A 57,671-nucleotide genomic window follows, 5' to 3' on the forward strand; every position below is an offset into this window, starting at 1 on the left:
ATGCACACCGGTTCTCCGGCTGGATGGCCGAGCGCGATGCCGTGCTCCACCTGGGCACGACCGCCGATCAGGTGTTCGCCACCGGGATCGCGCTCCGGGACGAGCTTGCGGCGCATCCTCGCCAGGTCGTCCAGAATGGACACACGTACACCGTGGACGGGATCTGGGTGGCCAGCCAGCTGAGTACTACTTCGACGCGCTGGGGGTACGCCGCGTCGGCGCTCGCCGCCCTACGCGCGGGGAAGAACCCGCCCGCGGACCCGGGCGATTCGAACGCGGCCACCACGGGACTGAGCTGGGACGAGAAACGCCCGACCACGCTGAACGGGTTCGTGCAGCACGCGGTCAACTGCGCCGATGCCACCGGTACGCGTGATCTGGAAGAGATGTGGCGCGGCTTCACCAAGCTGCGGGCGCAGTACCCGGTGGCCACCACCGGCAGCGAGCCCGTCTACTCCGGCAGCTGCGTGAACTGGCCGTACGCCGGAAAAAACGTGGACTACCGGCGCGGCCACAGCCGGCTGCAGCTCATCGCGCACCGCTACGAGTCCGTGACGCCCTACCAAGGTGCGCTCGACATGCGGCAGCGCGTGGGTGGCTCGGTGCTGACCGTGGACGACGACGCACACGGATCGCTGATAAACCTTCCGTGCGCGAGCAAGGTGGTGCGGTTCTTCGAGACCGGGCAGCCCGCTGTCGGTAGCTGCGACGGCGCGCCGATCGCGGAGCCGCAACCGGTGTCGTGAAGCGTCCGCGACGTTGCGGCCGATGTCACCGCCGTAGTCGATCGTGCCGGTGACGCCCTCGATGTACTTGTTGGTCTGCCTGGTGTCCGGACGAAGGTGTGGATCGCGGTGTTCTCGCGCCATACCGCATCCGGCGTCATGCGGGATGGTCACAGCCGTCTCGCGCGCCGGGAGCGCGGTTCGTCATCTGCGCCGACAAGGGGGCGTTCCGTTATCGGCGGGAACGATCTCGCTCAGGTATACGAATGCCGTTATGCCACAAGGGTTAACGAAAGGGCCCGTCTCGCGTGAAGTGCGAGACGGGCCCTTCGGTGCGTCCTATCGGACTAACGGGCTATTCGTAGATCTCACCCTTGGCCGCTTTGTCCACAAGGGACTGTGGCGGGGTGAAGTGGTCGCCGTAGCGCTCGGCCAGCTCGCGGGCGCGGTCGACGAAGCCCTGCAGGCCACCGGAGTACTGGTTGATGTACTGGATGACACCACCGGTCCAGGCCGGGAACCCGATGCCGAAGATCGACCCGATGTTCGCGTCCGCGACCGAGGTCAGCACACCCTCGTCGAAGCACTTCACCGTTTCGAGCGCCTCGGCGAAGAGCATCCGCTCCTTGAGGTCCTCGAACGGGACGTCGGCGGAACCGGACTTGAACGCGTCCCGCAGCCCCGGCCACAGCCCGGTCCGCTTGCCCGCCTCGTCGTACTCGTAGAACCCGGCGCCGGTGGACCGGCCCTTGCGGTCGTAATCGTCGAGCATCTTGTCGATGACGGCCTCGGAGGCGTGCGCCGTCCAGGTGCCACCGGCCGCCTCGATGGCTTCGCGGGTCTCCTTGCGGATCTTGCGCGGCAGCGTCAGGGTCAGCTCGTCCATCAGCTGCAGCGGCGGCGCCGGGTAGCCGGCCTGCGAACCCGCCTGCTCGATCGACGCCGGCTCGACGCCCTCGCCCAGCGCGGCGACGGCCTCGTTGATGAAGGTGCCGATCACGCGCGAGGTGAAGAAGCCACGGCTGTCGTTGACGACGATCGGCGTCTTCTTGATCTGCAGGGTGTAGTCGAAGACCTTCGCCAGCGTGGCCGGGGAGGTCTTCTCGCCGCAGATGATCTCGACCAGCGGCATCTTGTCCACCGGCGAGAAGAAGTGGATGCCGATGAAGTCCTCGGTCCGCTGCACGCCCTCGGCGAGCGAGGTGATCGGCAGCGTCGAGGTGTTCGAGCCGAGCACGGCGTCCGGGTTGACGACGCTCTCGATCTCCTGGAACACCTTGTGCTTGAGCTCGACGCTCTCGAACACGGCCTCGATCACGAAGTCGACCCCGGCGAAGTCCTCCGCCTTGGCGGTCGGCGTGATCTTCGCCAGCAGCGCGTCCGACTTCTCCTGCGTGGTCTTGCCGCGGGAGAGTGCCTTCTCCTCCAGCTTGACCGCGTAGCCCTTGCCCTTTTCGGCGGCTTCCTGCGTGACGTCCTTGAGCACGACGTCGATCCCGGCCTTCGCCGAGACGTACGCGATCGCCGCGCCCATCATCCCGGCGCCGATGACACCGACCTTCTTGGCGGTGTACTTCTCGAAACCGTCCGGACGGGAGCCGCCGGAGTTGATGGTCTGCAGGTCGAAGAAGAACGCCTTCGTCATGTTCTTCGCGACCTGGCCGGTGGCGAGGCTGATGAAGTAGCGCGTCTCGACCAGCAGCGCGGTGTCGACGTCGACCGTCGCACCCTCGATGGCCGCGGAGAGGATCGCGCGCGGCGCGGGCATGTTCGCGCCCTTGATCTGCTTGCGCAGGTTCGCCGGGAACGCGGGCAGGTTCGCCGCGAAGCTCGGGTTCGACGGGCTGCCACCGGGGATCTTGTAGCCCTTGACGTCCCACGGCTGGACGCCGCCCTCGGGGTTGGCCTTGATCCACGCCTTCGCCGCGGGCACCAGTTCTTCAACGGTGCCAACGAGTTCGTGCACCAGACCGAGTTCGAGAGCCTTGGCGGGGCGGTGCCGCTGGCCCTGCAGCAGGACGTTCAGCAGCGCGCTCTGGATGCCGAGCAGGCGGACGGTGCGGACCACGCCACCGCCGCCGGGGAGCAGGCCGAGGGTGACCTCGGGGAGGCCGATCTGGCTGCCCTTGACGTCGGCCGCGATGCGATGGTGCGTCGCGAGCGCCAGCTCCAGACCGCCGCCGAGCGCGGCGCCGTTGATCGCGGCGACGACCGGCTTGCCGAGCTGCTCGAGCCGGCGCATCTGCCCCTTCATCAGGGAGCTGCTCTTGGTGATCTCGGCCGCGTGCTCCGGCTGCGCCTGGATCAGGTCCTTGAGGTCGCCACCGGCGAAGAAGGTCTTCTTCGCCGAGGTCAGCACGACACCGGTGATGGTGTCCTTTTCGGACTCCAGCCGGTCGACGACCACGCCGAGCGACTCGCGGAAGTCGGCGTTCATCGTGTTCGCGGACTGCTTGGGGTCGTCCAGGGTCAGCACGACGATGCCGTCGGCGTCCTGTTCCCAGCGGATGGTTTTCGCTTCAGCCATGTCTTGTCCTCAGATCCCTCAGACCCGCTCGATGATGGTCGCGACGCCCATGCCGCCGCCGATGCACAGCGTCACCAGCGCGCGGCGCGCCTGGCGGCGTTCCAGCTCGTCCACCACGGTGCCGACCAGCATCGCGCCGGTGGCGCCAAGCGGGTGGCCCATCGCGATCGCGCCGCCGTTGACGTTGACCTTCTCCTCCGGCAGGTTCAGGTCCTTGATCCACTTGAGCACGACGGAGGCGAAGGCCTCGTTGAGCTCCCACAGGTCGATGTCGTCCGGGGTCAGCCCGGCCTTGTCGAGGACCTTCTGGGTCGCCGGGGTCGGGCCGGTGAGCATGATCGTCGGCTCGGAGCCGATCGACGCGGTCGCCACGATGCGGGCGCGCGGGGTCAGGCCGAAGGTCTTGCCGACCTGCTCGTTGCCGACCAGCACGAGCGCGGCGCCGTCCACGATGCCCGAGGAGTTCCCGCCGGTGTGGACGTGGTTGATCTTCTCGACCTGGTGGTACTTCTGCAGCGCGACGGCGTCGAAGCCACCCAGCTCGCCGATGCCGGCGAAGGCGGGCTTGAGCTTGCCGAGGCCTTCGATGGTGGAGCCGGGGCGGCGGTGCTCGTCGTGGTCGAGCACAGTGACGCCGTTGATGTCCTTCACCGGTACGACGGACTTCGCGAAGTAACCGCCGGACCAGGCGGCCTCGGCCTTGTCCTGCGAGCGCACGGCCCAGGCGTCGACGTCCTCGCGGGAGAAGCCCTCGATCGTCGCGATCAGGTCGGCGCCGGTGCCCTGCGGGACGATGTAGTTGTCGTAGGCGGTGGCCGGGTCCATGAACAGCGCGCCGCCGTCCGAGCCCATCGGCACCCGCGACATCGACTCGACACCACCGGCGATGATCAGCTGGTCCCAGCCGGAGGCGACCTTCTGCGCGGCGGTGTTGGTGGCTTCCAGGCCGGAGGCGCAGAAGCGGTTGAGCTGCACGCCCGCGACGGTCTCGGGCAGGCCCGCGTTCAGCGCGGCGGTCCGGGCGATGACCGCGCCCTGCTCGCCCACCGGGGAGACGACGCCGAGCACGATGTCGTCGATCGCCGCCGGGTCGAGGTTCGGGTGGCGGACCTTCAGCTCGTTGATCAGGCCGACCACGAGGTCGACCGGCTTGGTGCCGTGCAGGGCACCACCCTTGTTCTTGCCGCGAGGCGTGCGAATCGCCTCGTAGATGTAGGCCTCGCTACTCACTGAACACTCCTCCGCGCAGGGCGTGGTTGGTACTTCGTTGTATCCGCACCTGGATCATACTGCCGGGTAGGTGCTAATGCCGATTAACATATGCCCGAGTAACCCCATGGTGTCAATGGGTTGTGTCCTACCCATGACGCGCTATCGTCGGTTCACCATGACGTCACCTTCACCCCGGCAGGCACGCGCCAGGAGGCCGCGCGACCGCAAGGCGCAGCTCGCCGCGGTCGCCGCGGAACTGTTCCGCGAGCGGGGGTTCCACGGCGTCGGGATCAACGACATCGCGGCCGCGGGCGGCGTCACCGGGCCCGCGCTCTACCGGCATTTCGCGGACAAACAGGCGATCCTCGCCTACGTCGTGCTGGCCGGGATCGACGACATGGAGGCTGCGACCGCCGAAGCGCTGTCCGACGCCGAATCGGCCGTCGACCAGCTCGAAGGCCTGCTCACCGTGCTGGCGACACAGGCGGTGGAGCGTCGGGAGATCGCCGCGCTGTGGCGCTGGGAAGGCCGTCACCTGCCCCGGGACGACCAGCGCGAGATCGGCAAGCGCTCCGGCGCGCTGCTCGCGGCGTGGAGCAAAACGCTGCTCCGGGTCCGCCCCGACCTGGCCGCGGAGGATGCCGAGCTGTTGTGCTGGGCGACGTTGTCGGTGTTCGGCAGCGTGTCGGTCCACCACACGACGGTCGCGAAGAAACGCTTCGCGCAACTGCTCGTCGAGCGGGCGCTCGCTGTGCTCAACACCACACTGCCCGCGGCGGGCGCGGCCCAGGAACCGCCACCGCTGGCCGTGCTCGGCACGCCTTCGAGACGCGAGCAACTGCTGTCGGAGGCGACCCGATTGTTTTCCGACCGCGGGTTCCGCGCGGTGAGCATGGAGGACATCGGCTCGGCCGCCGGGATCGCCGGGCCCAGCGTGTACCGGCACTTCCCGAGCAAGGGCGCGCTGCTCGTGGCGATCGGGCACCGCGCGGGCGACCGGCTCGCCGTCGCCGCCGAAGAGGCGTTACGCGCGGCCGACGAACGGGACGCGCTGCGCAGGCTCGCCGCGTCCTATGTGCACACCCTGCTGCACACTCCCGAACTGCATGTCGCGTTCTCGGCCGACCGGGCGAGCATCCCGGACCGCGACCGGGCCGGACTGCTCCGGGTACAACGGGACTACGTCGCGCGCTGGGTATCGCTGCTTTCGGCCGTGCGACCGGAGCTTCCCGCGCGGGAAGTGAAGATCACCGTGCACGCGGCGCTGACCATCGCGAACGACCTGACCAGGACCCGCCGCGTCGCGCACCGCCCGAACCTCGAAGCCGAACTGAGCGCACTCCTGCACGCCGTGCTGGGACTCAGCCGACCGAGCTGACCGGACCGGCCACATCGGACAGTGCCCGCTCGACGTGCGGCCATCCCGACGGGAAAACCTGACGCACGCGCCGCCTTTCGCGCATCCGATTTTCGTCCGTTACCTCTCGGTGAAAGTCGCCTCGGGAGGCCCGCGTCCGTGCGAACATGCGCCGTGCCCACGAGACGCCGACTGCATCTGGTGACCGAGGACGAGGAGCACCGGGTCTCCAGCCTGGAGCTGTTCTTCGACCTCGTGTTCGTCTACGCGATCACCCAGACGACACAGCTGATGGCCAATCACCTGAGCCTGCTCGGGATCGGCCAGGGCATGGCGATGCTCGCCGTGCTGTGGTGGTGCTGGTGCAGCTATGCCTGGCTGGGCACCACGATCCACGTCGACCACGGCATCGCCCGGCTCGCGATGTTCGCCGCGATGGCGGTGATGTTCCTCGTGTCGCTGACGATCCCCGAAGCGTTCACGGACCAGCCGGGCGGGCTGTACGCCCCGTTGTTGTTCGTCGTCTGCTATTTCGCCGTGCGGCTGCTCCAAGAAGTCGCCTACCTCGGGGCCGCACGGCACGACGCCGCGCTCCGCCGCGTCCTGCTGCGGATGCTCGCGGGCCTGCTGCCGAGCGTGGCGTTGCTGGCGTTCGCGGCGTTCCTGCACGGCCCGTGGCAACTCGGCGTCTGGGTCATCGCGCTCGCCGTCGACTACCTCAACGTCTACCTCGCCGGCCCGGCAGGCTGGCGGCTGAACTCCCCCGCGCATTTCGCGGAACGCTTCGGGCTCATCGTGATCATCGCGCTCGGGGAGTCCATTGTGGCCATCGGTATCGGGATCGGCGCACTGCCGATGTCGTGGCTCGTCGCCGGGGCAGCGATCTGCGGGCTCGCGCTCGCCGCGGGCATGTGGTGGACGTACTTCGACGTCGTGGCCTGGGTTTCCGAACGCCGGCTCACCCGTGCCACCGGCATCGAGCGCGCGAAACTCGCGACCGACTCGTACACGTTCCTGCACCTGCCGCTCATCGCCGGGATCGTGCTCGTCGCGCTCGGTCTCAAGAAGGCGTTCCTGTACCTCGCCGACACCGAGCACCACCACCCCGGTGAGGCGCTGCACGGCGTCCCGATCTGGGCGCTGACCGGCGGGCTGGCGCTTTACCTGTGCACGCTGAGCGCCCTGCGCAGGCGCAACCTCGGCCGGTGGAACGTGCAGCGCCTGGTGCTCGCCGCGGCGTTGCCCGCGGTGACCCCGCTGCTCGAACACGTCCCCGCGGCCGTGACGCTCGTGATCGCCACGGGAACCGTCCTCGGACTCATCGCCTTCGAGCGGCTCCGCTGGTCGGAGCGGCGTCGTCAGCTTCGGGCCGACTAGCCGTGACGTGCGGTCGCGGCGTCGGCGATCAGTTCGGCGAGCACGGCGGGCTGGGACAGGAAGGGCGAGTGGGAGGAATCGAGTTCCGTGACGACCGTCGGGGACGCCGACACGGCGTCGATCTCCTTGATGAAACGCTGTTGCAGCGTCGGCGCGATGGCGTAGTCCTGGGTACAGGTCACGTACGAGTGCGGGATGCTGCCGTAGCGCTCCGCCGTCACGGTCAGTTCCTCACGGGGGATTCCGGCCGGGCCGTCCGGAGTGAGCATGGAGATGGCGGCGTCCGCCGTGCGGTCGTCGACATCGCCGTAGAAGACCTCCTTGATCTGATCCCGCCGGTCCGGATCGTGGAAGTCGACGCGCGCGGCGCCGATCACCGCCGGATCGGCCACCAGCAGCGGAGACAACTTCTCACCGGCGGCTTCCGGACTGCCGAGGTACGACCACGCGGACATCCCGTTCACCGGCGCGAGCGCGGCCACGTAGACCAGCCCGCCCACGAGTTCGGGAGCGAGTTCCGCCAACGCGGTCGCGACCACGCCACCGGCGCTGTGCGCGACCACGAGACACGGCCGGCCCGCGCCGATCGCCCGGATCCGGTCGGCGAGGTCGGCCGCCGCTGAAGACGCGGTGACCGAAGCGACCGGGGACGGTTCGGTGGCGAACGCCTCCGCGTCGAACGGCCGCGCCCAGCGGGCGCGCGGTGCGGGGCCGCGCAGCCCGTGCCCTTCGAGGTCGACCGCGACCGACTGGATCCCGCGGGCGGCCAGCTGCTCGGCCACCGGGCTCCAGCACCAGCTGCCGTGCCAGAAACCGTGCACCAGTACGACAGGCAGGGAGTCGCTCATTCATTCCTCCGACGCAGGATGAAACCGCTTTCGGTCGCAAGTTATCGCCGGGAAGAACCGGTTCCGGGCAGCCAGGACAAACGGACAAGCGGGAGTGAACGTTTGGTCCCCCGGGTCCGCACCAGGTGAGCTTCCGGGTGAGTCCGGCCACCGAATCGAGGGGCACCGCTGGCATGAACCGCTCCGGACCGCTAACCTACTCACGAGTAGGTAGCGAGATGGAGGGGCCACCATGGCTGCGCCAAGGAAACGAGACGCGATGGGCTTCGGCCTGGCCGCGCTCACCCGGTTGGCCGGGAGCAAGGTCATCGACAAGGCCGGGCTGCGCAAGCCCGTCGAAAACCTCGTCACCGCGGGGACGAGGAACGGCTTCCGCGTCGCGGGCGCGGCCACCCGTTCGTTCCAGGCGGCGCAGCGGCTCGGCAAGCCCGCGCGGCTCGCGCCGATGTCCGACAAGGGCCTGTTCGACCTCACCCCGAGCGAGGATCAGCAGCTCATCGTCGAGACCGTCACCGAGTTCGCGGCCGAGCAGCTGCGCCCGGCCGCGGCGGACGCCGACGCGAAGCTCGCGGCGCCGGAGGGCCTGCTCAGCAGGGCCGCCGAGCTGGGCATCAGCCTCGTCGGGATCCCCGAGGAGCTGGGCGGCGTCGGCACCGAACGCTCGGTCGTCACCAACGCGCTCGTCGCGGAGGCGCTCGCGCACGGCGACCTCGGGCTCGCCGTCGCCGTCCTCGCGCCGTCGGCCGTGAGCACCGCGCTGGTCTCCTACGGCGACGAGCAGCAGCAGGCCGACTACGTGCCCGCGTTCGCCACCGAGCACGTCCCGGCGGCCGCGCTCGCGCTGCAGGAACGCGCCCCGCTGTTCGACCCGTTCAAGCCCGCCACCAAGGCCCGGCGCACGCCGAAGGGCTACCAGCTCGACGGCGTGAAGTCGCTGGTGCCGCGTGCCGCGCAGGCGGAGCTGTTCATCGTCTCCGCCGACCTCGAAGGCCGGGGACCGGCGCTATTCCTTGTGGAGTCGTCGAACTCCGGGGTCACGATCGAGGCCGAGCCCGCGATGGGCCTGCGCGGCGCCGCGACCGGGAAACTGCATCTGGAGAAGGCTTCGCTGCCCGCGGGCGCGCTGCTCGGCGGCGGCAAGCCCGAGACGTTCGCCGAGATCGTGCGGCTGTCGCGGCTCGGCTGGGCGGCGCTGGCGGCCGGGACCGCGAAGGCCGTCCTCGACTACGTCGTGCCCTACGTCAACGAGCGGACCGCGTTCGGCGAGCCGATCAGCCACCGCCAGGCCGTCGCGTTCTCCGTGGCGGACATCGCGATCGAGCTGGAAGGCCTGCGCCTGGTGACGCTGCGCGCGGCCGCGCGCGCCGAGCAGGGCAAGTCCTACGCCCGCGAGGTCGCGCTGGCCCGCAAGCTCGCGACGGACAAGGGCATGCAGATCGGCAACGCGGGCGTGCAGCTGCTCGGCGGGCACGGTTTCGTCAAGGAGCACCCGGTCGAGCGCTGGTACCGCGATCTGCGCGCCATCGGCGTGATGGAAGGCGCCGTTCTCCTCTAAGGCTTTCTCGGAAGGTAAGCACTCATGATCAACCTGGAAGTCCCCAAGAAGGCCGGCGCGCTGATCAACCAGGCGTACCAGGCCGCGTCGGAAGTGTTCCGGCCGATCTCGCGCAAGTACGACCGCGCCGAGCACACCTACCCTGCCGAACTCGACATGTTCGCCGCGCTGCTGGACGGGCTCAACTCCTCCGGCGAGGGCGGCGCGGGCGCGGCGGGTGTCCGCCGCGACGACAAGGACGGCGCGAAGAAGGGCAATCGCAACGGCGCCAACCTGAACGTCGTCCTCGGCACGATCGAGATGTGCTGGGGTGACGTCGGGCTGCTGCTGTCGATGCCGCGCCAGGGCCTCGGCAACGCGGCGATCGGCTCGGTCGCCACCGACGAACAACTCAAGCGCTTCAACGGTTTGTGGGCCGCGATGGCGATCACCGAGCCGGGCTGCGGCTCGGACTCGGCGGCCATCACCGCGACCGCGCGCCTCGATGGCGACGAGTACGTCCTCAACGGCGAGAAGATCTTCGTGACGTCCGGCCAGCGCGCCGACGCCGTCGTCGTGTGGGCGACACTGGACAAGTCGAAGGGCCGCGCGGCGATCAAGTCGTTCGTCGTGGAGAAGGGCACGCCCGGCTTCGAGGTCGTGCGGGTCGAGCACAAACTCGGCATCCGCGCCTCCGACACCGCGGTGCTCCGATTCGAGAACTGCCGTGTCCCCAAGGAAAACCTGCTCGGCACGCCGGAGATCGACACGGCGAAGGGCTTCGCCGGGGTCATGCAGACCTTCGACAACACCCGCCCGCTGGTGGCCGCGATGGCCATCGGCGTCGCGCGGGCGGCGCTGGAGGAGACCCGTCGCATCCTGACCGAAGCCGGGATCACCATCGACTACGACCGCCCCGCCAACACCCAGCACGCGGCCGCCGCGGCGTTCCTTCAGCTGGAAGCGGACTACGAATCGGCCTACCTGCTGACGCTGGAATCCGCGTGGATGGCCGACAACCGCCAGCCGAACTCGCTGCAGGCCTCGATGGCCAAGGCGAAGGCAGGCCGCTCGGTCGTCGACATCACGCTGAAGTGCGTCGAGCTGACCGGGGCGTACTCCGAGGAATCCCTGCTGGAGAAGTGGAGCCGGGACGCGAAGATCCTGGACATCTTCGAAGGCACGCAACAAATCCAGCAACTCATCGTCGCCCGCCGCGTCCTCGGCAAGACTTCCGCCGAGCTGAAATAGCCCACCCCGGGAGGGTCCACCCCGCCCGGCCGTACGTGTCCTCTGTGGACACGCGCGGCCGGGCGGTTTCGTGTTCTGGATCAGATTTTGTCCACGCCGCCTGACGCAGCTTTGGCGTCGATTTCGATACGAGGGCGGGGAAACACCGCGACCCGGACCCGGACGTCCCGCTCCGGTGAGTCGAGCACCTTTTTCAGCAGGGCCAGTGTCACCACGCCTGCCACCACGAGCATTGTCACGGCGACCAGAACTAGCCCGATTCCCCCTGAGGACAACGCAAGCACGGTATCCGCTCCTCGGCCGCCCGGGTGTCAGATGCTCCCCCTCGACGCGGCGGCCCTGCGTCCTCCCCCAGCGTACCGCCTCCGGGACGTTCCGTGAATGCCATCTGCCCTGCCTGGTGGGCAGGGCTGTGTCCCGAACGGCGCGTTCGCGACATGCGCAGGCACTGGGCAAGCACATCCAGCCGCCAACTACCCGGCCTTTGCGCACGCACGGACCCCGCAGGCTCGGGACCGCTCCCTGGGAATCCGGTTACCGTAGGCGTATGAGCGATAGCAGCCCGATGCCGGGGCAGCTCAAGATGGCCAGGAGTGTTCTGTACGTCCAGAGCGTCGTCAACGCGCTCTCCGTCGGCCTGATGGTGTGCACGATCGCGAGCAGGATCGGCCACGAGCAGCTTGTCCGGCCTGGCGCCTACTTCCTGATCGCGCTCAGCGTGCTGATCTCGGTGCTGCTGCTGGTATCCACGGTCCGGCTCGAGAGCCGCCCGCCGTGGCTGCGCTCCACCGTGATCCTCCTGGAAAGCGTCGTGGTCATCGCGCAGCTGGTCGTCGTGCTCATCGGCACCGTTCTCGCGGTCGCCGGGCTCATTCTCGCAGCGATCGTGCTCGTCGTGATGACCCGCAAGCAGGTGGCCATCTGGCTCGATCCCCCGGATGACGCGCCGGAGTGAGGCCGGAGGTTAACCCAAGACCTGGTCGTCGAGGAATTCGTCGATATAGCGCCAGGTGGTGTGTCGCGCCTTGCGGCCGGTGAGCACGCCGAGGTGGCCGCCGGGCGCGGTTTCGAAGCGCACGGACGGGGCGTTGTCCAGCAGGTCCACCAGCCGTTCGACGGCGGCGCGCGGGGCGATCGTGTCGTTCTGGCCCGCGATCACCAGCGTCGGCACCTTGACGCCGGCCAGCGCGATGATCCGCCCGCCCAGGTCCACCGAGCCCTCCGCGAGATCGTTCGCGCGGAAGAACCGGTGGTACAGCTGGCCGAACGTGCGCCCGGGGTAGGCGATCATGTTGTCCATGAAGTGATCGACGGCCTCGATCTGCGCGAGATAGTCGCGGTCGTCGAGATTTTTCAGGATGGCAAGGGGTTTCGTGATTTCCTTGTTGATCCCGGTCACGCGGAAGACCCGGCTGACGATGCTCGACGGCGCGCCGCCGAGCAGGCGGTAGAACGGGGTCAGCAGATGCCCGCCGGTGAGGTCGATCAGCGGCCGGAACGGCGCGATCAGGGGGATCGCGGTGAAATCGAAGGGCGCGGCGATCGTGGTGATCGATTCGACCGGCAGATCCGCCTGGTCGGCGGCGGTCAGCAGGGAGAAGATCCCGCCCAGGCACCAGGCGACCAGGTGCACGCCCTGCCCATCGGAATCCTCGCTGACCTTCCGGATCGCCCGTGGCAGCACGTCGTCGATCCAGTGCTCGACACCGAGACGGCGGTCGGAGAAGGCGACGTTTCCATAGTCCACGAGGTAGGCATTGCGGCCGCCGTCCACCATGTGCTCGGCCAGGCTGCAGCCGCGGCGCAGGTCGAAGCACAACGCCGGCGCGGCCAGCGGCGGCACGAGCAGGATCGGCGGGCCGGACTGCTTTTCGGCGCCGTGGGTGAGCCGGTACAGCGAGCGGTTGGGCCCCTGATCGATCAGCACCCGCGGCATCGGCCGGAGGTCGGCGACCCCACCGCGGGCCACTTTGCCCACGACATTCGACGCCGCGGCGGCGAGCCGTGCCGGTGGTGAAGCCATGTCCTTGCCTCCTGGGCCCGTGCGAACTTCCCGGCAATCTTGCCTCGCGGCGGCGGGCAACTCAACAGAGTCCATGGAAGCAAGCAGTCCAATTCGGACAGTGGTTAGGCCGTCCGAGCTAAGAATCCGCGCCCGGCGCGCTGTCCGCCGCCCGGCGTTCGTAGTCCGCGCGAGCCGCGGAATGGGCCGCTGAAGCCAAAACCCGGTCCGCACCGAGTGCCCGCGCGACCGACTCGCCCCACCGCCGCGGCAGCAGCCGCGTGATCCTGCCCATAGTTCCCAGGGATCGAGGCACGAACACGTCGAACCGGGGGAATCGCAGTGCGTCCACAATGGCGTGCGCCACATCCTCGGGCCGGACGGACTTGAAGAATTTCGCCTCGCCGAGCCCGCTCGCGAGTTCCGTCCGCACGATCCCCGGCATCACGCACGACACGAGCACCCCACTTCCGTGCAGTTCCAAATGAACGGCTTCGGACAATCCGACGACGGCGTGCTTCGTCGCGCAGTACGTCGCCGCCCCGGGGAACCCTGCCTTACCCGCCATCGAAGCGACGTTCACGATGTGCCCGGCCGCGCGCGGGCGCATCCGCCGGACCGCCTCGCGTGTGCCGTGGATGACCGCGTGCAGGTTGATCTCGAGCTGACGCCGGGTCGACGCGTCGTCCTCGTCCTCCAATGCGGACAGCGGCATGATGCCCGCGTTGTTGATCAGGACGTCGATCGGCCCGACGCGCCGCTCCACCTCGTCGAGGAACGCGGTGAACCCGGCGGTGTCGGTGACGTCGAGGCGCAGCGCCACGACATCACCGCCGAGTTCGGCCGCGGTCTTCTCGGCGCGGACGTCGTCGAGATCGCCGAGCACCACCCTGGCGCCGAGCCCGGCGGCCGCGGCGGCGGTCGCCGCCCCGATCCCCTGCGCGCCGCCGGTGACCACGACGACCTTCCCGGTAAGTGAACGCGGCTGCCTGGCCATGGCGGCTCCTCTTCGTCTGCCCTGACTCCAAGGTTGTTGACGTACTGCCAACTATGGTGCGCCCCCGCGCCCGTTCCCGCTACCCCACGCGCTGCTCGAACACCTGCCCGATCCAGCCGTCGACGTTGAACCGCACGGTCGCCTTGAAGCCCTGCCCCTCGTAGTACTCCTGCAACTGACCGTCACCGCCTGCCCAGCAGTCGACCCGGACGAGGTCGATGCCCCGGCGCTGCGCCTCGTCCAGCGCGTACTCGAGCAGCCTCGCGCCGACGCCGTGCCCGGTGAACCGCCGCGACGTGATCAGTAACCCGATGTAGATCTCCCGTTCCTCGGCCTTCGGCACGTGCACCGGGCATTCCTCGGTGACGATCAGCGCGCCCGCCGGCTCGCCGTTGATCTCCGCGATCCGCAGCCCCGGGTCGGCCGCCATCCCCCGCACGCGCTCGACCCGCTTCGGGATCGCCGACCACGGCTCGGTCCCCCACTGCCCAGAACTACCCCGCGTGACCAGCCAGGCGACAGCGTCGTCGAAGAAGCCCAGCAGCGTGTCCGCGTCCCCAGAATCACCCGAACGGATGACGATTTGCTCCATGCCTCTTGTTTTACATGACCGCGGAGATCTGTCGAGCGTCAACGAGCCTGACCAACGTCTATGCGGCTGCGGACACCTTGGCATCCTCACCCTCCGGCAGGCTCGGGATGGTTGGTGATGGCCCAAACAGGGCCATCACCAACCGGATCGGCCACCACCTCGCGGCACGTCCCGTGCGTCCACGGCAGTGGACGCACCTCCCCCTTGGTGACGTCACGCCCAGCTCTGGCCGATCGCCCCTGATTATGCGCAACCAGTCAGGTCACGAATATTGTCTACGCGGAGGCGTTACGGCCAGTCGACCGTCATCAGCGGTCCTCGATGACGTGATTTCCCCCGTAACCGCCGTTGCCATAGCACTCACCGTAGAAGCTCCAGGTGCCCCTGCCCATCCAATCGCCCACCTTCCGCGTGCCATTGTTGCAGAAGGTGATCGACCGTGATTGTCCGTCGAAAACTGTCACCGTGGAACTCCACTCATTGTCACTATCCCGATAGTCATTCTCCGCGTGGCTACCGTACGGGTGGGCCTGGGCGTCACCTTTCACTTGCGCGGCGAGCGGGACGACCTCCCGGTGAATCGGCGCGGCGGCGGAACTGGTGACTCCGGCGAGTACGAGCACTCCAGCCGCGATGGCGGGCACAGTGACCCGCAGCAGAGGCTTATACATCTTGCTCCTTTCAGGATTTGGGCATTGCGCCCAGGTTGGATGCGGTGCGCCGTGACTTCCGCCGGCTTGACGAGACCTCGGGCCGGCGTCCCTGGCGTCAGCCAGAATCAGCGACTCACCAATGGCCGGGAACGCGAGCGAGCCAGGCTCGTCCCTATCTCGCTCCCAGACCGACACCAGTTGTAGGGCAGAGGAGTTGTTTTCTGCAGGTAGACGGCCGCCAGACAAACATCGTGTGGACAACGGCGCGAACGTCGGCCGGTGCGAGTCGCGGCATCGACCCGCCTTGATGATGTCCCCGCGTACATGTGAGATGACTTTCCGTCACGTGAACAGTGGTGGCGGGCGGTGTCCTCCCGGGAAAACAGAACCCAGCGCCGCCACACCTGTGACGGTGCTCCCGGCCTCGATGCCGGCGACCCTCGACGCCGTTCCAGCCGTAGCCACGTACGCGCTCATCCGCACAGCTTTGTCTACATTGTGTTTGTCTGATGGCCGGGACCGGCAACAAACAATGTTTCTGCCCTATAACAGAACACGACATGCCACCGAACTACCGATGCCGACGCCGCTTGCCCGGCATCCATACACCGGCAGCCCATCGCGTGATTGTTTGGAGGTGAATGTGATGCAGCACTGGTACTGAGTCATCTCAATCTGCTGACACGGGGCTAGGAGGGCGCCGTTACGAACTGCTTCCTGGCGGCGCCCTCTCCCAACCCGAAGGTGAAGAAATGGCCGATATCCCACTGCACCCTGCGACAACGGCGAGCAATTGGTGGAATCCCTTTGACCCTGATTTTCTCGCCAGCCCTTACCACTACTACTCCCGGCTACGCGGCGAAGCGCCGCTGACCTGGCATGAAGCCCTGAATTCCTGGGTGGTCAGCAGCTTCGACCTCTGTGAGCGAGTGCTTCGCGACTGGGAAGTGTTCGCCGCGGACGACCGCAGGTCAGGCGGGAGCATCCCGGAGTCCACGATCACTGTCCAGCGCCTCGATCCCCCCGCCCATACACGCATCAGCAAGGTATTGGCAGGTGCCCTGCGCGCCCAGGACTTCGGCCGCATCGCGACGATTGTGCAGTCGGAGACACGGTCACGCTTGGTCGCGATGGCCGCGGATACGAGCGGCGACCTCGTCAGGGATCTGGCCATCCCCGTATCCACCGCTGCCATGGTGGCGCTGATGGGCATTCCGGCCGACCTGCTACCCCGGACATGGAGCCTGTCGGCTCGGATAGTGACCAGCATGAACGCAGGCTTGCGGCCGGAGACCCGAGAGCCTGGCCGGCGGGCTCGCGCCGAGTTGAGCCGGCTACTCGATTCCTGCCTGGACGCCAAGTGCGGCCACGGCGTACTCGGCGCGGTGGCGTCGGCCGGATGCCCCTCGTCGCTTCCCCGCGAGGTGCTGGTGAACTCCTTGCGGGTGGTCCTGCTGGCCGGCCTGAACACCGCGCAGCGCATGCTGGGGCTGGCCGCCCTCACCTTGCTCGGCGACGAGGGCGCGACCCGCCGGATCCGCTCCAGCACGCCATCGAACAAGGTGATTCACGAAATCGTCCGGTTCGACAACCCGTTTCAGGCGCAAAGCCGCCGGTGTGTGGCCAGTACCGTCATCGCCGGGGTGCGGCTGCGCCGGGGCGACACCGTCGTTGCCCTGCTCGGCGCGGCCAACCATGACCCCGCGAGATTCCCCTCGCCGGACGCCCTCGATTTCGACCGGCCCTTCCGCCCCAGCCTCGCCTTCGGTACCGGCACGCACGCCTGCATCGGCGCCGCGGTCGCGGGCACCATGCTCCGCGCGTTTCTGAACGCTGCCTGGCGAGACGGTGCGTACCTCCGCCGCGCGGGCGATCCGGTGTTCGACGCCAACCCGACGCTCCGCGGCCTTACCCGGTTTCCTGTCCAAGTGCGATAAAGAGGGGAAGAAACATTGTTCAGATTATCGACGAGACGCGTCGCAGGCTTGCTGCTGGCCGCCGTGCTGGCGGCCGGCGGCGCAACCTTGACCGCCGTGCCGGCGGCCTCGGCCGATTCCGCGGCCGACGTCTGCGCCGAGGCCGCGTTCAACGCGCCCAACACGGGCTTCAAGGACGACAAGGAGCATTTCGTCATCGCGGTCGCGGTCGGCATGGCGGAGTCACACTGCAACCCCACTGCCGAGCACCACAACGGAAGCGGGTCGACCGACTACGGGCTGTGGCAGATCAACGACCACTACCATCCCGAGTGGACGAAGCCGGAATGCCGATTCGACAAGACCTGCAACGCGCAGGCGGCCTGGGTCATTTCCAGCGGCGCCCAGAACTGGTGTCAGTGGAACACCTTCGACCCCTGCAAGAGCGCGCCTCAGAACCTCGGCACCTACCGGAACTTCCTCGCTGACGCGCAAGCGGCCGTCGACAAGTTCCTTCCGGGGCCACCGCGTACGAACAGCGCTCCGGCGGCGACATCTTCCGTGGAGTACAACGGCGAGCTCGCTCACTTCGAGCGCACCGCGGACGGCTCGCTGGGGCACTGGTTCTACCCCGACGAACACGGAGTCACCGGCTTCGACACCTGGGCCACCAATGGAGTCAAACTCGCCGGGAAGCCGACCGCGATCATCTACAGTGGTCAGATCACGGTATTCGCTCGCGGCACCGATGGCAGCCTCCTGCACTGGTTCTACCCGGACGAAAACCACGCCACCGGCTTCGATGTGTGGGGCGGCGGCTTGGCCGGAGATCCGACGGCGGTCGTTTACCACAACGAGCTGACCGTGTTCGCGCAGGGAACGGACGGCAGCCTGAAGCATTGGTTCTACCCCGACGGCAATGGCTCCACCGGTCAGGACACCTGGGCCTCGAATGGCGTCGCGGTAGCCGGACGCCCGACAGCCGTGGTGTACCACGACCAATTGACCGTTTTCGCGCACGGTGCCGACGGCAGCCTGCTGCACTGGTTCTATCCCGACGAACACGGAGTCGCCGGCTTCGACAGCTGGGGCGGCGGAATCGCAGGAGACCCGGAGGCGACCGTCTACCACGACGAGTTGACGGTATTCGCGCAAGGCTCGGACAACACCCTGCAGCATTTCTTCTACCCCGATAACGGGACGACAGGCCGTGACACCTGGACGACCACCGGGATCGGAATCACCGGCAAACCCGGGGTGACGATTTTCTCAGGACAGCTGACCGTATTCGCCCGGGGAACCGATGGCAGCCTCGCACATTGGTTCTACCCTGACGAACATGGAGTCACCGGCTTCGACAGCTGGGGCGGCGGAATCGCGGGAGACCCGGACACCGCACCGGTCTACACCAACCAGATCACCCTGTTCGCCAAGGGCGAGGACGGTAGTCTTCAGCACTTCTTCTACCCCGATACCAACGGAGTCACCGGCCGGGACGTGTGGGGCGGAGCAATCATCGGCTGAACCCGCCAGGCGGGCCCGGCGCTCCGGCTCGGGTGCCGGGTCCGTCTACTTCGCGCACGGCGGATGATAAGACAACCCCGGAAAATACTGATCCCATTCAGCAGTACTGATCGCGGGATGGGCGACCTCGCAGACTCGAGCGGCAACGCGGTCAACGTCGGTCTCCCACAGCCGGGCGCTGTGGTCGTCGCTGCCGGTTATCACGGTTCGCCCTGCTGGGTCGAACGCGACCGATTCCACCGGGCCGGTGTGCCCGGCGAGTGTTGCCAGCGCGGCCGGACGACGCACGTCGGTCACATCCCACAAGCGGGCGGTCTGGTCATCGCTGCCGCTGACCAGCGTATGCCCGTTCTGGTTGAACGCGACCGAGACGACGTGGTTGGTGTGGCCGACGAGCGTCGCCAGCGCGGCCGGATGACGCACGTCGGTCACATCCCACAGCCGGACGGTCTGGTCGAAGCTCCCGGTGGCCAGCGTGCCCCCGTCCGGACTGAACGCCACCGACCGCACGCTGTCGGCGTGCTCGGTCAGCTTCGCCAGGGCGGCCGGGTTCCTCGAATCGGTCACGTCCCACAGCCGCACCGAGTGATCGAAGCTGCCGGTCGCCACGGTACGTCCGTCCGGGCTGAACGCCACGCTGTAGACGGTGTTGTCGTGACCGATCAGCGTGGACAGCATGACGGGGACACCTGGGCCGGTCAGGTTCCACAACCGCACAGTGTGGTCGCGGCTTGCAGTGGCCAGTGTGCGGCCATCCGGGCTGAACGCCACAGCGACGACTTTGGCGGCGTGACCGGACAAGACCGCCCGCAGTACCGGTGCGTGCGGATTGCCGGCGTCCCACAGTCGCGCGAGGTTGTCGTCCCCTGCGGTGACCACCGCATTCCCGTCCCTGCTGAACGCCACGGCGTCGACCGGACTGGCGTGGCCGGTCAGCGTGGACAGGAGGACCGGGCGATAGGGATCGGTGACATCCCACAACCGCGCGGTGCCGTCGTCGCTGCCGGTGACAGCCAGATGTCCGTCCGGGCGAAACGCGACCGACCGAACGGTGTCGGTGTGTCCGGTGAGGGTCGGTCCGGGGATGTCCCACAGCAGCACGGTCCGGTCGTCGCCGGCGGTGGCCACCGTGCGGCCGTCCGGGCTGAACGCCACGGACTCCAGGTGATCGCTGTGGCCCGACAGCGCCGACAGCAGGCTCGGTGACCGTATGTTGCCGACGTCCCAAAGCCGGGCCGTATGGTCGAAGCTCGCAGTCGCCACGCTGCGTCCGTCCGCGCTGAACACCACGCAGTGCACAGCGTTGGTGTGCCCGGGAAGTGTCGCCAGCGCTACTGGTCTGTGTTTGTCGGTGACGTCGAACAGTCTGGCCGTCATGTCGTCGCCGGCGGTGGCGACCGTGTGGCCGTCCGGGCTGAAGGCCGCCGACCGGACGGTGTCCGTGTGGTCGGTGATGATCCCCAGCGGTACGGGCTCCCCTCGGTTCGCGATGTTCCACAGCCGGACGGTCCGATCGGCACTGGTGCTGGCCACCGTGGTCCCGTCCGGGCTGAAGGCCACGCTGTTTACGCCTTTGGCGTGCCCGGTGATCGTTGCGGCAGGGATCGGCTGGCGAGGATTGGCCAGATCCCATGCCCGGACCGTCCGGTCGGCACCGCCGCTGGCGAGTGTCTTCCCGTCTGGGCTGAACGCTACCGATTCCACTACGTCGGAGTGTCCGGTGAGGACGGACAGCCCACTGGGTGAGCGCGGGTTGCCGATATCCCAGATTCGGATCGTGTGGTCGGAACTGCCGGTGGCGACCATTCGCCGATCAGGACTGATGGCCACCGACCGGACGTGGTCGTTGTGTCCCACCAAAGGGGCCAGTACCGTTGGCCGGTGCGGGTCGGTGACGTCCCACAACCACGCCGTTCCGTCGTCACTCGCGCTGGCGACCATGTGGTTGTCCGAACTGAATGTCACCGCTTGAACCCGGTCGATGTGGCCGGTCAATCTGGTGGCATACGGTGTGGCGAAGGTGCTGAGCAAGCTGGTACGAGCCTGCGTGGTGGCCGTGAGCCGGGACGCGGCGACACTGAGTTGAGCGGCCAGCGCCGGGTTGGTCGCGCGCAAAGTGTTCGCTTCCAAGGCGACCTGCCCTGACAGAGCGATGTCGCGTTGCTGGATCGCGCCACGCTGCGCGTCGACGGCGATCACAGTAGCGGTGGCCGCGACCAGGAACAGCACCGTCACCAGCGCCAAAAGCTGCCGCAACCGGCGAGCCCGGCGACGGGATCCGGCTTTTTCGGCCTCCTCGGCGGCAAGACTGGCATCGAGGAACTCCCGCTCCCTGGCGGTAAGCGCCCCCGCGTTGCCAACGGCCCAATCCTGGACCAATGCCAACCGGGTACCGCGGTAGAGCGTATCGGTGTCGCGGTGCAGTCCCTCCCACATTTCGGTGGCGTCGGTCAGCTGGCGATGCAGCCGCAGTCCCGCGCGGTCCTCGGCCAGCCAGCTGTGCAGCCTTGGCCAGCAACGGATGAGGGCCTCGTGGCCGATCTCGACGGAGTCGGTGTCCAGGACGATCAGACGTGCCGCGGCCAGGCGGTCGAGCACCACACTGACGTCCGCATCGGCGGTGTCCAGCTCACTGCGGGTGATCCGGCGCTTCGTGTCTTCGGTGCCCTCGCCGAGCGCCGTCAACCGGAGAAAGATCTGCCGGGCCAGCTGTTGCTGATCGTCGTTGAGCGCTGTGTACAGCGACTCCGCGGTCTGCGCGAGTGCCCCGTCGATACCCCCGGCCTCGTGGAACCCCTCCAGTGTCAACGTGTTACCGCGCCGCCGTCGCCAGGTTTCCAGCATCGCGTGCGACAGCAACGGCAGTACTCCTGCCTCTCCGGCGGTCTGGGCCACCAGGGTGGCGACCAGGGACCCTTCGATCGAGCAACCGGCGCCCGCGGCCGGTTTCGTGATCGCCTGGCGCAGCTCCTCAGCGGTCATCGGCCCGACCGCCACGTGCGCGCTCTGGAGGGCATCGGCCAGCTCCGGATAGGCAGTGCAATGAGCGTAGAAGTCGGCTCTCACACCCAGCACGACGCGGCAGCCCAAGCCGTCGGCATCCTCGGAGGTAGCCGCCTGCAGCAGCGCCGTGATGAACTCGGCGCGCTCGCGTGGATCCCGGCAGAGCGTGAAAACCTCTTCGAACTGATCCACTACAAGCACGGTGTCGCGGCCCACCGCCGTGCCGGTTACCCGCGCGTACTCCCCCATCGGGTGCGGGCCTGGGGTGAACACGACCGCATCCGGAAGCCGAGGTACCAGCCCAGCTCGCAACAACGAAGACTTACCCACCCCCGACGCGCCGAACACGGCGAGGAAACTTAACTGCGATAATCTGTTCAGCAGCGCACTAACCAAGCTTTCACGGCCAAAGAACCGTGCGCTGTCCTCGGGCTGCAGTGCCGCCAAACCGACGTAAGGTGAACCGGCGTCGGCCGGCTCCACCGATGTGACCAGCTCGGCGGCGATGGCACGCCACCGCCGTTCCCACTCCCTCGGTTCCCCGCCGCAGGCCTGTACATAGGCCAGGGTCACCGCCAAGCTGGGCAGTCGGCGCCCGGCCGCTGCCGTGGCAAGGGTCGCGACCGAATAGTGCGCCCGCTTTGCGAGTTCCCGATAGGTCGGGCTGCCCGCCGACTCCCTCAGCCGGCGTAGATCAGCAGCCAGTTGCACCAGAGGTTCTTCCCCCGCGTCCAGCGGCTTTTCCTTGCGCGGCACCGCCCGCCCCCCTTCGACGTCGGCCGACATTGTCACCAATCGACCAATCGCCGCGCACGAGATTCAAGCAAGTCAACCCATTCGGACCAGCCAATTCATCCTTCATTAAAAGCGTGCATTTCTTACAGTTGGTCCAGCCGAACTGTGGGCGTCGGCCGAGCCGTTGCTCCCCGGAATTTCAGCCGCGTTCACCGGGGGTGGGGACGCGGCAACGCGCCCCCACCACGCGTTCGGGTTAATTGGGCGGGATGGGCACCAGTTCGTAGCCGACGCTCGACTGCGCCCCGTTCGGCGCGGTGACCGCGGCGAGGCCGACGATGTGCCCGGCGTCGTTGATGCCGGTGGCACCTGCCAGCCGCACGTTCGGGTGCGGCGCGATCAGCGTGTTGAGCTCGGTCGCGTGGCCGTTGCGGTAGAGGAAGCCGTTGCCGCTTCCCACGAGGTCGAGGGGCGGGATGACCCCGTCGTCGCCGACGATGTCACCGTGGTTGTTGATCGCGGTGGCGTGCGCGGCATTCTGGTTGGCGCCCGGCACGTTGAGGTCGACCGCCTTGCCCTTGCTGAACAACACCGCGTGGAACAGGTTGGGCAGGCTTCCGGGTGCGCTGGCCGCGCCCACCGCCTGACCGGCGTTGTTGACAGCCAGTGCCTCGGCGAAACCACCGCCGTTGAGCGTGCCGAGTGAGCTGATCTTCCCGTTGACCCATTCCGCGGCGGCCTTGCCGCCGTTGGCCCGCGCGGCGTCGCCGACGACCACTCCATTGCCGTTTACGGCGAGCGCCTCACCAGTCTTGCCACCGGGGAACAGGGGCAGGTTGGTCACCGTCGGACCCTGTTTGGACCACGGCGTGCCCGCGATACCGCCCTGCGTGCCCACGATCTGCTGCCTGTTGTTGACGCCGAGAGCCTCGGCCGTCCCGGCGGGATTCACGCCGAGATCGGTCCCGGTGGCGCCCGGACCCGGCCAGAGGACCGGCCGGGGCACCTCCGCCACGCCGCCGGGGAAGACCACGACCTTCCCGTACCGCCCGACCACCATGCCCTGGTCGTTGATGGACAGTGCCCTGGTTTCCTCGCGCAGGCTGGGGCCGGTGCCGGGCGCATTGAGGAAGAGTGGAGTCTTCGAACCCGCCTTGAGAATGAAACCTTTCTCCCGCCCTTGGGACGACGGGTCGGTACCGAGACCGATGATGTCGCCGTGCGCGTTGATCCCGCGATACTCCAGCGTGGTCGCGGAACCGAGCACGAGTCTGTACTGCGGCGCCGGGGCCGCCTCCGCACCGGGTGCGGACACACCCATCACCCCGGCCATCGCGCCCGCGGCCACCATGGCCGCCGGTAAGCGCTTGCGCATGAAACCCTCCTTTGCGTGACGCCAAAACGTCATCACGCAATACGGGCCGGGGTTACACGTCTAATTCCGTGGCCCCGCCCCCGTCGCGCATGATTGTGTTGCGGCATGCCCACGCTCACCGTCACCAACGGGGAAGTACCACTGCACGTCGTCGATCACGGCGGCACGGGTAGACCGATCGTGCTCCTGCACGGCGGTGACCGGTCCAGTGCGGACTGGACCGAGATCGCGGGGCGGCTGAGCGCGCTCGGGTACCGCCCCGTCGCACTCGACCTCCGCGGGCACGGCCGGACTCCCGCGGCGACCTGGTCCTGGGAGCTGGTGCTGTCCGACGTCGCCGCGGTGACCGACGCACTCCATCTCGTGCGGCCGGCCGTCGTCGGGCACTCGCTCGGCGGCATGATCGCCGCGCTCTGGGCGGCGGAACACCCCGGCTGCCCGCTCGCGGTCAACCTCGACGGGCACGGCAATCCCATTCACCCCAGTCAGTACGCGGGACTCGCCCCCGAACGGGCAGCCCAGGAGCACGCCGCGCTACGGGCCGAACTCGCGAGCATGAGTGCGGGGCTCGGCGACTATCTCATGACGGTCATACGCGCCTTCGAACGTCTCGACCGGTTCGCGGCCTACCGCCGCGCCGGTGGCCCGCTGGTGGTCACCCGGTCGGCCCGCTCGATGGCGGATCTGCTGCCGGAGGCGGTGCAGGACACCTGGCGCGCGCACGAACGATGGCTGGGCGAACAGCTCGCCGCGCTGGCGGCCGACGGCGCGATGGAACTCATCGCGACGCCGACCGGCCACGACGTCCATCTCGAAGATCCCGCGCTCGTGACGAGGATCGTCCACGAACGTCTCTGACCGCAGTACGTTAAGGCCATCTTACGGGCGTCTGACGCCCGTAAGATGGCCTTAACGGCATTTCAAGTGCGGGCTCAGACGACGCCGAGGTGGCGCGAGATCAGCATCTTCTGCACCTCGCTGGTGCCCTCGCCGACCTCGAGGATCTTGGCGTCGCGGTAGAAACGGCCCACCGGGAACTCGTTCATGAAGCCGTAGCCGCCGAAGATCTGCGTGGCGTCCCGCGAGTTGTCCATCGCCGCGTTCGACGCGACGAGCTTCGCGATCGACGCCTCCTTCTTGAACGGCTCGCCGCGCAGCATCTTCGACGCCGCCTGGTAGTAGGCCAGCCGGGCGGTGTGCGTACGGACCTCCATGTCGGCGATCTTGAACTGGATCGCCTGGTACTCCCCGATCCGCTTGCCGAAGGCGACGCGGTCCTTGACGTACTTGAGGCATTCGTCGACACAGCCCTGCGCCAGCCCGACACTCAGCGCGGCGATGGCGACCCGTCCTTCGTCCAAAATGGACAGGAACTGCGCGTATCCTCGGCCGCGGTCGCCCACCAGGTTGCCCGCAGGCACTCGGACGTCCGAAAAGGACAGCTCGTGGGTGTCGGAGCAGTTCCAGCCGACCTTCGAGTACTTGGGCGCGACCTCGAACCCCGGTGTGCCCGAAGGAACGATGATCGCGGAGATCTCCTTGCGCCCGTTCTCCATCACGTCGGTGACCGCGGTGACGGTGACCAGCTTCGTGATGTCGGTGCCGGAGTTGGTGATGAACGCCTTGCTGCCGTTGATGATCCACTCGTCGCCGTCGAGCTTGGCGCGCGTCCGGGTCGCCCCCGCGTCCGAGCCGCCGCCGGGTTCGGTCAGCCCGAAGCCGCCCAGCGCCTCACCCGCGCACAGCGAGGGCAGCCACTTCTCCTTCTGTTCCTGGCTGCCGAAGCGGTAGATCGGCATCGCACCCAGCGACACCCCGGCCTCCAGGGTGATCGCGACCGAGGAGTCCACACGCGCCAGCTCTTCCAGCGCGAGGCACAGCGCGAAGTAGTCGCCGCCCATCCCCCCGAACTCCTCGGGGAACGGGAGCCCGAACAAGCCCATTTCGCCCATCTTCGCGACGAGTTCGTACGGGAACTCCTCGCGCTCATACAGTTCGCCGATCACCGGAGCGACCTCGGCGTGCGCGAAGTCTTCGACGGTCTTGCGCAGCGACTCGTACTCTTCGTCAAGGCGGAAGTCGATCACGATTTCTCCTCGTGGGGTGACACGATGGCAAGGGTTTCGTCCAGCGCGACCTGTTGGCCGACGCGGACGGAAAGTTCGCTGACCACACCGTCGATCGGCGCGGTGACGGTGTGCTCCATCTTCATGGCCTCGACGACCAGCAGCGGTGTTCCGGCGCTGACGACGTCGCCCACCGCCACCTTGACGACCAGCACCGTGCCCGGCATCGGGCTGGCGACCGGTCCGGCACCGGCGGCCTCACCACGGGAAAGGAGCACGTTTTCCTGTTCCCCGAAGGCGAATCCGTGTCCGTCCCTGGCCAGCCAGACCGTCCTGTTCGGACCGCAGGCCTGCCGGTAGCGGTGGAAACCGCTGAGGTGCCGCACTTCCAGCACGTCGCCGTCCCGGCGGACGGAGACCCGCACCGGCTCGCCGTCCCCGACGGTGACCGTCGCGTCGGCGGGCGTGCCCACGACCTTCACCACGGCCTGTTCGGTACCGGCCTTGAGCCGGAAGGTCACCCCGCCCGAACCCCCGGCGCGCCAGCCGTTCGGCACGTCCCAGGGGTCCACAATGGATCCCGTCGGCTGCAGCTCCAGCAGCCGGTCCAGTGCCGCGGCGACGAAGAACTCCGCCGGCACCGCCGAAGAGACCAGAGTGGACAGACGGCGATCGACGAGTTCGGTGTCGAGTTTGCCTTCCCGCACATCGGGATCGGCCAGCAAACCGCGCAGGAACGCCACATTGGTGCCGACGCCGAGCAGCGCGGTGTCGGCGAGCGCGAGGTCGAGCCGGTGCAGCGCGGCCGCGCGGTCCGAGCCGTGGGCGATGACCTTGGCCAGCATCGGATCGTAGTTCGAGCCGATCACCGCACCTTCGGTCATCCACGAGTCGACACGCACTCCGTCACCCGAAGGTTCGTGCACGGCCAGCACAGTCCCACCGGTCGGGATGAAACCGCGCGCGGGATCCTCGGCGTAGACCCGGGCTTCCACGGCGTGCCCGGTGAGCCGGACGTCTTCCTGGGCAAGGGTGAGCGGCTCCCCCGCCGCGACGCGGACCTGCCATTCGACCAGGTCCAGCCCGGTGACCAGCTCGGTGACCGGGTGCTCGACCTGCAGGCGGGTGTTCATCTCCATGAAGAAGTATTCGCCGGGGTCGTGCGCGGACATGATGAACTCGACGGTCCCCGCGCCGACATAACCGACCGACCGCGCGGCTTCGACCGCGGACGCGCCCATCTTCGCGCGCGTCGCCTCGTCCAGCAGAGCCGAAGGCGCTTCCTCGATGATCTTCTGGTGGCGCCGCTGCAGGCTGCATTCGCGTTCACCGAGGTGGATCACGTTCCCGTGCTGGTCGGCGAGCACCTGGATCTCGATGTGCCGCGGCGTGGTGACGAACCGCTCCAGCAGCAACGTGTCGTCACCGAACGAACCCTTGGCCTCACGGCGCGCGGACTCGACCGCGGCGTCCAGTTCGGACGGTTCGGTCACCAGCCGCATGCCCTTGCCGCCGCCACCGGCGGACGGCTTGAGCAGCAACGGATACCCGACCCCGGCCGCCGCCTCGGCGAAGCCACCGGCCGGAATGTCCACATCGGACGCACCGGGCACGACGGGGACGCCCGCCTTCGACACCGTCGCCTTGGCGCGGATCTTGTCGCCCATCGCGTCGATCGCGGCGACCGGCGGGCCGATGAAGACCAGCCCGGCTTCCTCGCAGGCCCGCGCGAACCCGGCGTTCTCCGCCAGGAAGCCGTAACCCGGGTGCACCGCCTGCGCGCCGGTGTCCCGCGCGGCCTGGACGATCGCCGGGATCGACAAATAGCTTTTCGCAGCCTCGGCCGGTCCGATGCGGACCGCCGTGTGTGCCTCCCGGACGTGCCGCGCGTCCGCGTCGGCATCGCTGTACACCGCGACCGAGCGAATGCCCATATCACGCAGGGTCCGGATGACGCGGACCGCGATCTCGCCCCGGTTGGCGACCAGAACAGTGTCGAACATGCTCACATCCTGAAGACGCCGTAGTTGACCTCGGACAGGGGCGCGTTCGCCGCCGCCGACAGCGCGAGCCCGACCACCGTGCGGGTGTCCGCCGGGTCGATCACGCCGTCGTCCCACAGCCGCGCCGTCGAGTAGTACGGGCTGCCCTGCGCCTCGTACTGCTCACGGATCGGGTCCTTGAACGCCTCTTCGTCTTGCACGGACCATTCGCCGCCACGTGATTCGATGGCGTCACGGCGAACCGTCGACAGCACCGACGCCGCTTGCTCACCGCCCATCACCGAGATCCGCGCGTTCGGCCACATCCACAGGAAACGCGGCGAATACGCCCTGCCGCACATCGAATAGTTGCCCGCCCCGAACGAACCGCCGATGATCACGGTCAGCTTCGGTACCCGGGCACACGCGACGGCGGTGACCATCTTCGCGCCGTGCTTGGCGATACCGCCCGCCTCGTACGCGCGGCCGACCATGAACCCGGTGATGTTCTGCAGGAACAGCAACGGGATCGAACGCTTGTCGCACAGCTCGATGAAATGCGCGCCCTTCATCGCCGACTCGGCGAACAACACGCCGTTGTTCGCGATGATGCCGACGGGATGACCGTGGATCCGGGCGAACCCGGTGACCAAAGTGGCCCCGTACTCCTTCTTGAACTCGCCGAACCGGCTGCCGTCGACGATCCGGGCGATCACCTCGCGGACGTCGTAGGGCACGCGCGGATCGGTCGGCACGACGCCGTACAACTCGGCCGGGTCGACGGCGGGTTCCTCGACCGGGGTCACGTCCCATGGCCGCGGCGTCCGGGGGCCGAGCGTCGACACGATCGAGCGAACGATGCTCAGAGCGTGCGCGTCGTCGTCGGCGAGGTGGTCGGTGACGCCGGACTGACGCGCGTGGACGTCGCCGCCGCCGAGTTCCTCGGCCGTGACGACCTCGCCGGTCGCGGCCTTCACCAGCGGCGGACCACCGAGGAAGATCGTGCCCTGATTGCGCACGATGACCGCTTCGTCGCTCATGGCCGGGACGTACGCGCCGCCGGCGGTGCACGAACCGAGCACCGCGGCGATCTGCGGGATCCCGCGGCCGGACATCGTCGCCTGGTTGTAGAAGATCCGCCCGAAGTGCTCACGATCCGGGAAGACCTCGTCCTGCCGCGGCAGGAACGCGCCGCCGGAGTCCACCAGGTAGACGCACGGCAGGTTGTTGTGCAGCGCGACTTCCTGGGCGCGCAGGTGTTTCTTGACCGTCATCGGGTAGTAGGTGCCGCCCTTGACGGTCGCGTCGTTGGCGACGATCACGCATTCGCGGCCGGACACGCGGCCGATGCCGGTGATGATGCCCGCCGACGGCGCCTCGTCGTCGTACATCCCGGTGGCCGCGAGCGGGGACAGCTCCAGGAAGGGCGAACCCGGGTCGAGCAGGGTGTCGACCCGGTCGCGCGGCAGCAGTTTGCCGCGTTCGACGTGGCGGGTACGCGCTTTCTCGGGGCCTCCGAGCCGCGCGGCGTCCAGGCGCTTGCGCAGGTCCTCCACGAGTTCGGCGTGCGAGGTGGCGCTGCGGGCGTACGTTTCACTCCGTGGATCGGCGGAGCTGTTCAGTACCGGCGTGTCCATGACTCCCTCGTCGTCCCCCGGACGCAGACAGGTTAGCAGTCGTTAACTCCTCTCGGATGTTAACGACTGCTAACCCGGATGTCCAGCGACGAGGGCGAGGATCAGCCGATCTTGGCCTTCAGTGCCGCGTAGTAACCACTGGACTGCCCCGCCGCCGTCGGGTGGTAGGACTCCGCCACCGGCCAGGTCAGGCTGTGCAGCCACCAGTCGGACGAGCAGATCTCGTGCCCGCTGAACGGCGAGCGCATGTCGACGAACGTGGCCCCGGCGGCCGAAGCACGCTGGGAGATCGTCGACGCGAGAGCGTCCGAACCGGAGTTGATCGCCGAGCGCTTCGTGTCGGACAGGCCGACGTTGCACGAGCCCGGCACCTTGTACATGTGCGGGTAACCGAGCACGACGAGCTTCGCGTTCGGCGCCTTCTGCTTGATGGTGCCGTAGACCTTGTCGAGCAGGCCGGGCAGCGTGCCGTTGACGTAGGTCTTCGCCTGGTTCACCCGGTTGACACAGGTCTGGTCGTCGTTGAGCGTGCAGGTCTTGATCACGTCGGTGAATCCGGCGTCGTTGCCGCCGACGGACACGGTGACCAGGGTGGTCCCCGAGGTCACTGAGGAAGCCTGGTTGACGACGTCGCCCGTGCGAGCCCCAGAACAGGCGACGAAGGTGAGCTTGGTGCCCGAATGGGCGTTGGTCCAGAGTTGCGGATAGGCGTTGGAGCTGCGCATGCAGTCGCCGGAGTTGCCGTAGTCGCCGGCGCCGACGCCGGAGGAGTAGGAGTCGCCGAGGGCTGCGTAGGTGGTCGCCTGGATCGCGTTCGCGGTCCCGGCGAGGCCGAACGTGGTGAGAGCGGTGACGGCCACGGCCGTGCACCAGCGGATGAGGGGACGGGTCATAGTCACTCCTTCGTGACAGCCTTACATGAAGGAAGCATTACAGGTGGGTCCTCCACGAGGAACCCCTAGAAAACCGCGTAACCGCATGGCCTAGTCAGGAAGTCGTGGTCACTTGTTAGCGGTTGTTAACCGGCCGCCCTACTATGACCAGATGGCGGCGAACCCCACCCCACTCGCGAACGGCGCGAAGGCGAACAGGCGCGAACAGATCATGGCCGCGGCCGCCGAGCTGTTCGCGCACCACGGTTTCCACGGTGTCGGCATCGACGACATCGGCGCCGCCGTCGGGATCTCCGGGCCCGCCCTGTACCGGCATTTCCGCAGCAAGGACTCGATCCTCGGCGAAATGCTCAACTCGATCAGCCGCTACCTGCTCGACGGCGGAAGCGCGCGGGCCGGCCTCGGCGAGCCGAAGGACGTGCTGGCCGAGCTGGTGCGTTTCCACGTCGACTTCGCGTTGCAGCATCCGGCGTTGATCACGGTGCAGGAGCGCAACCTCGCGAATCTCACCGACAGTGACCGCAAGCAGGTGCGCGCCCTGCAGCGGCAGTACGTCGAGGTGTGGGTCCGCGCGATCCGGGACACGGTACCCGGGCTGAGCGAACGACGGGCCCGGTCAGCGGCACACGCCGTGTTCGGGTTGATCAACTCGACCCCGTACAACCGCCATCTCGGTGACGAGGAACTGGCCGAGCTGCTGTGCCGCCTCGCGCTCGGTGCGTTGCGCGCGGCCGAGTGAGGGGCACGCCACCGGGCCGGGTTCCGGGTATCCCCACGATCACCGATGCTGGTGTTTGATAGGGGCTGTGGACCCGGACAGGAGCGAGGACGAGCGGCGGCTCGTCGAGAAAGCGCAGCGCGCGCTCGTCGCGATCAGCCTCGGCGAGGACGCCGAGGCGCTGGACCAGGTCGCGCCCACGTCGGCCGAGCCGCAGGCCCGCTCGGACGAGACGAAAGCGCTGATGCTGCTGCTTTTCGGCGAGTGCAGCGCGATGGTGTCGACGCTCGGGGACGGCGGCAGCGCACCGGTGAAGGTGCAGGTGTTCGACGAGGCGGGCGAGGAGGTCTCGATCGACCAGGCCGACCCGCCCGTGCGGACGGCCGTGCGGACGCTGCTGGCCGAGGTGCACGGCAACACGGCGGCCGCGCAGGAACAGGTCGAGATCGCGCTGGCGAACGCGGCCCCGGACGAGGTCGACTCGCTCGTGCTGCAGGCCCTGCGCTGGACGATCCGGCTGTCGGTCGAATGCCTGGACCGCGACCTCCCGGTGGCCCCCTGGATCTCCGACGCCGTGGCAGGCTGACTCTCGTTTCCCTTGCCCACCAGGGCTTTCCCACACTCGCGGCCACGGCTGCCCTGCTCTGGGTATCCCCCACCCTCCCAGGGGGCGACCCCGCAACCAGTCTACCGCCCTGACCCGACAAAACCGGCGTGACGGCCGTGACGAGCGGGATTTGTCCACAACCGCTCCATAGCTGTGGACAACCCCGGAAATCGGGGGCCTGACAGGGTCTTGGAGCGGCTCGACGGGCGGACGGGTGAGTAGGCGCGGGGGGGGCGTCCCGAACGACGCGTTGAGGACGTTGATCGTCTCGAACGCGTCGTTCGGGACATCAGTGAGCCTCGGATGTGCTGAAGGACGCCTTCGGTGCACTCGATGCAACGATGGCGTCCTTCAGCACGGCCAACGCACTGAAAGCGTCCTTCAGCACCTCGCCGCCGACTACCCCAGCAGCGACTTCGCCAGCGCGGCGATCTGGTCGGTCTCGATCAGGAACGAGTCGTGCCCGTAAGGCGACGCGATCACCGACGCCTCTCCCGCCCCGGCGATTCCGCGCGCGATTTCCGCCGTCTGGTACGGCGGGTACAGCCGGTCGCTGTCGACGCCCGCGACCACAGCCCGCGCGCGCACCCGGCCCAGCGCGGCGGCCACCCCGCCGCGGTCCCGTCCGACGTCGTGGGTGTTCATCGACTCCGTCAGCACGACATAGCTGCCCGCGTCGAAGCGCCGCACCAGCTTGTCCGCGTGATGGTCCAAATAGGACTCCACGGCGAACCGCCCGGCGCGCAGCGGGTCCTCGCCGTCCTGATACCGGCCGCCGAAGCGCTCCGCCAGTTCGGGTTCACTCCGATAGGTGACATGCGCGATCCGGCGGGCGATGCCGAGCCCCGCCGCGGGCCCGGCGCCGAAACCGTAGTAGTCGCCGCCGTGCCAATGCGGGTCCGCGCGGATCGCGTGCAGTTGTGGCGCCGCCCAGCCGATCTGCTCGGCCGACGCCCGCGCGGCCGAGGCCAGCACCAGGACCGATGCGACCCGCTCGGGTAAACCGACCGCCCATTCGAGCGCGCGCATCCCGCCCATCGAACCGCCGAGCACGGCGGCCCACCGCTCGATGCCCAGCGCGTCGGCCAGTACCGCCTCGGCGGCCACCTGGTCGCGCACGGTCACCGCGGGGAAGCGGCTGCCCCAGGCGCGGCCGTCCGGATCCGGCGAGGACGGCCCGGTCGAGCCCTGGCAACCACCGAGCACATTCGGGACCACGACGAAGAATTCGCCGGTGTCGAGCGCCCGTCCCGGCCCGATCAGCCCGTCCCACCAGCCGGGGCTGGGGTGTCCGGGCCCGGCGGGACCGGCGGCGTGACTGTCGCCGGTGAGCGCGTGCTCGACGAGGATCGCGTTCGACGCGTCCCGGTTCAGCGTTCCCCAAGTCTCAAAGGCGATCGCGAACTCCGGCAGCACGCCACCGGCCTCCAGCCGCAGCGGGCCGGGGCCGGTGATCCACTGGCGTCGGCCCAGTGGATCCCCCGCCCGCCACGCTCCCGTGACGGGCGGGACACCGGTATCGCTCATAGGACCGCCTTCGCCGCCCGGAATCCGGCTTCGAGGTCGGCCTTCAGGTCCTCGATCCCCTCCAGCCCGACGGCGAGCCGCACGAGACCGGGCGTGACACCGCTGGACAGCTGCTCCTCCGGCGAAAGCTGGCTGTGCGTGGTCGACGCCGGATGCACGATGAGGCTTCGCACGTCACCGATGTTAACCAGCTGACTGTGCAATTCGGTCCCGTCGACGAATGCGCGTCCCGCCTCGACACCGCCGCGCAGATCGAACGACAGTACCGCGCCGGCACCCCGCGGCAGATACTTCCGCGCCGCCGCGTGGTGCGGGCTGGACGGCAGACCGGCGTAGTAGACCTTCTCGACCTCGTCGCGCTGTTCCAGCCATTCCGCGAGCGCCCGCGCGTTCGACACATGCCGCTCGATGCGCAGCGACAGCGTCTCGATTCCTTGCAGGATAAGGAAACTGTTGAGCGGTGCGATCGCGGCGCCGGTGTCGCGCAGGAGCTGCACGCGTGCCTTGGCCGCGTACGCGCCGGGCCCGAGCGCCTCCCAGAACTTCAGGCCGTGGTAGCTCGGGTCGGGCTCGGTGAAGCCGGGGAACTTCGCCGGATCCTTGCCGAAATCGAACGTCCCGCCGTCGACGAGCAGCCCGGCCACCGTCGTGCCGTGCCCGCCGAGGTACTTCGTCGCGGAATGCACGACGACGTCGGCGCCGTGCTCGATCGGCCGCAGCAGGTACGGCGTCGGCACCGTGTTGTCCACGATGAGCGGGACGCCCGCCGTGTGCGCGACGTCGGCGACCCCGCGGATGTCGAGGACGTTGCTGCCGGGATTGGCCAGCGTCTCGGCGAAGAGGAGCTTGGTGTTCGGGCGGATGGCGGCACGCCACTGGTCGAGGTCGTCCTGGTCTTCGACGAACGACACCTCGATGCCCAGCTTCGGCAGTGTGTAGTGGAAAAGGTTGTACGTGCCGCCGTAGAGCGCCGGGCTGGAGACGAAGTGGTCGCCCGCGTTCGCGAGGTTCAGGATCGCCGCGGTGGTCGCCGCCGTGCCCGAGGCGAAAGCCAGCGCGGCGACCCCGCCTTCGAGCGCGGCGATCCGCTGCTCCAGCACGTCCTGGGTGGGGTTGTTGATGCGCGTGTAGATGTTGCCCGCCTCGGCGAGGCTGAACAGGTCGGCGCCGTGCTGGCTGTCGCGGAAGACGTACGACGTCGTCTGGTAGATCGGTGTCGCCCGCGCGCCGGTCGCCGGATCGGGCACCGCGCCCGCGTGGATCTGCTTGGTCTCGAAGGACCACGCAGCAGTCTCGGATGCGTCGGCACTCATGGATTCTCCTTGCGGCTCAAGGGGTCGACAGGGATTCGAAACCAGCTGGGACTCGAAGCTAGCTGGGCCGAACGGAGCAGCCCAAGGGCTCCCACGAGATGGGAGTTGACAGAATTATCTCTCTAGCTAAGATATCTCTGGGATCAAAATTCACAGGCAGGGAGATAATCATGGAGGAGCGGGTACAGGTCCTCGTCGTCGGCGCCGGGCTCGGCGGGCTGTCGGCGACGATGTTCCTGGCACAGCGGGGAATCGACGTGCTGACGGTCGAGCGGCACGCGAGCACGGCCATCCACACGAGGGCGACCGGGCAGACCCCGCGCACGATGGAACTGTTCCGCTGGGCCGGGATCGACGACGCGGTGCTGAACGCGAGCCCGCGCGCGTCGAAGGGGCTGCGCATCACGGTCGCGTCGAGCCTGGCCGGCCCGGTGTTCAACCGGATCATGGACGACTTCAACGAGCCGGACTTCTCGGCGGCCACGTCGATGCCGTTCGGGATGGCGGGCCAGGAGGTCGTCGAGCCGATCATGCTGGCACAGGCGGAAAAGTCCGGCGCGCGGGTACGCTTCCGCACCGAACTGATCGCGTTCACCCAGGACGCGGACGGCGTCACGGCGACGCTGCGCCATCGCGATTCCGGCGAGGAAACCGTGGTGCGCGCCGGCTACCTCGTCGCGGCCGACGGCGGGCGCAGCGGAATCCGGGAAAACCTCGGCATCACGACCCAGGGCAAGGGCGTACTGGGACACAACCTCGGCATCGTGTTCGACGCGGACCTCGGGGAACGCGTCAAGCCGGGCATCACCGACCTGTTCTACCTGCAGCACCCGGAGTTCGTCGGCGGCCTGTCCAATACGGACATTCCCAACCGGTATGTGTTCTCCCTGGACTACTTCCCGGAGAAGGGGCAGAGCCCGGCGGACTTCCCGCCGGAGCGGATCGTCGAGCTGATCCGGCTGGCGACCGATCTTCCCGAACTGGAACCACGGATCCAGTGGACCGGCCCGTGGGAGATCGCGGCGCGGATCGCCGAGCGATTCCGCTCCGGCAGGGTGTTCCTGATCGGGGACGCGGCGAAGGTGACGCCGCCGACCGGAGGGCAGGGCGGAAACACCGCGGTCGGCGACGGCGCCGACCTCGCCTGGAAACTGGCGGCGGTGTTACGCGGCGACGCGGGCGACGAACTGCTCGACACCTACGAGGCCGAGCGTCGTCCGATCGCCGAGATGATCGTGAACGCCTCGCTGCACAACCTGAAGGAGCGAATGCGGCCGGATCTCGACGTCTCCGATCTGGCGCCGCCCGAGGATCCGTTCGCGGCGGTGCTCGGCTTCCGCTACCGGTCGACCGCCGTCCTCGCCGAGGACGACGACGCGGCCCTCTGCGAGAACCCGCTGGAGCCGAGCGGGCGACCCGGCTTCCGCTTCCCCGACGTCCCGATCACGGTCGACGGCTTCACCAAGTCCACTGTGGACGTTTTCGGGCACGAGTGGGTGGTGTTGTGCGCCGAGGACGGGTCGCGGTGGTGCCCGGCGGTCGCCGACATCGCGGCCGAGACGGGAATCCGGCTCGTCTGCCACGTGCTGAACGCTTCGTCCGCCGCGCGCTCCGGCCTGGCGACCGGTGGCGCGAGCCTGGTGCGGCCGGACGGGATCGTCGCGTGGCGCGGCGTCGAGCCGGTCGCGGATCCGGCCGGGGAGCTCTGGAACGTGCTGGGGCGGGTGCTCAGCCGATGAGAAGTGGCTCGTGAGCGTTCTGACCGGCTGGGACGCTCACGAGTCCTTCCGCTGCAACGCGAACCGGTTCCCCTCGGAGTCGAGGAACAACGCCCACCATCCCCACGGCTGCTTCTCCGGCTTGGCTGGGAACTCGACGCCCTTCGCCGAGAGTTCCTCGTACGTCTTCTCGATGTCGTCGGCGTAGGGCGCGTCGGTGGTGATCGGGAAGCCGACGATCTCCGACCAGAACTTCGTCGCCCGCGCCTGGTCCCGGACTCCCAGCACGACCTTGGTGACCCCCTGGATCGTCATGGACGTCTCCCTCTCTTCCCGGATATATCCACCATGGATACAACCAGTTCGGACTGTAGACTGCCGGGATGGCCGAAGGCAACCCACCGCTCACCCCCGCGGCGTTCCAGGTCCTGCTCGCCATGGCGAACGGGCCGCTCGGCCGCGCACACGGTTACGGGATCATGGGTTTCCTCGGCGACATCACCGACGGGGCCGTCCAGTTGGGCCCCGGGACCCTCTACCGCACGCTGACCCGGCTGGCCGCCGACGGGCTCGTCGAGGAGGTACCCGGCGACAGCGCCGATTCCCGCCGCCGCTACTACAGCCTCACCCCCGCCGGTCGCGAAGCCGTGGCGCGCGAGGCCGCACTGCTGGCCAGGCTCGTCGCGGCGGCGGGCGAGGCCGGGCTCCTCGAAGGCCGGGCGGAAAGCGCGTGAGCCGCACGCTCGGGCTGGTCCCCCATCTGTTCGTCCGTGACGTCGACGCGGCGCTTTCGTTCTACACCAAGGCGTTCGACGCGATCGAGCTGTTCCGCACGGCGCTGCCGGACGGGACCGTGCTCTTCGTCGACGTTGCGCGCCGCGCGGTCTTCGCCGGGGCGCGGGTCGAGGCTCCGGTCGAGGAGTTGTTCTTCGGCGAGCGCTACGGGCGCGTCGTCGACCCGGACGGGCATCGGTGGGCGCTCACGACGAAACGAGAGCGGTTCACGCCCGAGGACATCGACGCGCGCACCCCGCCCCAGGTCTGATCGCCACGTCGAGGATGCCGGTATCGAGCGGGCGACCGGCGGGTCGGACACAATGTCTCCGTGGTCTCGGTGCGCAACGTGGTCGACAGGGTGGGGCCGACGCTGCTCCACGCGCTCCAGCTGCCCGAAGACCCGCCCGCCGTCGCCGACGTCGTGATCGCCGAACCCGGCGGATCGTCCAGCTTCTCCGGCGGCGACCTCGTGCTGGGCGTCGCCGTCACGGAGGCGGCCGATGCCGCCGAACTCGTCAAGGCGAGTGCGCGCCAGGGTGCCGCGGCGGTGTTGCTGAAGCCGCCCCTCGCGGCCAAGCCGACGGTGAAGCGCGCGGCGAAGTCGGCCGGGATCGCACTGGTCCAGGTGCACGCGGCGACGTCGTGGGCGCAGCTGGTGTGGCTGCTCCGCACCGTCCTCGACGCGCTCGCCGACGAGTCGGAGTCGCTGGAAAACGGCGGCGATCCCGGCTCCGGCGACCTGTTCCGCCTCGCCGACGCCGTGGCCGCGGTCGTCGACGCGCCGGTGACCATCGAGGACACGAACTCGCGCGTACTCGCCTACTCGGCGCGGCAGGACCTGACCGACCCCGCGCGCGTCGCGACGATCATGGGCCGCCGCATCCCCGACGACGTGCTGGCGCGTTTCCGCTCCCGTGGCGTGTTCCGGGAGCTTTCCCGCGGCAGGCAGACGATCTTCGTGCCCGCCCAGCGCGACGGCACGCTGCCCCGGCTCATCGTGCCGATCCGGATGGGCGGCGAACTGCTCGGTTCGATGTGGGCGGTCGTGGCGGGACCGGTGTCGGAGGAGCGTGCGGCCGCGTTCGCCGACGCCGCCCCCGTCGTCGCGCTGCATCTGCTCCGTCGGCGCGCGCACACCGACGCGCAGCGCCGCGCCACCGCCGAACTCCTGCGCGCCGTCCTCGAAGGACGCGCGACGCCGCGTAAGGCAATGGCCGAGCTGGACCTGTCCGACGAACCCCACCGCGTGGTCGTCATCGAGGTCGCAGGCGGCGACGGCCGGGACGCCGAAGGCCCGCGATTGGCTTTGCTGGAACGGATTTCCCAGGGCATCGGCCGCCGTCCGGTCGCCACGGAACTGGGCGGCCTGCTCTACGCCGTCGTGCCGGACACCACCGGCCCGGGTGGCTGGAACGAGCTGCGGACCGCGTTGACCGAGCAACCCGCGAAGCGCCGGGGCGGCATCCTGCGAGCCGCTGCGGGGTCGGCAGGGGAAATCGGCGATCTCGCCGTGTCGCGCGCGCAGGCCGACGAAGCGTTGGGGCTCCTGCGCGCCGACCTGGTCGACGAGCACGTGGTCGCCTTCGAGGAGGTGTGGACCGCGCTCGCCCTGCACCGCGCCGCGACGTCGGGCGCGGCGGCGAAGGTGGCCGACCTGGGACCGCTGAAAGCGCTCCACACCCACGACCAGGCGAACCGCGCGGGCTACGCCGACACGTTGTACGAATGGCTGCGGCACCCCGGCGACCCGCGCGCGGCGGCCAGGGAACTGCGGATCCATCCCAACACCCTGCGCTACCGGATGCGGCGGCTGCTCGAACTGGTCCCGCTCGACCTCGACGATCCCGATGTGCGGCTGGCGCTGATCACCCAGCTGGTCGCGTTGCGGTGGAGCTGACCGGTTTGTCCGTGGCGAGGAGGTCCCTCGGCGTACCGGACCGCTCTGAAGGGGTCCTTTACAGCACTCAGCGCCGTGAAGGGGGCCTTCACGGCATCACAATCCACAAAGGACATTACCGGCCGCCGCGGCTCGGCGAGTAGCCCGGATTCCGTTCGCGCGGCACAGATCTTCCGGTCGCGCCCTCGGGTCCGAAGGCCCGCGCGGTGAAGGTGATCCCGACGTCCATCACGCCACCAGCAGGGTCTTGCCGACGGTCCCGCGCGTCTGGATCGCGGTGTGCGCGTCGGCGGCGCGGTCGAGCGGGAACCGCTGCCCGATCACCGGGGCGAGCCTGCCCAGCGCCGCCTCGGCGAGCGCCGATTCGGTGAACGTCCGCATTTCCTCCGGCCCGCCGATCGAACGCACCAGCGTCACCCGGCGCGCCTGAGCGTCCTCTTCGGACACTTCGGCCCACGTCCCGCTGGCGAGCCCGTACATCGCCATCCGGCCGCCTGCACGCAGCAGCCCGAACGCCGTGGTGCCGACCGCCCCGCCGACTCCGTCGAAGACGACGTCCACCGCGCCCACCCGCTCCGCCCAGTCCGGTTCGCGGTAGTCGACCGCGAGATCCGCGCCGAGTTCTCGTACTCGCGCGGCCTTTTCCGCCCCGCCCGCCGCACCGACGACCTCGGCTCCCGCCGCCTTGGCGAGCTGGACGAGCAGGCTCCCCACCCCGCCCGCCGCGGCCTCGACCAGCACCCGCTCCCCCGGCGCGACGCGGGTGGCGTGGACGAGACCGGTCGCGGTCCTGCCGTCGGCGAGCAGCGCCACCGCGACGTCGGTGTCCAGCTCGTCCGGCACCGCGAACACCGTCGCCGCGTCCACCGCCGCCCGCTGCGCGTAGCCCCCGGAACCCCCGGTCGAGGTCACCACGCGCCTGCCGATCAGCGCGGAGTCCACATCGGACCCGACCGCGCTGATCACCCCGCCGACGCCGTTGCCCGGGATCATCGGCAGTTCCGCCCGGTACGGGCCGGCGCCCGTGGCCCGGAACTGCGTCTCCACGAAGGTGACGTTGACGAACGCCACCTCGATCAGGACCTGCCCCGGTCCCGCCACCGGATCGGGTGCCTCCCCCGGGACGAGCACCTCGGGCCCGCCGAACTCTCGTAGCCACACCGCGCGCATGAACACCCTTCCCTCACCGGATCAGCAGGCACACAGCGTGCAACCTCGACCGGACTCGAGGTCAAGAACACTGTTCTCACGGCACCAGGTTTTCCGCCGAACTTTGTTCTCGGAGCATGATGACACCGCCGTCCGGGTACATCACCGTGAGTGGCACCACGACTTGCACACGCAGAACCCGCCTCAGGAGGCAGCAGTGCGTATCGCCGTTCCCCGGGAGATCAAGCGGCACGAGTACCGGGTCGCGCTCACCCCCGCGGGTGTGCACGAGCTGGTCACCCACGGCCACGACGTGTTCGTGGAGACCGGGGCGGGCGTCGGCTCGTCCATCTCCGACGAGGAGTACGTGTCCGCCGGCGCGAAGATCCTGGCCACCGCCGACGAGGTGTGGGCCGAAGGCGAGCTCGTCCTCAAGGTGAAGGAGCCGATCGCCGAGGAGTACCCGCGCCTGCGCTCGGGCCAGGTGCTGTTCACCTACCTGCACATCGCCGCGGACCGGCCGCTGACCGACGCGCTGCTGTCCTCGGGCGTCACGGCGATCGCCTACGAGACGGTGCAGCAGCCGAACGGCGCGCTGCCGCTGCTGGCCCCGATGTCGGAGGTCGCGGGCAGGCTGGCTCCGCAGGTCGGCGCGTTCGCGCTGATGAAGCCGAGCGGTGGCCGCGGCGTGCTGCCGGGCGGTGTCCCCGGTGTGCACCCGGCACGGGTCGTCGTGATCGGCGGCGGTGTCGCGGGCCTCAACGCCGCGCGCGTCGCGCTGGGCCTCGGCTCGGACGTGGAGATCCTGGACACGAACGTGGATCGGCTGCGGCAGATCGACAACGACTTCGGGGGCCGGATCCGGACCGTGACGTCGAACCGGCTGTCGATCGAGGAATCCGTGCTGCAGGCCGACCTCGTCGTCGGCGCCGTGCTGGTGCCGGGCGCGAAGGCGCCGAAGCTGGTGTCGAACGACCTCGTCGCGCGCATGCGGCCGGGCAGTGTGCTGGTGGACATCGCGATCGACCAGGGCGGCTGCTTCGCCGACTCGCGGCCGACCACGCACGACGACCCGACCTACCAGGTGCACGAGTCGGTCTTCTACTGCGTCGCGAACATGCCCGGCGCGGTGCCGCGGACCTCGACCTACGCCCTGACGAACGTGACGCTGCCCTACGCCGTGCAGCTCGCCGACCACGGCTGGCAGCAGGCTCTCCGCGCCGACGCCGCCCTCGCCAAGGGCCTGAACACCCACGACGGCCACCTCACCAACGAACCCGTCGCCGTCGCCCACTCCCTCCCCCACACCGACCTGGCCACCGTCCTCGCCTAACCCAGACCCTTTTTCCCGCTGAGGGCCCCCCGAGACACACCTCGAGGGGCCCTCACTCTTACGCTGGGTCAGAAGTGACAACAAGGCCAGGGCCGCCAGGCCCGAAGCCGACTCCGATGCCAAAGGAACCACGCTGGGTCGGAAGTTGCCGCACCGTGGGGGTCCGGGGGCTCGGCCCCCGGGTAGTACGAGGACCTTGGGAAGCGCGAAGCGCGAACAAGATAAGGGCGACCCGCTCAACCAGCCTGGGGGTCACTGGGAGCGGGCCGCCGTGTTCCAGTCTAAGTAATGCGCGCCGAGTTCGCTGCACCGGGGTGCACAAACTGCCGATTTCGTTGTGTAGCTCACGGCAAGTACGTCTTCACCAGCCGAAAATCGGGGGTTTCGGGCACGGAGAGCTACTTGGGCCGCACCGCGGGCGAACGTGACGAAGGTCGCCGGGGCACGGTTAGGGGCGTTCCGCACGCACGTTCGGCCCGGGTGAGGCAGGATGGCGCCCGATTCAACCTCGGGTGACAAAAAGGGGACGGTATGCACGACGGCAGCGGCCGGATAGTGGTGCAGAACCTCGGCAAGCAGTTCGGCCCGGTCAACGCGGTGCAGAACCTGAGCTTCACGGTCGAGCCGGGCTCGGTGACGGGCTTCCTCGGCCCGAACGGCGCCGGTAAGACGACGACGTTGCGGATGCTGCTGGGGCTGGTCACGCCGACGACGGGGGTGGCGACGATCAACGGCCGCCCGCACGATCAGCTGGGCAATCCGGCGCGGGTGGTCGGTTCGGTGCTGGAGAACGAAGGGTTCCATCCGAGCAGGACCGCGCGGAATCACCTGCGGGTGTACGCGGCGGCGATCGGTGTCCCGGATCAGCGTGCCGACGAGGTGCTCGGGCTGGTGGGGCTCGGCGCGGCGGCGGACCGGAAGGCGGGCGGGTTCTCGCTCGGTATGCGGCAGCGGCTGGCGCTCGCGACGGCGTTGCTGGGTGACCCGCAGGTGCTGGTGCTCGACGAGCCGACGAACGGGCTCGATCCGGAGGGCATCCTGTGGCTGCGGAACTTTCTGCGGGGGTACGCGCAGCAGGGCCGGACGGTGCTGGTGTCGAGTCACCTGCTCAACGAGGTCGAGCAGACGATCGACCAGGTCGTCATCATCAGCCAGGGCATGACGCGGTACTACGGTTCGCTCGATCAGCTGCGCAAGAGCCAGCAGTCGCGGGTGCTGGTGCAGCCCGCCGACGCGGCGGGGCTGGCGAAAGCCTTGCAGGAGAACGGGATCACGCAGGTGACGCCGACGCCGGACGGGCGGGTCGCGGTGAGCGGGTCGTCGGTGCAGCAGATCGGTGACCTTGCGGCGAAGGCCGGGATCGCGGTGTACGGGATGCAGGAGGAGACCGCCGATCTGGAGCGGCTGTTCTTCCAGCTCACCCAGGGTCAGTACGCGGGCGCGCCCGCGTACCAGCAGGGACCACCGCCCGGATACGGGCCGCCTCAGCAGCAGGTCCCGCCGGGGTACGGCCCGCCGCCCGGGTATCAGCAGCAGGGGCCGCCGCCGGGGTATCAGCCAGGGCAGCCGCAACAACAGCAGTCACCACCACAGCCGCAGCCGCAACAGCAGCAGGGGCAGCACGACGGCTGGGGAGGCCAGCGCTGATGGGGAACCTGATCAAGGCGGAGTTCCGCAAGACGCTGACGCTCAACACCTGGTGGGTGCTGCTCATCCCGCTCGTGGTGGTGTCGTTCGGCCTGACGTTCGTCTGGGGCCGGATCACCAACAACTTCGCCTCCTACATCGGGCGCGGCACGGCGAGGGAGATCGCCGCGTCGGTCGGCCTGAACGCGGACGCGCTGCCGGTGGGCATGCTGGCGATCGCGCACGGCGTCAACATCGCGCAGATCATCCCGGCGCTGTTCGGGGTGTTCGCGCTCGCGGGCGAGTACCGGAGCAAGACGATCACGACGACGTTCCTCACCGCGCCGAACCGGCTGACCGCGCTGTCCGCGAAGATGCTCACCTACATCATGTGGGGCGTGCTCTACGGCCTCGTGAGCTTCGGGGTGTCCGCGCTGGCGACGGTGCTCAGCGTGGACTCCGGGCGGCTGCCGAGCGGACCGCAGTGGCTGGCCGCGCTGGGCGGGACCGTGCTGGCTTCGGTGCTGGTGATGCTGTTCGGCATCGGGTTCGGCGCGGTGCTGCGCAATGTCACGCTCGCCGTGGTGCTGCTGCTCGTGTGGTTCCTGATCGTGGAGAACGTCCTGGTGGTCTCGATGTGGGGCGTCACCGACGTCCTCGGCGGGATCCTGCCGAACGGCACCGCGAACGGGATCGTCGGCGGGATCGCGGCGAACGCCTTCGGGATCAACACGCTGAACCTGCCCGACGGGGTCGACCACTGGTCGCAGCTGGGCCTGCAGCTCGCCGCCGGCGCGCCCGGCGTGTTCTCGTGGTGGGCCTCGGCGTTGATCTTCTTCGCGTGGACGATGGTGTTCTTCGCCGCGGGCTGGGCCGGGAACCAGCGCCGCGACATCACCTGAGCCGCCAAGCGCGGTAAGGCCGCTGAAGGCCACTTTGAGGGAATTCACGTCCCTCAAGGTGGCCTTCAGTACGTCCGGAAGGTCAGGCGGCGAAACTTGTCGGGGGTGGCGCTTAATGTGGAGAAGTGACCACCACCCCGACCCGCGCCCGGCAAGGGCTCCCGGCGGCTGAGACGGCGGACCGGCAGCCCGGCTGGGCCCGCCGGATCGCCGCCGCCTGCTGGGCGCACCCCGCCCTCGTCGTGCTCTCGCTGTGCGCGGCGATCCTCGGCGTGGGCCTGCAGGCCGCGAGCCCGCTGCTGGTGCGGGCGGCGGTGGACGACGCGGTGGCGGGGCGGACGGAGCAGCTCGGTGTGCTCGCCGCGGCGCTGGTCGGCCTGCAGCTGCTGACCTTCGCCAGCGCGTTCGCCCGGCGGTACGTCGGGGGCAGGCTCGCCCTCGACGTCCAGCACGACCTGCGGCGCCGGGTGTTCGGCGCCATTTCCCGGCTCGACGGCGGCAAGCAGGACTCGCTGCGCACCGGCCAGGTCGCCTCCCGCGCCATCACCGATCTGCAGCTGATGAGCGCGCTGCTCATGCAGTTCCCCATTTCCACCGGCTCGGTGATCTTCTCGGTGCTCGCGCTCGGCGCGATGCTGTGGATGTCCCCGGTGCTCACGCTCATCGCGCTCGTGGTCGGGCCCGCGGTCGGGATTGTGGTGGCGCGCAGCAGGAAACGGCTTTTCCCGGCCACCTGGTCCGCGCAGCAGCGCGCCGCCGACGTCGCCCAGCACGTCGAGGAAACGGTTTCCGGGGTCCGCGTGGTGAAGGGTTTCGGGCAGGAGGAGCGCGAGGTCTCCCGCCTGCGCCGCACCGCGCGGTTGCTGTTCGCCGAGCGGCTGCGCGCCGCGAAGCTCGCCGCGGTGCCGACCGCGACGACCTCGGCGCTGCCCGCCGCCGGGCAGGTCGCCGTGCTCGCGTTCGGCGGTCTCCTTGCCATGCACGGCACCATCAGCCTCGGCACGTTCCTCGCCTTCGCGACGTATCTGGCCGCGCTGATCGGCCCGGCGCGGATGCTCTCCTCGTTCGTCGTGCAGGCGCAGCTGACCCGTGCGGGCGCGGAGCGGGTGTACGAGCTGATCGACGCACAGCCCGAGGTCCGGGAGCGGGCGGACGCGGTGCCGCTGCCGGACGGGCCGCTCGGGATCCGGCTCGAGGACGTCCGGTTCGGCTACACCCGCAGCGAGCCGGTGCTCGACGGTCTGTCCCTGGAAGCCAGACCGGGGGAAACGCTGGCGCTGGTCGGCACGGCGGGGTCGGGGAAATCGACGATCTCCCTGCTGCTGCCCCGGTTCTACGACGTCCACGCGGGCACGGTCGAGGTCGGCGGTGCCGACGTGCGGGACGTACGGCTGAAGGATCTGCGGCAATCGATCGGCGTGGTGTTCGAGGAGGCGTTCCTGTTCTCCTCGTCGGTGCGCGAAAACATCGCCTACGGCAGACCGGACGCGAACGAGGCGGAGATCGTCGCGGCGGCGCGGGCGGCCGAGGCGGACGAGTTCATCCGCGCGCTGCCCGAGGGCTACGACACCCAGGTCGGGGAGCGCGGGCTGACGCTGTCCGGCGGTCAGCGCCAGCGGCTCGGGCTGGCCAGGGCGCTCATGACCGATCCACGCGTGCTCGTTCTCGACGACGCGACCTCGGCGATCGACACGGTGACCGAGGCCGCGATCCACGAAACACTGCGCTCGGTGACCGCGAGCCGGACGACACTGCTGATCGCGCACCGGCGGTCCACCCTGGCGCTCGCCGACCGGATCGCGGTACTGGACGCGGGCCGCGTCGTCGACGTCGGCACCGAGGCGGAGTTGCTGGAGCGCTGTGCCCTGTTCCGCGAGCTGGTGGCCGGGCCGGGTGACGACGTCGAGGAGAAGTGCCGGTGCGAGGGCCTGGAATGCGGCCCGTCCGGGATCACCCCGGCGCTGTGGCCGCGTGACGATTCCCGCGACGAGGTCGACGATCTGGCCGACGCGGCGAGGGAACGCAGCTCCGCCGGCGCGGCGGGCAGCGGGTTCGTCGGCGGCCGGGGCGATGGCGCGGCGCTCGCCCTTCCCCCGACACAGGAACTGCTGGACGGCGTCCGGGCACTCCCGCCCGCGAAGGACCGGCCCCGGCTGTCCGATGTGGACATCACGGCACCCGACCCCGGCTTCCGGCTCGGCCGCCTGCTGCGCCCGGTGCGCTGGCCGCTGATCGCGGTGATCGGCCTCGTCGCGGCCGACGCGCTGGCCTCGATCGCGCTGCCCGCGCTGTACCAGCAGGGCGTGGACCACGGCGTGCGCGCGGGGGTGGCCTGGGTGGTGTGGCTGCTGGCCGGGATCGGCGCGCTGGTGATCGCGGCCGACTGGCTGATCGTGCACCTCCAGACCCGGCTCACCGCGAAAGTCGGCGAGACCGTGCTCTACAGCCTGCGGGTGCGCAGCTACGCGCATCTGCAACGGCTCGGCCTCGACTACTACGAGCGCGAGCTCGCCGGGAAGATCATGACCCGGATGACGACGGACGTCGACGCGCTCTCGACGTTCCTGCAGACCGGGGTCGCGACGGCGGTCGTCTCCGTGCTGACACTGGCCGGGATTTCCGTGGCACTGTTAGTGATCAACGCGACGCTGGCCGCGTACGCGCTCGCCGTGCTGCCCGTCCTCCTCGTGGCGACGGTGATCTTCCGCAGGTTCGCTTCGCGCGCCTACGACGAGGCCCGCGAGCGGGTCAGCGTGGTCAACGCCGACATGCAGGAGAACCTCAGCGGCCTGCGCGTCGCCCAGGCCTACACCCGCGAGGAGCGTTCCGCGGCGGCGTTCGCCGAACGCAGCTGGGACTACCGGCGCTCCCGGCTGCGCGCGCAGGCCTACATCGCCACCTACTTCCCGCTGGTGGCGTTCCTGTCCGATCTGGCGACGACCACGGTGCTGGTCGTCGGCGCGAACCGGGTGGCGAGCGGGGTGCTGTCCGCGGGTGTGCTGGTCGCGTTCCTGCTCTATCTCGAACAGTTCTTCTCGCCGATCCAGCAGCTGTCCTCGGTGTTCGACGGCTACCAGCAGGCACGCGTCGGGCTGAACCGCATCGGGGACCTGCTGCGCACGCCGACCTCGGTCCCCGCGGCCGAGCATCCGGTCGCGGTCCCGGAGCGGCTACGCGGCGAGGTCAGCTTCAAGGAGGTCGATTTCGCTTACACCGCAACGGAAAACCTCGCACTGGCGAACCTTTCGCTCGACGTCGCCGCCGGCGAGACCGTCGCGCTGGTCGGGGCGACCGGCGCCGGGAAGTCGACAGCGGTGAAGCTGATCGCGCGCTACTACGACGTCACCGGCGGCGAAGTCCGCATCGACGGCACCGACGTCCGCGAGTACGACCTGTCGGGGCTACGCGGCCGGATGGGCGTAGTCCCCCAGGAGGCACATCTGTTCTCCGGCACGGTGGCGGACAACGTCCGCTACGGCCGTCCGTCCGCCACCGACGCGGAGGTGGAGGCCGCCGTCCGCGCCGTCGGCGCGCTGGACGGGGTCGCCGCGCTGCCCGCGGGCTTCCGGCAACCGGTCGGGGAACGTGGCCGTTCCCTGTCCGCGGGGCAGCGTCAGCTCGTCGCCCTCGCCCGCGCCGAACTCGTCGAGCCGGACATCCTGCTCCTCGACGAGGCCACCGCCGCACTGGACCCGGCCACCGAATCGGCCGTCCTGCGTGCCACCGACCAGCTGACCCGGCGCCGCACCACCTTCGTCGTCGCGCACCGCCTGGCCACCGCCGCCCGCGCCGACCGCATCATCGTGCTCGACCACGGCCGCGTCATCGAACAAGGCACCCACGCCGAACTGCTGGCCGCCGGCGGCCACTACGCCCGCCTCTGGTCCCTGGCATGACCCGCGAGTCCCCCACTCAGGATCAGGCCACAGTGGACAGACCAACGGAAATGACATCGCTCGCCGCCCCGGATCCTGCCACCATCACGGCATGAACGACCGAATTCCCCGCCGGCAGATCCGGGCGGTGCACACCGAGACCACCATCCGGGTCTACCAGGCCTACAACGCCGAAATCGCCGACGCGGCGCTCGACGCGGGCACCTTCGTCGCCCCGTTCAAGCGGGAGCGGATGACGTGGATCAAACCGTCCTTCCTGTGGATGGCCTACCGCTGCGGCTGGGGAAGTAAACCGGGCCAGGAACGCGTCCTCGCCGTCGACATCTCCCGCGACGGCTTCGCCTGGGCGCTTCGGCACGCGGCGCTCAGCCACTACGACCCGGAGTTCCACGCCGACGAACAAGCCTGGCGAGCCAGTATGAAGACGAGCCCGGTCCGCCTGCAGTGGGATCCGGAACGCGACCTGCGGCACCGGCCGCTGTCGCATCGCAGCGTCCAAATCGGACTCAGCGGCGAAGCCGTCGACCGCTACGTCGACTCGTGGATCACCGGCATCACCGACGTCACCGCCACCATGCACGCCATCCAGGCACACCTCGCCGAGGGCCGCACCGCGGACGCCGAGAACCTGCTCCCCGCGGAGAAGCCCTATCCGCTGGACCCGCGGCTGGCCGCGTCGATCGGCATTTCCGCCTGATCGCCGAACCGCGTCGTCGCGCCCAGCGGCCGACGGTCGCGATACGGTCCACAGTGGACACCGCGCTAGGCGGGCACGACCTGCCAGCCACCGTCGAAGGTGCTGACGTACCGATCGTCCACCCCGGCGGCGTTCAACACCGCGAGGGTGGCCGCCGCCCGGGTCGCGGTGGCGTCGATGTCGGCGAGGTTCATCAGCACCTGTTCCAGCCGCACCGCGTGGTCCGGATCCGCCAGGAGCCGGAGGCCTTCCTCGGCGCCGGCGATCGCGGCGTCCACGAATTCGGCGTCCGTGCCCGGCTGCACGGACGCGCGGTCGTCGGCCGGGACCGCCCAGACCACCGCCGGGCTTCCCGCCTCGCGGCGGACAAGGCGGACCTTCGCGTGCCCGAAGTAACCACGCCCGCCCTGCTGGCGCCGCAACCGGTGTTCTCCCACGGCCTCGGCCGTCATGTGGGTCTCCTTGTCTGCAAAAGGTGGTAGACGCTGCTGGAGAAGTAGTTCTCCGGCCCGAAGTTCCCGGTGTTACGCCGGACGTGGTCGTAGCCGTGCCTGCCCTCCGAGTTCCAGATGGCGGTCGCGGTGTCATCGTCCATAGTGGTCAGATCCGCGGAGCGGAGCCGGTCGAAGTCCTCACCCGAGATGTGGTGCTCCAGGATCTCCGCGTTACCGCCGCGGGCATTGACCCGTTCCAGATAGCGCTCGGCCTGCTCCCTGGTCTCCCAGGTGTAGAGGCCGGGGCCGAACTCGTCGCGTGACGTGCCGTGGTCGAAACCGGACGGCCACGGCTCACCTCCCTGGTTCAGCAGCCGCTCGGCGTCCGCTGGGTCCTGCACGCTGTAGAAGGTCTGGCACGGGGTGAGCCCCATCGGGTCGATGGCCGCCGTGGGATTGGACACGTACGCCTGCGGGTGCGGGGACCCCGCGATCCCCAGCGGGTCGTTCGAGGTGTACCGGCCGGTCTCCGGGTCGTAGTGCCGGAAGTTGTTGTAGTTCAACCCGGTCTCGGGGTCGAAGTACTGGCCGGGAAACCGCAGCGGCGTCCGGGCACCCTCGGTCGCGGGCGCGATCTCCTGGCCCCACAGGTTCGCCTGGCGCCGCCAGACCACGGTTCCCGTCGTGTCGACGAGTTCGGACGGCGTGCCGACGAGGTCGGTGACGATGGAGTAGAACGCCTCGTCCACCCAGTCCTGCCCGCGTTCGTCACCGCGGACACGGTCGGTCTGGCTCAGCGCGCGGAAGCTTCCCGGCTCCCAGTTCCACGTCGTGGCATACGCGTCGTCCCGCACCTGCTCGGCCAGCGTCATGCCGTCCCAGGTGAAGTCGACACGCTCGGCGATCTCGCCGTCCGCCGCGAGCCGGAGCTTCGCGATCCGCCTGCCCAGCGGGTCGTAGTGGTACCGCCACCGCGTGCCGTCCGGGGTCACGACGCCGCTCAGCTTGTCGTCGGCGTCCCATTCGTAGCGCCAGACCTCGTTCTTCGCGGAAAGACGTTCCCGGGTGCGGCACACCACCCGGCCTTGGCTGTCGTACTGGTACCGGATGTTCCCCGCGCGTTTCACGAGCACACCTGCGGCCTCGTGCCCGGTGGCGGAACCCGGCCACTCGGCCGAAACGATGTTGCCCGAGGCGTCGTAGGAGTACCGCTCGGACCAGCCGGTGCCCTGGACGCCGGTGATCCGGGCGACCTGGTCGAGTTCGAAGACCCGGTCACCGAGGAGGTGATCCCGGACGGCGGTCAGCCGCCCGTCCCTGGCGTATTCGTACCCCCGCTGCTGGACGAGCTGCGCGCGGCCGGCGGTCCCGGACGGCCCGGTGGTGACCGCGGACACGGTCTGGCCGACGAGCCGGTGGTTCGCGTCCCACGCCTGCGCGAGGATGGTGCCCGTGTCGAGCAGCCGTTCGGTCTCCCTGCCCGCCGCGTCGTAGCCGAAGCTCAGCGTCCGCTCACCCAGCCGCGCCTTGACCGGCTGCGCGCCGGCCCCGTATTCCCAGCGGGTTTCGGCGCCCGTGGGCGTGCGGCGCACCGTCCGGCGGCCGAGCGCGTCGTACACCGACTCCACCGCCCGCCCGTTGACGGACTCCCGAAGCACCCTGCCCCGCGCGTCCCGGGTGAACACGAGTTCGGTGTGCGCGTTGCGCGCACTCGCCATCCGGCCCGCGGCGTCGTATTCGAAACTTTCCACGACCTCGCCGTGGCTGCGCCGGACGAGCCTGCCGAGTACGTCACGCTCGAACCGGACCACCTCGCCGGCGCCGTTGGTCCGCTGCACCAGATTCCCGGCCGCGTCGTGGACGTACCGGACACGGCGGCCCATGAAGTCGGTCTCTTCGACCAGCTGTCCGGCGGCGTCGTACTCGTAGCGCCAGGTCAGGCCGTCGGGATTGGTGACCGAGGTCAGGCGCAGCAACGGATCGTAGCCGAAGGTCAGCCGGGTGCCGTCCGGGCGGATTTCGGCGGCGGGCAGATCGAAGTGGGTGGTCTCGACAGCGCTGACCCGGCCTTCCGGGTCGATCGACGCGATCCGGTTGCCCTCGCCGTCGTACCGCCACCGCCGCACACTGCCGTCGGGTGCGGTCTGGCTCAGCAACCTGCCCTCGACCGTCCAGGACAGCCGCGTGACACCGCCCATCGGGTCGGTGATCGTGGTGACCCTGCCGAACTGGTCACGGCCGTACCGGTAGACCGAGCCGTCGGCCGCGATCTCGACGACAGGCAGTCCGGCGGCGTCGGTCTCGGTCCGGCGAGTCCGGCCGAGCGCGTCGGTGACCGCCGCCAGCTGGCCCTTTTCGTCGTACTCGCACCGCGTCCTGGCGCCCATCGGATCGACGACGGTGACGACACGGCCGGCTTCGTCGTACTCCCGGTACCACACCGCGCCGTCCGGGTCCACAGTGGACACCGGCCTGCCGAGGTCGTTGTACTCGGCACTGGCCTCGGTGCCGTCCGGCCGCGTCAGCGCGAGCAGATTGCCCGCGCTGTCGTAGCGGTACCTCGTGGTGTTCCCCAGCGGGTCCGTCCTGGACAGGAGCAGCCCGTCCGCGCTCCATGCCTGGCGGGTCGCGCGGCCCAGCGGATCGACCCGCAGGGTGACGTTACCCGCGGCGTCGAACTCGTAGACCGTGCTGTGCCCGAGCGCGTCGGTGAACCGGGTACTCCGGCCCGCCGGATCGTAGGTGAACGTGCCGTTGAGGAAGCCGCCCGACCCCTGGTTGGCGACACAGCGGCCCTGCGCGTCGTAGAAGTACCGGTACCACTCGCCGTTCCGGTCGGTCCACTGCGTGATCCGGCCTTCGCGGTCATACGTGAACGCCTGCGCCCTGCCCGACGAGTTGCCCACGGCGACGAGATCGCCCGGCCCGTCGTAACGGTAGGTGGCCAGGAGGACGTCCGGACCGGACGCGGCGGCCAGCCACAGCCCGGTGACGCGGCCGGCCTCGGCCGTGACGTTCACCTGATAACCGCCCGAATGACGAATCCGCGTCAGCACGCCGTCCGGCCGTTCGAAGTCGATCCGGTTGCCGGACCGGTCGACCATCGCCGTCAGGAACGACCGCGACGACTCGCTTCCGGCGAAACGCAGGCTGACCCCCGTGTCGCGCCGCCGGATCGTGTAGCCGTCCTCGGTGACCGCCAGCGGCCAGCGCGGCCCCGTTCGCGGAAAGACCTCACCGTGGGGTTCGGGCGCCGGATACACGAGCCGCATTCCGTCGTCGGCGAGGAATACCACGCCGTGCGCGTCGAACTCGAGGCGCTGGTCCACGGTCGAAGCCCAGGAACGGCCGAAGGAAAGCCCCGCGCGGTAGGAAGAAACGTGGACGCGGCGAAGCACGAGCGGCAGCACCGCGGCCAGTTCGACGTCGGTCTGCCCGAGGACCATCTCACCGCTCGACACGTCGATCGGGTCGTTCTCACAGACCCGTCGCTCCAGCGGGGTGTCGGCCTCGCGCGGGTCGCGCGGCCGGTTCGGGCTGCTTTCGCCAGTACCGTGTGACGATCCACCGTCCGCTGTGGACGATGAGTGCGATCCGCCGTCGGTGCTCGAACCGTCTGTTTTGGACGGTGAGCCACCGGTGTCCGATGGCGATTCCTTCGCACTCGACGGCGAGGTCTTCCCGTCCGGGGTCTCGTGAGCGCTCGACGGCGTCGTGTGCTCTTTCGGCACGTGGACGTCGTCAGCGGCATGCTCGGCCTTACGAGCGGCGGACGCGCTCGTGTGCTCGCCACGCTTACCCAAACGCTTGGCCAGTTTGGACAGCTTCTCGATGATCTCGCCCAGCTTTTCGACGATCTTGCGAACCTTCGGGCCCACATTCGAAATCGTCTTGATCAGCTTCCGGATCAACGTCGAAACCTTGTTGATCGTATTCGTGATCGCGGTAGTGGCCTGCACCGCGACCGCCGGGGTCGCGAACCCGAGCGTGCACGCCTCTTCCAGCGCCCACGAGATCAACTTCCCGACCAAAGTCCCGATCAGGTCACGCACAGTCTCCCGCACCGCCGCGACAACCTGGCCCATGACCATGACGCCCGTGGAGATCCCGTCGCAGAGCGACGCCGCCCCGGCCAGCGCGTCCGTCTGCTCGGCGACCTCACCGCGATATCCGTCGGCGCCTTCGCCCGTCCATCCCGCGGTGCCCCCTTTGGCCTCGTTGGCCAGATCCCCGGCGATCGCGTTGACTTCTTTGGACACGTTCGCCCAGGTGTCCGAAAAGGACTGAATCACCGGCGGATTACCGGCCAGCCAGTCGAGACAGTCCTTCAACGGCTTGACGTGCTCGATCAACCAGGAGACGCCGTACTGCGCGAGTGTCCCGATCGGATCGGTGACCAGGGAAAGGACCTCCAGCCCGACACCGACCCCGCCGAGCCCGGCCTCGACCCACGAACCGTCCTTCACCCCGCTCGCCAGATCGTTCGCCGACTCCAGGATCCCGATCCCGGTCACCCCGGTCGTCTGCGACTGCGCCTGCGCCACCAGCGGATTACCGTCCACCGTGCGTCCCCTTCACCCCAGCGGCGGGCACCGGGTGCCCACCGGACAGAACCGCGAAACCGGCCGGAACGCCGTACCGCTCACGCCTGATGGACGAGCAGCTCCGGCAATTCGTTCTTCTCCAACCACACCTTGGACAGCTTCATCGCCGCGGCACGGAAGATCGCGTCACGGTTCTCGTCCTCCGGCCACACCTTTTCCGTGGTCCGGTCGAAGACCAGCACCCGGCGGGGGCCGCTCGCCGACTGGAACCAATACCGCGCGACCCGATCGTCGTCCTCGACTTTTCGGAGATTCACCAGAATCGCCAACGAAAATCACCTCCACGGTTCATCATAGCTCTCGTTCGTCGCCGGAGGTATCCGGCTCTCCCAGTTGGAGACGCTGTTCGCGTGCCGGTGCGCTTCCCAATAGACGGCGTTGGGATTGCCCTGCCAGTAACGGTTTTCGGCGAGTTCGTGTTCCAGGAGCGCGAGGTCGGCGTCCTGGTGACGGCCCGCTCTCAGCCGGAGCCATGCTTCCGCCATGTCGGGGTTGGCTTCGAAACGCTCGTGCACCACGCCACCGGCACCGTCGTCGAGGGGATGCCGATCGTGGAAAACGTGATTCTTGATCGTCTCGACCTCTTCGTGGGAAAACCCGCGACTACCGTCGAGACGGGGTGCGTCGCGCAGATTGTGCGCCACATCGGCCACGTCGTCGGAATTACGAATGGCGTCGTAGGCGTCATTCGCCCACACTTCGTTCCGTTCGTACGAGCGGACCGAATCGTCCACCTTGGGCCGGGACGAACCCCCGCTCTGGCCGGGTGCCGCTGCCCGTTCGCCGTCCGGACCATCGGCGTGCCCCTCACTGTGGGCACCCCCGTCCGCACCGTCCGATTTGGACGGAGAAGTGTCTCCGCCTTTCGACGAGGACGGCGAGGTCTTTCCGTCAGGCGTGTCATGCGCACTCGACGGAGACGTGTGCTCTTTCGGCACGTGGACGTCGTCAGCGGCATGCTCGGCCTTACGAGCGGCGGACGCGCTCGTGTGCTCGCCACGCTTACCCAAACGCTTGGCCAGTTTGGACAGCTTCTCGATGATCTCGCCCAGCTTCTCGACGATCTTGCGAACCTTCGGGCCCACATTCGAAATCGTCTTGATCAGCTTCCGGATCAACGTCGAAACCTTGTTGATCGTATTCGTGATCGCCGTCGTCGCCTGCACCGCGACCGCCGGGGTCGCGAACCCCAACGTGCACGCCTCCTCCAGCGCCCACGAGATCAACTTCCCGACCAAAGTCCCGATCAGGTCACGCACAGTCTCCCGCACCGCCGCGACAACCTGACCCATCACCATGACGCCCGTGGAGATCCCGTCGCAGAGCGACGCCGCCCCGGCCAGCGCGTCCGTCTGCTCGGCGACCTCACCGCGATAGGACTCGGCGGCCGCACCGTCCCACCCCGCCGTACCACCCTTGGCCTCGTTCGCGAGATCGCCCGCGATCGCGTTGACCTCCTTGGACACATTCGCCCAAGTGTCCGAAAAGGACTGAATCACCGGCGGATTCCCCGCCAGCCAATCCAGACAGTCCTTCAGCGGCTTGACGTGCTCGATCAGCCACGAAACGCCGTACTGCGCCAACGTCCCGATCGGGTCCGTCACCAGGGACAGCACCTCGAGACCGACGCCAAGACCCCCTAGCCCGGCTTCGACCCACGAACCGTCCTTCACCCCGCTCGCCAGATCGTTCGCCGACTCCAGGATCCCGATCCCGGTCACCCCGGTCGTCTGCGACTGCGCCTGCGCGACCAGCGGATTGCCGTCCACTTCGAACCCCCATCACCCCGGTGACGCGTCAAGCGCCCTTCGGGCCGGCCTTCTTGATCGCGTCGACCGACGCCTCGTCCTGCTTGCGGTAGGCGTCCGCCGCGTCCTTGACCTTGTCCGCGGTGCCGTTGATCGAGTCCGAGGCCTGCTGCAGCGCGCGCACGCCCATCTCCTCGAACGGGTCCAGCAGCAACGCGAACGGCTGGCAGATGACGCCGTACGCGCTGTTGTCCATGGTGACCTGCTGTGCCGCGTCGACCACGGTCTTCATCCGGTCGGCGAAGCCCCGCACCTTGCCCTCGTGCGTCCCCAGTTCCTCACCGAGGACCTTGAAGCCTCCGTCTGGCATGACCCACTCCCCTTAGTCGCGTCGCAGGAAACTCTGATCGCCGAAGTCCTCGTCGTCGTCCGGCGGCGCGGGACGCCGGGGCGCGGCGGGCGGCTTGGGCGCGGGCGGCGGGGTGCGCGGCGCCGCGGGCGGCGGAGGCTCCTCGTCCGTTTCGTACAGCCGGCGCCGGGGCTCCTCGGGCAGCGAGGGCTCCGGGTCCTCCTCCGGCGCGTCCGGGAAGTTCCGCTCGGCGGTCTCCGCGATGTGCCGCGCCGCGTCGTCGTCGCCCACGGTCTCGGCGAGGATCTCCCGCATCTTCTGCGGGTACTGCGACTGCGCCTTCTGGATCGCCTTCATGACGTTGGCGGCGATCTCGTCAGGACTCATCGAGCGGACACCGTCGGTCATCCTGATCGCGGTGGGCAAGCCGTTGTGACCCACCGTGACGCTGACCGCGCCGCCCGCCACCGTGCCGGTGAGCGTGATCTGCTCCACCTGCTCCTGCATCGCCTGGAAGCGCTGCGACTTCCCGACCGCGTCCCGCTCCCAGTCGTCGACCATGCGTTCGACGTCCGACAGATCAGCCACCTCGGCCCCTTCCTGCTCCCCGGTACTGACGGAAGTGACCTTCCCCCGGTTCCCCGCACCCGGGCAAGCCGCGCGTACCACGATCTGTATCGAGTCAGTGATCGAGACAGTGACCGACGCCCTAGTGCGCCACGCCTCACACGGGCCAGTTCGATCACAGGTCTGTTACCGAAGGGGTTAGCCTGGTAGGCGCATCACCCCGATTCAAGATCGAGACGGATAGAGGCGAGCCCAAGCCGTGTCCAGCAGCAGCCCTGCGTCACAATTCGGCCCCAACGAGTGGCTGGTCGAAGAGATGTACGACCAGTTCCTCGCAGACCCCTCCTCAGTCGATGCCGCCTGGCACGACTTCTTCGCGGATTTCAAGCCGACCCAGACGGCACAGGCGAAGGCCGACACGGCCCGCCAGACCGCCGACGCGCAGGCCGCGAGCACCACGAACGGGCAGCCCACTCCGCCAACGACCAAGGCCGTGCAGAACGCCGAATCCGCCGCCAAGCAGGCCGCCGCCCCGGCACCCGCCGCCGCCCCGAAGCCGGCGGCCAAGCCCGCCGCCAAGACGGCGCCCGCTGCCAAGCCCGCCGCGAAGCCCGCGACGCAGGGTGAGCCCGAGTCGAAGCCGCTGCGCGGCGCCGCCGCCGCGATCGCGAAGAACATGGACGCCTCGCTGTCCGTGCCGACCGCGACCAGCGTGCGCGCCGTCCCGGCCAAGCTGATGGCCGACAACCGCATCGTCATCAACAACCACCTCAAGCGCACGCGCGGCGGGAAGATCTCGTTCACCCACCTCATCGGCTACGCGATGGTGCGGGCGCTGCGGGACTTCCCGAACATGAACCGGCACTACCAGCTGATCGACGGGAAGCCGTTCGCGGTCACGCCGGAGCACGTCAACTTCGGCCTCGCGATCGACATGAAGGGCAAGGACAACTCCCGCACCCTGGTCGTGGCGTCGATCAAGGGCTGCGAGGACATGACGTTCCTGCAGTTCTGGCAGGCCTACGAGGACATCGTCAAGAAGGCGCGCAACAACAAGCTGACCGCCGACGACTTCGCGGGCACCACGATCTCGCTGACCAACCCCGGCGGCATCGGCACCAACCACTCGGTGCCGCGCCTACAGGCCGGCCAGGGCGCGATCATCGGTGTCGGCGCCATGCAGTACCCCGCCGCGTTCGAGGGCACCAGCGAGAAGACGCTGGTCGACCTCGGCATCAGCAAGATCATGACGCTGACCTCGACCTATGACCACCGCATCATCCAGGGCGCGGAGTCCGGCGAGTTCCTCAAGCGCATCCACCAGCTGCTGCTCGGCGAGGACGGCTTCTACGACGACGTCTTCACCTCGCTGCGGCTGCCGTACGAGCCGATCCGCTGGGTCGCCGACATCCCGGACGGCCCGGTCGACAAGACCGCGCGGGTCATCGAGCTGATCGACGCGTTCCGCATCCGCGGTCACCTGATGGCCGACACCGACCCGCTGAACTACCGCCAGCGCAGCCACGCCGACCTCGACGTGCTCTCCCACGGCCTCACCCTGTGGGACCTGGACCGCGAGTTCCCGGTCGGCGGCTTCGCCGGG

At 68.8% G+C, this 57,671-nt stretch carries 45 protein-coding genes (2 of these 45 running past the window's edge); 21 read left to right on the plus strand and 24 right to left on the minus strand.

The genetic code is table 11. The features are described 5' to 3' along the window. Window positions 1-746 carry the end of an alpha/beta fold hydrolase gene (locus tag ACFW0G_RS03245; protein WP_378323042.1) on the plus strand. Its footprint begins 751 nt before the window's first position, so the window shows 746 of its 1,497 coding nt (coding positions 752-1,497); its start codon lies beyond the left edge, outside the window; the stop codon is at window positions 744-746. 334 nt (window positions 747-1,080) lie between these two features. Here ACFW0G_RS03245 and ACFW0G_RS03250 read toward each other — a convergent pair whose 3' ends face one another. Both ACFW0G_RS03250 and ACFW0G_RS03255 read right to left on the minus strand, forming a co-directional pair. Then, window positions 1,081-3,252 carry a 3-hydroxyacyl-CoA dehydrogenase NAD-binding domain-containing protein gene (locus ACFW0G_RS03250; protein WP_378323043.1) on the minus strand — a complete coding sequence of 724 codons (2,172 nt, stop codon included), beginning with the start codon at window positions 3,250-3,252 and terminating at the stop codon, window positions 1,081-1,083. Between the two features lie 18 nt (window positions 3,253-3,270). Continuing rightward, window positions 3,271-4,482: an acetyl-CoA C-acetyltransferase gene (locus ACFW0G_RS03255; protein WP_378323044.1), complete on the minus strand. Its 1,212-nt coding sequence runs from the start codon at window positions 4,480-4,482 to the stop codon at window positions 3,271-3,273. Between the two features lie 157 nt (window positions 4,483-4,639). Between ACFW0G_RS03255 and ACFW0G_RS03260 the strand changes: the two genes are divergently transcribed. Both ACFW0G_RS03260 and ACFW0G_RS03265 read left to right on the plus strand, forming a co-directional pair. Continuing rightward, window positions 4,640-5,842 (plus strand): TetR/AcrR family transcriptional regulator, encoded by a 1,203-nt coding sequence (locus ACFW0G_RS03260; RefSeq protein WP_378323046.1) that lies wholly within the window; start codon window positions 4,640-4,642, stop codon window positions 5,840-5,842. 153 nt (window positions 5,843-5,995) lie between these two features. After that, a complete protein-coding gene (locus ACFW0G_RS03265) occupies window positions 5,996-7,198 on the plus strand; it encodes a low temperature requirement protein A (protein ID WP_378323047.1) in 1,203 nt (400 codons plus the stop codon). On the opposite strand, the gene ACFW0G_RS03270 is transcribed toward ACFW0G_RS03265, so the two are convergent. Then, on the minus strand, window positions 7,195-8,046 hold the full coding sequence (locus ACFW0G_RS03270; protein ID WP_378323048.1) for an alpha/beta fold hydrolase: 852 nt from the start codon (window positions 8,044-8,046) through the stop codon (window positions 7,195-7,197). The genes ACFW0G_RS03265 and ACFW0G_RS03270 overlap by 4 nt on opposite strands. 259 nt (window positions 8,047-8,305) lie before the next feature. Here ACFW0G_RS03270 and ACFW0G_RS03275 point away from each other — a divergent pair, with 259 nt between their 5' ends. Then, on the plus strand, window positions 8,306-9,601 hold the full coding sequence (locus ACFW0G_RS03275) for an acyl-CoA dehydrogenase family protein (protein WP_378323134.1): 1,296 nt from the start codon (window positions 8,306-8,308) through the stop codon (window positions 9,599-9,601). Window positions 9,602-9,625: 24 nt separating this feature from the next. Then, entirely contained in the window at window positions 9,626-10,831 is a 1,206-nt protein-coding gene (locus tag ACFW0G_RS03280; protein ID WP_378323049.1) for an acyl-CoA dehydrogenase family protein, read from the plus strand. A gap of 80 nt (window positions 10,832-10,911) precedes the next feature. On the opposite strand, the gene ACFW0G_RS03285 is transcribed toward ACFW0G_RS03280, so the two are convergent. Next, window positions 10,912-11,115, minus strand: coding sequence for a hypothetical protein (locus ACFW0G_RS03285; protein ID WP_378323050.1), 204 nt, complete (start codon window positions 11,113-11,115; stop codon window positions 10,912-10,914). A 263-nt stretch (window positions 11,116-11,378) separates the two neighbouring features. Between ACFW0G_RS03285 and ACFW0G_RS03290 the strand changes: the two genes are divergently transcribed. Then, window positions 11,379-11,786, plus strand: coding sequence for a hypothetical protein (locus ACFW0G_RS03290; RefSeq protein ID WP_378323051.1), 408 nt, complete (start codon window positions 11,379-11,381; stop codon window positions 11,784-11,786). A 9-nt stretch (window positions 11,787-11,795) separates the two neighbouring features. On the opposite strand, the gene ACFW0G_RS03295 is transcribed toward ACFW0G_RS03290, so the two are convergent. From ACFW0G_RS03295 to ACFW0G_RS03310, 4 genes are all read right to left on the minus strand, one after another. After that, window positions 11,796-12,854 carry an alpha/beta fold hydrolase gene (locus ACFW0G_RS03295; RefSeq protein ID WP_378323052.1) on the minus strand — a complete coding sequence of 353 codons (1,059 nt, stop codon included), beginning with the start codon at window positions 12,852-12,854 and terminating at the stop codon, window positions 11,796-11,798. Between the two features lie 118 nt (window positions 12,855-12,972). Further along, window positions 12,973-13,830: an SDR family oxidoreductase gene (locus ACFW0G_RS03300; RefSeq protein WP_378323053.1), complete on the minus strand. Its 858-nt coding sequence runs from the start codon at window positions 13,828-13,830 to the stop codon at window positions 12,973-12,975. A gap of 79 nt (window positions 13,831-13,909) precedes the next feature. Then, window positions 13,910-14,422 (minus strand): GNAT family N-acetyltransferase, encoded by a 513-nt coding sequence (locus tag ACFW0G_RS03305; RefSeq protein ID WP_378323054.1) that lies wholly within the window; start codon window positions 14,420-14,422, stop codon window positions 13,910-13,912. Between the two features lie 308 nt (window positions 14,423-14,730). Next, window positions 14,731-15,093: a hypothetical protein gene (locus tag ACFW0G_RS03310; protein ID WP_378323055.1), complete on the minus strand. Its 363-nt coding sequence runs from the start codon at window positions 15,091-15,093 to the stop codon at window positions 14,731-14,733. Window positions 15,094-15,827: 734 nt separating this feature from the next. Between ACFW0G_RS03310 and ACFW0G_RS03315 the strand changes: the two genes are divergently transcribed. Together ACFW0G_RS03315 and ACFW0G_RS03320 are read left to right on the plus strand one after the other, a co-directional pair. Next, a complete protein-coding gene (locus tag ACFW0G_RS03315; protein ID WP_378323056.1) occupies window positions 15,828-17,012 on the plus strand; it encodes a cytochrome P450 in 1,185 nt (394 codons plus the stop codon). A 48-nt stretch (window positions 17,013-17,060) separates the two neighbouring features. After that, a complete protein-coding gene (locus ACFW0G_RS03320; protein WP_378323058.1) occupies window positions 17,061-18,515 on the plus strand; it encodes a hypothetical protein in 1,455 nt (484 codons plus the stop codon). A 45-nt stretch (window positions 18,516-18,560) separates the two neighbouring features. Here ACFW0G_RS03320 and ACFW0G_RS03325 read toward each other — a convergent pair whose 3' ends face one another. Then, window positions 18,561-22,304 (minus strand): helix-turn-helix domain-containing protein, encoded by a 3,744-nt coding sequence (locus tag ACFW0G_RS03325; protein ID WP_378323059.1) that lies wholly within the window; start codon window positions 22,302-22,304, stop codon window positions 18,561-18,563. Between the two features lie 205 nt (window positions 22,305-22,509). After that, the gene (locus tag ACFW0G_RS03330) at window positions 22,510-23,628 is read right to left on the minus strand and encodes a hypothetical protein (RefSeq protein ID WP_378323060.1); all 1,119 of its coding nucleotides are present in this window, start codon (window positions 23,626-23,628) and stop codon (window positions 22,510-22,512) included. 105 nt (window positions 23,629-23,733) lie between these two features. On the opposite strand from ACFW0G_RS03330, the gene ACFW0G_RS03335 reads away from it, so the two are divergent. Then, on the plus strand, window positions 23,734-24,486 hold the full coding sequence (locus ACFW0G_RS03335) for an alpha/beta fold hydrolase (protein ID WP_378323061.1): 753 nt from the start codon (window positions 23,734-23,736) through the stop codon (window positions 24,484-24,486). 74 nt (window positions 24,487-24,560) lie between these two features. Here ACFW0G_RS03335 and ACFW0G_RS03340 read toward each other — a convergent pair whose 3' ends face one another. The 4 genes from ACFW0G_RS03340 to ACFW0G_RS03355 form a co-directional block, all read right to left on the minus strand. Then, a complete protein-coding gene (locus tag ACFW0G_RS03340) occupies window positions 24,561-25,715 on the minus strand; it encodes an acyl-CoA dehydrogenase family protein (RefSeq protein ID WP_378323062.1) in 1,155 nt (384 codons plus the stop codon). Next, window positions 25,712-27,697 carry an acetyl/propionyl/methylcrotonyl-CoA carboxylase subunit alpha gene (locus ACFW0G_RS03345; RefSeq protein ID WP_378323063.1) on the minus strand — a complete coding sequence of 662 codons (1,986 nt, stop codon included), beginning with the start codon at window positions 27,695-27,697 and terminating at the stop codon, window positions 25,712-25,714. The genes ACFW0G_RS03340 and ACFW0G_RS03345 overlap by 4 nt, the downstream gene beginning before the upstream one ends. A 2-nt stretch (window positions 27,698-27,699) precedes the next feature. Next, the gene (locus ACFW0G_RS03350; protein WP_378323065.1) at window positions 27,700-29,313 is read right to left on the minus strand and encodes a carboxyl transferase domain-containing protein; all 1,614 of its coding nucleotides are present in this window, start codon (window positions 29,311-29,313) and stop codon (window positions 27,700-27,702) included. Window positions 29,314-29,414: 101 nt separating this feature from the next. Further along, complete coding sequence (locus ACFW0G_RS03355) at window positions 29,415-30,206, minus strand: SGNH/GDSL hydrolase family protein (RefSeq protein ID WP_378323066.1); 792 nt, start codon at window positions 30,204-30,206, stop codon at window positions 29,415-29,417. 151 nt (window positions 30,207-30,357) lie between these two features. Here ACFW0G_RS03355 and ACFW0G_RS03360 point away from each other — a divergent pair, with 151 nt between their 5' ends. Both ACFW0G_RS03360 and ACFW0G_RS03365 read left to right on the plus strand, forming a co-directional pair. Then, on the plus strand, window positions 30,358-30,945 hold the full coding sequence (locus ACFW0G_RS03360) for a TetR/AcrR family transcriptional regulator (protein WP_378323067.1): 588 nt from the start codon (window positions 30,358-30,360) through the stop codon (window positions 30,943-30,945). Between the two features lie 67 nt (window positions 30,946-31,012). Next, on the plus strand, window positions 31,013-31,510 hold the full coding sequence (locus tag ACFW0G_RS03365) for a hypothetical protein (RefSeq protein ID WP_378323068.1): 498 nt from the start codon (window positions 31,013-31,015) through the stop codon (window positions 31,508-31,510). Window positions 31,511-31,930: 420 nt separating this feature from the next. Here ACFW0G_RS03365 and ACFW0G_RS03370 read toward each other — a convergent pair whose 3' ends face one another. Together ACFW0G_RS03370 and ACFW0G_RS03375 are read right to left on the minus strand one after the other, a co-directional pair. Beyond that, on the minus strand, window positions 31,931-33,058 hold the full coding sequence (locus ACFW0G_RS03370; RefSeq protein WP_378323069.1) for a homoserine O-acetyltransferase: 1,128 nt from the start codon (window positions 33,056-33,058) through the stop codon (window positions 31,931-31,933). Beyond that, window positions 33,055-34,371, minus strand: a complete 1,317-nt coding sequence (locus tag ACFW0G_RS03375) for a bifunctional o-acetylhomoserine/o-acetylserine sulfhydrylase (RefSeq protein WP_378323070.1) — start codon at window positions 34,369-34,371, stop codon at window positions 33,055-33,057. The genes ACFW0G_RS03370 and ACFW0G_RS03375 overlap by 4 nt, the downstream gene beginning before the upstream one ends. A gap of 170 nt (window positions 34,372-34,541) precedes the next feature. Here ACFW0G_RS03375 and rdmE point away from each other — a divergent pair, with 170 nt between their 5' ends. Continuing rightward, window positions 34,542-36,110 (plus strand): aklavinone 12-hydroxylase RdmE, encoded by a 1,569-nt coding sequence (gene rdmE / locus ACFW0G_RS03380; RefSeq protein WP_378323071.1) that lies wholly within the window; start codon window positions 34,542-34,544, stop codon window positions 36,108-36,110. A 36-nt stretch (window positions 36,111-36,146) separates the two neighbouring features. On the opposite strand, the gene ACFW0G_RS03385 is transcribed toward rdmE, so the two are convergent. Continuing rightward, a complete protein-coding gene (locus ACFW0G_RS03385; RefSeq protein WP_378323072.1) occupies window positions 36,147-36,404 on the minus strand; it encodes a VOC family protein in 258 nt (85 codons plus the stop codon). Between the two features lie 68 nt (window positions 36,405-36,472). Here ACFW0G_RS03385 and ACFW0G_RS03390 point away from each other — a divergent pair, with 68 nt between their 5' ends. Genes ACFW0G_RS03390 through ACFW0G_RS03400 form a run of 3 tightly spaced genes read left to right on the plus strand, consistent with a single transcriptional unit; the run spans window position 36,473 to window position 38,763 of the window. Further along, window positions 36,473-36,823, plus strand: a complete 351-nt coding sequence (locus tag ACFW0G_RS03390) for a PadR family transcriptional regulator (RefSeq protein WP_378323074.1) — start codon at window positions 36,473-36,475, stop codon at window positions 36,821-36,823. Continuing rightward, entirely contained in the window at window positions 36,820-37,134 is a 315-nt protein-coding gene (locus tag ACFW0G_RS03395; RefSeq protein WP_378323075.1) for a VOC family protein, read from the plus strand. Before ACFW0G_RS03390 ends, ACFW0G_RS03395 begins: the two co-directional genes overlap by 4 nt. Window positions 37,135-37,194: 60 nt before the next feature. Then, window positions 37,195-38,763, plus strand: a complete 1,569-nt coding sequence (locus ACFW0G_RS03400; RefSeq protein WP_378323076.1) for a PucR family transcriptional regulator — start codon at window positions 37,195-37,197, stop codon at window positions 38,761-38,763. Between the two features lie 228 nt (window positions 38,764-38,991). Here the strand turns inward: ACFW0G_RS03400 and ACFW0G_RS03405 are convergent, their stop codons facing one another. Continuing rightward, window positions 38,992-39,933: a zinc-binding dehydrogenase gene (locus tag ACFW0G_RS03405; RefSeq protein ID WP_378323077.1), complete on the minus strand. Its 942-nt coding sequence runs from the start codon at window positions 39,931-39,933 to the stop codon at window positions 38,992-38,994. 196 nt (window positions 39,934-40,129) lie between these two features. On the opposite strand from ACFW0G_RS03405, the gene ald reads away from it, so the two are divergent. From ald to ACFW0G_RS03430, 5 genes are all read left to right on the plus strand, one after another. Further along, on the plus strand, window positions 40,130-41,245 hold the full coding sequence (gene ald, locus ACFW0G_RS03410) for an alanine dehydrogenase (RefSeq protein WP_378323079.1): 1,116 nt from the start codon (window positions 40,130-40,132) through the stop codon (window positions 41,243-41,245). 531 nt (window positions 41,246-41,776) lie between these two features. After that, entirely contained in the window at window positions 41,777-42,892 is a 1,116-nt protein-coding gene (locus ACFW0G_RS03415; protein WP_378323080.1) for an ABC transporter ATP-binding protein, read from the plus strand. Beyond that, entirely contained in the window at window positions 42,892-43,773 is an 882-nt protein-coding gene (locus tag ACFW0G_RS03420; protein ID WP_378323081.1) for an ABC transporter permease, read from the plus strand. The genes ACFW0G_RS03415 and ACFW0G_RS03420 overlap by 1 nt, the downstream gene beginning before the upstream one ends. A gap of 125 nt (window positions 43,774-43,898) precedes the next feature. Further along, window positions 43,899-47,669, plus strand: coding sequence for an ABC transporter ATP-binding protein (locus tag ACFW0G_RS03425; protein WP_378323083.1), 3,771 nt, complete (start codon window positions 43,899-43,901; stop codon window positions 47,667-47,669). Window positions 47,670-47,760: 91 nt separating this feature from the next. Further along, window positions 47,761-48,366, plus strand: a complete 606-nt coding sequence (locus tag ACFW0G_RS03430; RefSeq protein ID WP_378323084.1) for a DUF4291 domain-containing protein — start codon at window positions 47,761-47,763, stop codon at window positions 48,364-48,366. 65 nt (window positions 48,367-48,431) lie between these two features. Here ACFW0G_RS03430 and ACFW0G_RS03435 read toward each other — a convergent pair whose 3' ends face one another. From ACFW0G_RS03435 to ACFW0G_RS03460, 6 genes are all read right to left on the minus strand, one after another. Next, complete coding sequence (locus ACFW0G_RS03435; protein ID WP_378323085.1) at window positions 48,432-48,818, minus strand: hypothetical protein; 387 nt, start codon at window positions 48,816-48,818, stop codon at window positions 48,432-48,434. After that, on the minus strand, window positions 48,815-53,362 hold the full coding sequence (locus tag ACFW0G_RS03440) for an RHS repeat-associated core domain-containing protein (protein WP_378323086.1): 4,548 nt from the start codon (window positions 53,360-53,362) through the stop codon (window positions 48,815-48,817). The genes ACFW0G_RS03435 and ACFW0G_RS03440 overlap by 4 nt, the downstream gene beginning before the upstream one ends. 80 nt (window positions 53,363-53,442) lie before the next feature. Continuing rightward, complete coding sequence (locus tag ACFW0G_RS03445; RefSeq protein WP_378323087.1) at window positions 53,443-53,673, minus strand: hypothetical protein; 231 nt, start codon at window positions 53,671-53,673, stop codon at window positions 53,443-53,445. A gap of 6 nt (window positions 53,674-53,679) precedes the next feature. Next, window positions 53,680-55,173 carry a WXG100 family type VII secretion target gene (locus ACFW0G_RS03450; protein ID WP_378323088.1) on the minus strand — a complete coding sequence of 498 codons (1,494 nt, stop codon included), beginning with the start codon at window positions 55,171-55,173 and terminating at the stop codon, window positions 53,680-53,682. A gap of 28 nt (window positions 55,174-55,201) precedes the next feature. Next, the gene (locus ACFW0G_RS03455) at window positions 55,202-55,522 is read right to left on the minus strand and encodes a type VII secretion target (protein ID WP_378323089.1); all 321 of its coding nucleotides are present in this window, start codon (window positions 55,520-55,522) and stop codon (window positions 55,202-55,204) included. Between the two features lie 12 nt (window positions 55,523-55,534). Continuing rightward, window positions 55,535-56,089: a YbaB/EbfC family nucleoid-associated protein gene (locus ACFW0G_RS03460; RefSeq protein WP_378323091.1), complete on the minus strand. Its 555-nt coding sequence runs from the start codon at window positions 56,087-56,089 to the stop codon at window positions 55,535-55,537. A 238-nt stretch (window positions 56,090-56,327) separates the two neighbouring features. Here ACFW0G_RS03460 and ACFW0G_RS03465 point away from each other — a divergent pair, with 238 nt between their 5' ends. Next, a protein-coding gene (locus ACFW0G_RS03465) for a multifunctional oxoglutarate decarboxylase/oxoglutarate dehydrogenase thiamine pyrophosphate-binding subunit/dihydrolipoyllysine-residue succinyltransferase subunit (RefSeq protein ID WP_378323092.1) crosses the window boundary here: on the plus strand, window positions 56,328-57,671 show its 5' portion. 2,361 nt of this gene lie beyond the right edge of the window; 1,344 of the gene's 3,705 nt are visible here — the first part of the coding sequence; the start codon lies at window positions 56,328-56,330; its stop codon lies off the right edge, out of view.

It is taken from the genome of Amycolatopsis sp. NPDC058986 (genome assembly GCF_042741125.1).
Classification (GTDB): domain Bacteria; phylum Actinomycetota; class Actinomycetes; order Mycobacteriales; family Pseudonocardiaceae; genus Amycolatopsis.

Coding starts and splice junctions, on each gene's coding strand:
- ACFW0G_RS03455 (WP_378323089.1), bottom strand. CDS start 55,522: ATGCCAGACGGAGGCTTCAAGGTCCTCGGTGAGGAACTGGGGACGCAC.
- ACFW0G_RS03260 (WP_378323046.1), top strand. CDS start 4,640: ATGACGTCACCTTCACCCCGGCAGGCACGCGCCAGGAGGCCGCGCGAC.
- rdmE (WP_378323071.1), top strand. CDS start 34,542: ATGGAGGAGCGGGTACAGGTCCTCGTCGTCGGCGCCGGGCTCGGCGGG.
- ACFW0G_RS03345 (WP_378323063.1), bottom strand. CDS start 27,697: ATGTTCGACACTGTTCTGGTCGCCAACCGGGGCGAGATCGCGGTCCGC.
- ACFW0G_RS03415 (WP_378323080.1), top strand. CDS start 41,777: ATGCACGACGGCAGCGGCCGGATAGTGGTGCAGAACCTCGGCAAGCAG.
- ACFW0G_RS03335 (WP_378323061.1), top strand. CDS start 23,734: ATGCCCACGCTCACCGTCACCAACGGGGAAGTACCACTGCACGTCGTC.
- ACFW0G_RS03290 (WP_378323051.1), top strand. CDS start 11,379: ATGAGCGATAGCAGCCCGATGCCGGGGCAGCTCAAGATGGCCAGGAGT.
- ACFW0G_RS03280 (WP_378323049.1), top strand. CDS start 9,626: ATGATCAACCTGGAAGTCCCCAAGAAGGCCGGCGCGCTGATCAACCAG.
- ACFW0G_RS03295 (WP_378323052.1), bottom strand. CDS start 12,854: ATGGCTTCACCACCGGCACGGCTCGCCGCCGCGGCGTCGAATGTCGTG.
- ACFW0G_RS03310 (WP_378323055.1), bottom strand. CDS start 15,093: ATGTATAAGCCTCTGCTGCGGGTCACTGTGCCCGCCATCGCGGCTGGA.
- ACFW0G_RS03305 (WP_378323054.1), bottom strand. CDS start 14,422: ATGGAGCAAATCGTCATCCGTTCGGGTGATTCTGGGGACGCGGACACG.
- ACFW0G_RS03270 (WP_378323048.1), bottom strand. CDS start 8,046: ATGAGCGACTCCCTGCCTGTCGTACTGGTGCACGGTTTCTGGCACGGC.
- ACFW0G_RS03360 (WP_378323067.1), top strand. CDS start 30,358: ATGGCGGCGAACCCCACCCCACTCGCGAACGGCGCGAAGGCGAACAGG.
- ACFW0G_RS03370 (WP_378323069.1), bottom strand. CDS start 33,058: ATGAGCGATACCGGTGTCCCGCCCGTCACGGGAGCGTGGCGGGCGGGG.
- ACFW0G_RS03390 (WP_378323074.1), top strand. CDS start 36,473: ATGGCCGAAGGCAACCCACCGCTCACCCCCGCGGCGTTCCAGGTCCTG.
- ACFW0G_RS03315 (WP_378323056.1), top strand. CDS start 15,828: ATGGCCGATATCCCACTGCACCCTGCGACAACGGCGAGCAATTGGTGG.
- ACFW0G_RS03430 (WP_378323084.1), top strand. CDS start 47,761: ATGAACGACCGAATTCCCCGCCGGCAGATCCGGGCGGTGCACACCGAG.
- ACFW0G_RS03250 (WP_378323043.1), bottom strand. CDS start 3,252: ATGGCTGAAGCGAAAACCATCCGCTGGGAACAGGACGCCGACGGCATC.
- ACFW0G_RS03330 (WP_378323060.1), bottom strand. CDS start 23,628: ATGCGCAAGCGCTTACCGGCGGCCATGGTGGCCGCGGGCGCGATGGCC.
- ACFW0G_RS03350 (WP_378323065.1), bottom strand. CDS start 29,313: ATGGACACGCCGGTACTGAACAGCTCCGCCGATCCACGGAGTGAAACG.
- ACFW0G_RS03375 (WP_378323070.1), bottom strand. CDS start 34,371: ATGAGTGCCGACGCATCCGAGACTGCTGCGTGGTCCTTCGAGACCAAG.
- ACFW0G_RS03385 (WP_378323072.1), bottom strand. CDS start 36,404: ATGACGATCCAGGGGGTCACCAAGGTCGTGCTGGGAGTCCGGGACCAG.
- ACFW0G_RS03300 (WP_378323053.1), bottom strand. CDS start 13,830: ATGGCCAGGCAGCCGCGTTCACTTACCGGGAAGGTCGTCGTGGTCACC.
- ACFW0G_RS03355 (WP_378323066.1), bottom strand. CDS start 30,206: ATGACCCGTCCCCTCATCCGCTGGTGCACGGCCGTGGCCGTCACCGCT.
- ACFW0G_RS03405 (WP_378323077.1), bottom strand. CDS start 39,933: ATGCGCGCGGTGTGGCTACGAGAGTTCGGCGGGCCCGAGGTGCTCGTC.
- ACFW0G_RS03420 (WP_378323081.1), top strand. CDS start 42,892: ATGGGGAACCTGATCAAGGCGGAGTTCCGCAAGACGCTGACGCTCAAC.
- ACFW0G_RS03325 (WP_378323059.1), bottom strand. CDS start 22,304: ATGTCGGCCGACGTCGAAGGGGGGCGGGCGGTGCCGCGCAAGGAAAAG.
- ACFW0G_RS03435 (WP_378323085.1), bottom strand. CDS start 48,818: ATGACGGCCGAGGCCGTGGGAGAACACCGGTTGCGGCGCCAGCAGGGC.
- ACFW0G_RS03275 (WP_378323134.1), top strand. CDS start 8,306: ATGGGCTTCGGCCTGGCCGCGCTCACCCGGTTGGCCGGGAGCAAGGTC.